The sequence below is a fragment of the Kribbella sp. NPDC050241 genome, from assembly GCF_044459685.1.
GTDB lineage: Bacteria > Actinomycetota > Actinomycetes > Propionibacteriales > Kribbellaceae > Kribbella.
On the sequence record NZ_JBITJE010000015.1, the window covers coordinates 1 to 56,930 of the forward strand.

50 protein-coding genes (1 of these 50 running past the window's edge) are annotated in these 56,930 nt (G+C 68.6%); 17 read left to right on the forward strand and 33 right to left on the reverse strand.

Annotated features, from left to right (window positions below; all coding sequences use genetic code 11):
* Positions 1–115: 115 nt before the first annotated feature.
* The 4 genes from ACIBG5_RS39180 to ACIBG5_RS39195 all read right to left on the reverse strand — a co-directional run bounded on the left by ACIBG5_RS39180 (position 116) and on the right by ACIBG5_RS39195 (position 3,023).
* Complete coding sequence (locus ACIBG5_RS39180; protein ID WP_396396973.1) at positions 116–673, reverse strand: TIGR02391 family protein; 558 nt, start codon at positions 671–673, stop codon at positions 116–118.
* Entirely contained in the window at positions 670–1,242 is a 573-nt protein-coding gene (locus ACIBG5_RS39185) for a hypothetical protein (RefSeq protein ID WP_396396975.1), read from the reverse strand. Before ACIBG5_RS39185 ends, ACIBG5_RS39180 begins: the two co-directional genes overlap by 4 nt.
* 435 nt (positions 1,243–1,677) lie before the next feature.
* Positions 1,678–2,430 (reverse strand): CPBP family intramembrane glutamic endopeptidase, encoded by a 753-nt coding sequence (locus tag ACIBG5_RS39190; protein WP_396396977.1) that lies wholly within the window; start codon positions 2,428–2,430, stop codon positions 1,678–1,680.
* A 2-nt stretch (positions 2,431–2,432) separates the two neighbouring features.
* Entirely contained in the window at positions 2,433–3,023 is a 591-nt protein-coding gene (locus tag ACIBG5_RS39195) for a TetR/AcrR family transcriptional regulator (protein ID WP_396396978.1), read from the reverse strand.
* Positions 3,024–3,205: 182 nt separating this feature from the next.
* On the opposite strand from ACIBG5_RS39195, the gene ACIBG5_RS39200 reads away from it, so the two are divergent.
* On the forward strand, positions 3,206–5,302 hold the full coding sequence (locus tag ACIBG5_RS39200) for a hypothetical protein (RefSeq protein WP_396396979.1): 2,097 nt from the start codon (positions 3,206–3,208) through the stop codon (positions 5,300–5,302).
* A 98-nt stretch (positions 5,303–5,400) separates the two neighbouring features.
* Positions 5,401–7,923 (forward strand): polysaccharide lyase family 8 super-sandwich domain-containing protein, encoded by a 2,523-nt coding sequence (locus tag ACIBG5_RS39205; protein ID WP_396396981.1) that lies wholly within the window; start codon positions 5,401–5,403, stop codon positions 7,921–7,923.
* Here the strand turns inward: ACIBG5_RS39205 and ACIBG5_RS39210 are convergent.
* From ACIBG5_RS39210 to ACIBG5_RS39245, 8 genes are all read right to left on the reverse strand, one after another.
* On the reverse strand, positions 7,901–8,377 hold the full coding sequence (locus tag ACIBG5_RS39210; RefSeq protein WP_360455319.1) for a MarR family transcriptional regulator: 477 nt from the start codon (positions 8,375–8,377) through the stop codon (positions 7,901–7,903). The genes ACIBG5_RS39205 and ACIBG5_RS39210 overlap by 23 nt on opposite strands.
* Positions 8,374–8,973 carry a DJ-1/PfpI family protein gene (locus tag ACIBG5_RS39215; RefSeq protein ID WP_396396984.1) on the reverse strand — a complete coding sequence of 200 codons (600 nt, stop codon included), beginning with the start codon at positions 8,971–8,973 and terminating at the stop codon, positions 8,374–8,376. Before ACIBG5_RS39215 ends, ACIBG5_RS39210 begins: the two co-directional genes overlap by 4 nt.
* 108 nt (positions 8,974–9,081) lie before the next feature.
* Complete coding sequence (locus tag ACIBG5_RS39220) at positions 9,082–9,609, reverse strand: AAA family ATPase (RefSeq protein ID WP_396396986.1); 528 nt, start codon at positions 9,607–9,609, stop codon at positions 9,082–9,084.
* Entirely contained in the window at positions 9,606–10,781 is a 1,176-nt protein-coding gene (locus ACIBG5_RS39225; protein ID WP_396396987.1) for an MFS transporter, read from the reverse strand. The genes ACIBG5_RS39220 and ACIBG5_RS39225 overlap by 4 nt, the downstream gene beginning before the upstream one ends.
* A complete protein-coding gene (locus ACIBG5_RS39230) occupies positions 10,778–11,836 on the reverse strand; it encodes a MerR family transcriptional regulator (RefSeq protein WP_396396988.1) in 1,059 nt (352 codons plus the stop codon). Before ACIBG5_RS39230 ends, ACIBG5_RS39225 begins: the two co-directional genes overlap by 4 nt.
* Positions 11,837–11,869: 33 nt before the next feature.
* The gene (locus tag ACIBG5_RS39235) at positions 11,870–12,388 is read right to left on the reverse strand and encodes an AAA family ATPase (protein ID WP_360455336.1); all 519 of its coding nucleotides are present in this window, start codon (positions 12,386–12,388) and stop codon (positions 11,870–11,872) included.
* A 15-nt stretch (positions 12,389–12,403) separates the two neighbouring features.
* Entirely contained in the window at positions 12,404–13,564 is a 1,161-nt protein-coding gene (locus ACIBG5_RS39240; RefSeq protein ID WP_396396989.1) for an anhydro-N-acetylmuramic acid kinase, read from the reverse strand.
* Position 13,565: 1 nt separating this feature from the next.
* A complete protein-coding gene (locus ACIBG5_RS39245) occupies positions 13,566–14,864 on the reverse strand; it encodes an MFS transporter (protein ID WP_396396990.1) in 1,299 nt (432 codons plus the stop codon).
* 295 nt (positions 14,865–15,159) lie between these two features.
* On the opposite strand from ACIBG5_RS39245, the gene ACIBG5_RS39250 reads away from it, so the two are divergent.
* A complete protein-coding gene (locus tag ACIBG5_RS39250) occupies positions 15,160–16,074 on the forward strand; it encodes an endo-beta-N-acetylglucosaminidase H (protein WP_396396992.1) in 915 nt (304 codons plus the stop codon).
* Position 16,075: 1 nt separating this feature from the next.
* Here ACIBG5_RS39250 and ACIBG5_RS39255 read toward each other — a convergent pair whose 3' ends face one another.
* Positions 16,076–16,597, reverse strand: coding sequence for a histidine phosphatase family protein (locus ACIBG5_RS39255; RefSeq protein WP_396396994.1), 522 nt, complete (start codon positions 16,595–16,597; stop codon positions 16,076–16,078).
* A 93-nt stretch (positions 16,598–16,690) separates the two neighbouring features.
* Between ACIBG5_RS39255 and ACIBG5_RS39260 the strand changes: the two genes are divergently transcribed.
* From ACIBG5_RS39260 to ACIBG5_RS39270, 3 genes are all read left to right on the forward strand, one after another.
* Positions 16,691–18,550, forward strand: coding sequence for an acyl-CoA dehydrogenase (locus tag ACIBG5_RS39260; protein ID WP_396396996.1), 1,860 nt, complete (start codon positions 16,691–16,693; stop codon positions 18,548–18,550).
* A 317-nt stretch (positions 18,551–18,867) separates the two neighbouring features.
* Positions 18,868–19,638 (forward strand): DUF4097 family beta strand repeat-containing protein, encoded by a 771-nt coding sequence (locus ACIBG5_RS39265; RefSeq protein ID WP_396396998.1) that lies wholly within the window; start codon positions 18,868–18,870, stop codon positions 19,636–19,638.
* Positions 19,639–19,760: 122 nt separating this feature from the next.
* Positions 19,761–20,009 (forward strand): DUF6458 family protein, encoded by a 249-nt coding sequence (locus ACIBG5_RS39270; protein ID WP_360455356.1) that lies wholly within the window; start codon positions 19,761–19,763, stop codon positions 20,007–20,009.
* A 3-nt stretch (positions 20,010–20,012) separates the two neighbouring features.
* On the opposite strand, the gene ACIBG5_RS39275 is transcribed toward ACIBG5_RS39270, so the two are convergent.
* The 9 genes from ACIBG5_RS39275 to paaN form a co-directional block, all read right to left on the reverse strand.
* On the reverse strand, positions 20,013–21,794 hold the full coding sequence (locus tag ACIBG5_RS39275; RefSeq protein ID WP_396397000.1) for an NHL domain-containing thioredoxin family protein: 1,782 nt from the start codon (positions 21,792–21,794) through the stop codon (positions 20,013–20,015).
* Positions 21,795–22,173: 379 nt separating this feature from the next.
* The gene (locus tag ACIBG5_RS39280; RefSeq protein WP_396397002.1) at positions 22,174–23,808 is read right to left on the reverse strand and encodes a hypothetical protein; all 1,635 of its coding nucleotides are present in this window, start codon (positions 23,806–23,808) and stop codon (positions 22,174–22,176) included.
* 142 nt (positions 23,809–23,950) lie between these two features.
* Entirely contained in the window at positions 23,951–24,784 is an 834-nt protein-coding gene (locus tag ACIBG5_RS39285; protein WP_396397175.1) for a carbohydrate ABC transporter permease, read from the reverse strand.
* A 65-nt stretch (positions 24,785–24,849) separates the two neighbouring features.
* A complete protein-coding gene (locus tag ACIBG5_RS39290; protein WP_396397004.1) occupies positions 24,850–25,749 on the reverse strand; it encodes a carbohydrate ABC transporter permease in 900 nt (299 codons plus the stop codon).
* A gap of 43 nt (positions 25,750–25,792) precedes the next feature.
* Positions 25,793–27,070 (reverse strand): ABC transporter substrate-binding protein, encoded by a 1,278-nt coding sequence (locus ACIBG5_RS39295; RefSeq protein ID WP_396397005.1) that lies wholly within the window; start codon positions 27,068–27,070, stop codon positions 25,793–25,795.
* A 205-nt stretch (positions 27,071–27,275) separates the two neighbouring features.
* Positions 27,276–28,307, reverse strand: a complete 1,032-nt coding sequence (locus tag ACIBG5_RS39300; protein ID WP_396397007.1) for a zinc-dependent alcohol dehydrogenase family protein — start codon at positions 28,305–28,307, stop codon at positions 27,276–27,278.
* A 5-nt stretch (positions 28,308–28,312) separates the two neighbouring features.
* Positions 28,313–28,840, reverse strand: a complete 528-nt coding sequence (locus ACIBG5_RS39305) for a flavin reductase family protein (protein WP_396397008.1) — start codon at positions 28,838–28,840, stop codon at positions 28,313–28,315.
* A 13-nt stretch (positions 28,841–28,853) separates the two neighbouring features.
* Positions 28,854–30,239: a serine hydrolase gene (locus ACIBG5_RS39310; RefSeq protein WP_396397009.1), complete on the reverse strand. Its 1,386-nt coding sequence runs from the start codon at positions 30,237–30,239 to the stop codon at positions 28,854–28,856.
* Complete coding sequence (paaN, locus tag ACIBG5_RS39315; protein WP_396397010.1) at positions 30,232–31,911, reverse strand: phenylacetic acid degradation protein PaaN; 1,680 nt, start codon at positions 31,909–31,911, stop codon at positions 30,232–30,234. The genes ACIBG5_RS39310 and paaN overlap by 8 nt, the downstream gene beginning before the upstream one ends.
* Positions 31,912–31,984: 73 nt before the next feature.
* Here paaN and paaI point away from each other — a divergent pair, with 73 nt between their 5' ends.
* The 3 genes from paaI to paaK are packed head-to-tail and all read left to right on the forward strand — an operon-like array spanning position 31,985 to position 34,929.
* Complete coding sequence (paaI, locus tag ACIBG5_RS39320) at positions 31,985–32,416, forward strand: hydroxyphenylacetyl-CoA thioesterase PaaI (protein ID WP_360455386.1); 432 nt, start codon at positions 31,985–31,987, stop codon at positions 32,414–32,416.
* The gene (gene pcaF / locus ACIBG5_RS39325; RefSeq protein ID WP_396397013.1) at positions 32,413–33,618 is read left to right on the forward strand and encodes a 3-oxoadipyl-CoA thiolase; all 1,206 of its coding nucleotides are present in this window, start codon (positions 32,413–32,415) and stop codon (positions 33,616–33,618) included. Before paaI ends, pcaF begins: the two co-directional genes overlap by 4 nt.
* Before the next feature lie 15 nt (positions 33,619–33,633).
* On the forward strand, positions 33,634–34,929 hold the full coding sequence (gene paaK / locus ACIBG5_RS39330) for a phenylacetate--CoA ligase PaaK (protein WP_396397015.1): 1,296 nt from the start codon (positions 33,634–33,636) through the stop codon (positions 34,927–34,929).
* 16 nt (positions 34,930–34,945) lie between these two features.
* On the opposite strand, the gene ACIBG5_RS39335 is transcribed toward paaK, so the two are convergent.
* Positions 34,946–35,635, reverse strand: coding sequence for a DUF433 domain-containing protein (locus tag ACIBG5_RS39335; RefSeq protein ID WP_396397016.1), 690 nt, complete (start codon positions 35,633–35,635; stop codon positions 34,946–34,948).
* A gap of 223 nt (positions 35,636–35,858) precedes the next feature.
* Between ACIBG5_RS39335 and ACIBG5_RS39340 the strand changes: the two genes are divergently transcribed.
* The 3 genes from ACIBG5_RS39340 to ACIBG5_RS39350 all read left to right on the forward strand — a co-directional run bounded on the left by ACIBG5_RS39340 (position 35,859) and on the right by ACIBG5_RS39350 (position 37,657).
* Complete coding sequence (locus ACIBG5_RS39340) at positions 35,859–36,398, forward strand: DinB family protein (RefSeq protein WP_396397018.1); 540 nt, start codon at positions 35,859–35,861, stop codon at positions 36,396–36,398.
* The gene (locus ACIBG5_RS39345; protein ID WP_396397019.1) at positions 36,395–36,907 is read left to right on the forward strand and encodes a DinB family protein; all 513 of its coding nucleotides are present in this window, start codon (positions 36,395–36,397) and stop codon (positions 36,905–36,907) included. The genes ACIBG5_RS39340 and ACIBG5_RS39345 overlap by 4 nt, the downstream gene beginning before the upstream one ends.
* Before the next feature lie 123 nt (positions 36,908–37,030).
* Positions 37,031–37,657 carry a TetR/AcrR family transcriptional regulator gene (locus ACIBG5_RS39350; RefSeq protein ID WP_396397020.1) on the forward strand — a complete coding sequence of 209 codons (627 nt, stop codon included), beginning with the start codon at positions 37,031–37,033 and terminating at the stop codon, positions 37,655–37,657.
* Here ACIBG5_RS39350 and ACIBG5_RS39355 read toward each other — a convergent pair.
* The gene (locus tag ACIBG5_RS39355) at positions 37,644–40,883 is read right to left on the reverse strand and encodes a BTAD domain-containing putative transcriptional regulator (protein WP_396397021.1); all 3,240 of its coding nucleotides are present in this window, start codon (positions 40,881–40,883) and stop codon (positions 37,644–37,646) included. The two genes, ACIBG5_RS39350 and ACIBG5_RS39355, sit on opposite strands and share 14 nt — an antisense overlap.
* An 86-nt stretch (positions 40,884–40,969) precedes the next feature.
* On the opposite strand from ACIBG5_RS39355, the gene ACIBG5_RS39360 reads away from it, so the two are divergent.
* Positions 40,970–42,322, forward strand: coding sequence for a serine hydrolase domain-containing protein (locus ACIBG5_RS39360; protein ID WP_396397022.1), 1,353 nt, complete (start codon positions 40,970–40,972; stop codon positions 42,320–42,322).
* Positions 42,323–42,429: 107 nt separating this feature from the next.
* On the opposite strand, the gene ACIBG5_RS39365 is transcribed toward ACIBG5_RS39360, so the two are convergent.
* The 4 genes from ACIBG5_RS39365 to ACIBG5_RS39380 form a co-directional block, all read right to left on the reverse strand.
* Positions 42,430–43,245, reverse strand: coding sequence for an ABC transporter permease (locus ACIBG5_RS39365; protein WP_396397023.1), 816 nt, complete (start codon positions 43,243–43,245; stop codon positions 42,430–42,432).
* Positions 43,242–44,231, reverse strand: a complete 990-nt coding sequence (locus ACIBG5_RS39370; protein WP_393385344.1) for an ATP-binding cassette domain-containing protein — start codon at positions 44,229–44,231, stop codon at positions 43,242–43,244. The genes ACIBG5_RS39365 and ACIBG5_RS39370 overlap by 4 nt, the downstream gene beginning before the upstream one ends.
* 139 nt (positions 44,232–44,370) lie before the next feature.
* Positions 44,371–45,687, reverse strand: coding sequence for a nitrate/nitrite transporter (locus tag ACIBG5_RS39375; RefSeq protein WP_396397024.1), 1,317 nt, complete (start codon positions 45,685–45,687; stop codon positions 44,371–44,373).
* On the reverse strand, positions 45,684–46,433 hold the full coding sequence (locus ACIBG5_RS39380) for a GntR family transcriptional regulator (protein ID WP_396397025.1): 750 nt from the start codon (positions 46,431–46,433) through the stop codon (positions 45,684–45,686). The genes ACIBG5_RS39375 and ACIBG5_RS39380 overlap by 4 nt, the downstream gene beginning before the upstream one ends.
* A gap of 284 nt (positions 46,434–46,717) precedes the next feature.
* Between ACIBG5_RS39380 and ACIBG5_RS39385 the strand changes: the two genes are divergently transcribed.
* On the forward strand, positions 46,718–48,154 hold the full coding sequence (locus ACIBG5_RS39385) for a S8 family peptidase (protein WP_396397027.1): 1,437 nt from the start codon (positions 46,718–46,720) through the stop codon (positions 48,152–48,154).
* Positions 48,155–48,208: 54 nt separating this feature from the next.
* On the opposite strand, the gene ACIBG5_RS39390 is transcribed toward ACIBG5_RS39385, so the two are convergent.
* A complete protein-coding gene (locus ACIBG5_RS39390; RefSeq protein WP_396397176.1) occupies positions 48,209–49,027 on the reverse strand; it encodes an EamA family transporter in 819 nt (272 codons plus the stop codon).
* Between the two features lie 89 nt (positions 49,028–49,116).
* On the opposite strand from ACIBG5_RS39390, the gene ACIBG5_RS39395 reads away from it, so the two are divergent.
* Positions 49,117–50,043, forward strand: coding sequence for an NADP-dependent oxidoreductase (locus ACIBG5_RS39395; RefSeq protein WP_396397028.1), 927 nt, complete (start codon positions 49,117–49,119; stop codon positions 50,041–50,043).
* Positions 50,044–50,203: 160 nt separating this feature from the next.
* Here the strand turns inward: ACIBG5_RS39395 and ACIBG5_RS39400 are convergent, their stop codons facing one another.
* The 4 genes from ACIBG5_RS39400 to ACIBG5_RS39415 all read right to left on the reverse strand — a co-directional run bounded on the left by ACIBG5_RS39400 (position 50,204) and on the right by ACIBG5_RS39415 (position 55,234).
* A complete protein-coding gene (locus tag ACIBG5_RS39400; protein ID WP_396397030.1) occupies positions 50,204–51,550 on the reverse strand; it encodes a dihydrolipoamide acetyltransferase family protein in 1,347 nt (448 codons plus the stop codon).
* The gene (locus tag ACIBG5_RS39405) at positions 51,550–52,527 is read right to left on the reverse strand and encodes an alpha-ketoacid dehydrogenase subunit beta (RefSeq protein WP_396397031.1); all 978 of its coding nucleotides are present in this window, start codon (positions 52,525–52,527) and stop codon (positions 51,550–51,552) included. Before ACIBG5_RS39405 ends, ACIBG5_RS39400 begins: the two co-directional genes overlap by 1 nt.
* Positions 52,527–53,693 carry a pyruvate dehydrogenase (acetyl-transferring) E1 component subunit alpha gene (gene pdhA, locus ACIBG5_RS39410; RefSeq protein WP_396397033.1) on the reverse strand — a complete coding sequence of 389 codons (1,167 nt, stop codon included), beginning with the start codon at positions 53,691–53,693 and terminating at the stop codon, positions 52,527–52,529. Before pdhA ends, ACIBG5_RS39405 begins: the two co-directional genes overlap by 1 nt.
* A gap of 341 nt (positions 53,694–54,034) precedes the next feature.
* Complete coding sequence (locus ACIBG5_RS39415) at positions 54,035–55,234, reverse strand: phytase (RefSeq protein ID WP_396397034.1); 1,200 nt, start codon at positions 55,232–55,234, stop codon at positions 54,035–54,037.
* Positions 55,235–55,398: 164 nt separating this feature from the next.
* Between ACIBG5_RS39415 and ACIBG5_RS39420 the strand changes: the two genes are divergently transcribed.
* Together ACIBG5_RS39420 and ACIBG5_RS39425 are read left to right on the forward strand one after the other, a co-directional pair.
* The gene (locus ACIBG5_RS39420) at positions 55,399–56,340 is read left to right on the forward strand and encodes an EamA family transporter (protein ID WP_396397035.1); all 942 of its coding nucleotides are present in this window, start codon (positions 55,399–55,401) and stop codon (positions 56,338–56,340) included.
* Between the two features lie 487 nt (positions 56,341–56,827).
* Positions 56,828–56,930, forward strand: partial view of a hypothetical protein gene (locus tag ACIBG5_RS39425; RefSeq protein ID WP_360455446.1) — the beginning only. It continues 491 nt past the right edge of the window; 103 of the gene's 594 nt are visible here — the first part of the coding sequence; it begins with the start codon at positions 56,828–56,830; its stop codon lies beyond the right edge, outside the window.

Genomic DNA, 56,930 nt, shown 5'->3' on the forward strand with positions numbered 1-56,930 from the left:
GCGTCGGCCTGATAGGAGGCCTAAATCGGCCAAGGGACGGGAAGACGTCAACAGCCGCCCGGGACCTGTTATCGAGTCATTAGGGGGACGGGGCAGCTGTGGGTGACGTGCGGCGTCAGGGGGTGCTGCGGCGTCTCCGACTGCGGGTAGCCGCCTTGGTCACACTCATCAGGTGCTGGACATGCTCGAGCATCATGATCGTGTTGAGCGGCGAATCTTCGAATTGACTGCTATGCGCTCGGGGATTGCGCCAAGCCGCCACAACGCCCTGGCACATCATCATGTGCCCGCGCTGTTCACTCTTATCACTGTCAGAGCGAAGGCGGTTCAGCCGCAGCAGTGGGTTGCCTACCGAGAAGGCTGTCGTCATGAGGCCGTCGCCATCGAGCGCGAGGCCGGTGCGACCTCGCACGCACTCATTCAGGGCTTTAACGCTCGCCTCGATTGCGTCGGCGTAGTGAGCCGAGATGAATCGTGAGCGCGTGGCCGCCCGAAGATCTGTGTCAATGACGCGCCTGTCGTACTCCGCTAGGAGCAGTTCAGCAGGATCTAGCGGAGTCTGCTCAATTGACTCGATCCTTCCGCCAGCAGTGGGCCGGCTGAACTCCGCAACATCGCCAGCAATCCGCTGAGCCAGTTGAATGCTCTGCTGAGGTTCGTTGCTGCGCATCATCGACCGTAGAGATGCTTGCCCATGCTGGCGAAGATCTGGTCGATCTGCTCTGGGGTTGCGTCGGCTGGGATGTGAATCTGGATGTCGAGGTGAACCTTCGGCAGATTCTGTCCGCCGTCACCGCCTCCATTGCCGCCGCGATCAAGATCAACCGACTCGCTCGGCTTCGGCGGCTGGGCCGCGGCCTTCCTCGGATTCCTGTTCCTGCGTGGTTCGGCCCGCGGGCGCTGGGCCGACGGTCCGCTCGCCTCAGTCGAATTGCCTTCCGGAAGCTGCTTCTTCGCGATCATCGCGAAGGTTGCCGCCATCTGGCGAGCGTTGGACGTCCCGAGCCCGCTGTGCTCAAACCATGTCTGGACTTGCGCGGCATCGATCGCGCCGGTGTTGTCAGTGAGGTTCATCAGGTCATCCGGGTACACCTCATCGAGGATCTCCTGGCAGGCGTCTCCGTAGGACTCTTTCACCCGCCATTTGCCACCTCGCGCAGTCAACGCACCGTCGTCATCGATGAGGCCAAGGCGGCGCATCCCGCTCACGACGTTGTCTCTGGCGCTGTCAGGGCTCGCCATGCCGAGGAGTGTGGCGACGTTCTGAGGTGTGAACTTCACTGACGGCGCGGAACTTGCTCGTTCCTGAAGGGAGCGCCAAGCCTTCGCGGAGACCCTTGGATAGATCGTGCCCGCCATCAATAACCCCCGCCTGCATCCTGACTTGGAAAGCCCCCAGGTTCAGGAACGTACACCTGGGGGCCGTCAGGCGGACCGGCAGACACGCTAAGACGTGCCATTGGCTGCCATTCAGGGTGGCCGGGGAGAGGTACTCCAGGCCGGAGGGGGCCGGTCAGGGTGGGTGGGGCTGAGCAGGGCCGGAGGAGTCAGGTGCGATTCCCAAGCTGACAGTGCGGGTTCGATTCCCGTCACCCGCTCCGCTTGTCAGAACAAAGTCCAGGTCCCATCGTGACCTGGACTTTTCCTTTGCCTCGCGCTCCCATTCAAACGGTTGACCTACGAGACCGTTGCTCCGGTCAACGGACTGTAGGCGTGCTTGCGGGTGGTGGATCGGTGGGTGAGGATCGCGGCGATCGTCCACACGACGGCCAGGACGGTCATCGGGAAGAGGTCGCCGTCCTCCTCGGTGAAGAAGAGAATCAGGCCGAGATTCACCGCGGCGTGGGCGGCGGTCGCGACGGCGAGGTTGGTACCGCGGGCGGATTGCAGGACTGCGCCCATCACCACCGAGAGCGAGGTCGCCATCACCACGAACAAGCCCATGTAGACGACGCCGTACGCGAACCCGCCGACATGCCAGAAGCCCCAGAGCACGCCGACGATGAGCGACGAACGCAGTACCGGGAAGCGGGTCTGTAGGTAGGGCTGGAGATAGGCGCGCCAACCGAGCTCCTCACCGACCGCGCCGACGATCATCGTGATCACCAGGACTCCCAAGGGAAACGGCAGACTTTCGGCTCGCCAGCTGTGGCCGGCGATCACGTGGACGAGCACCGACGCGAGCAGCGCCGCAATCACGATGCCGACGACCAACGCACTCCGGCCGGCCGCCACCGCGACCGGCGTGAAGCGGGCCCGCACGCGCGTCGTACGACGGAACAGCAGGAACATCACGCCGACCCCGAGCGCCGGCGCGAACTGCACCAGCTGGATCAGGTCCGGGTCGGGACCGGTCGCGGCCTGGATCGCGTTCAGCACTCCGCTGAAGACCATCGTGGCCAGATAGAACACCAGCACGCGGAAGAACATCGTCACTCCTGGGCGAGGTAGGGCGCGAGCATCAGGTCCAGCTGCTCGGAGAGGAACTCGCTGAGCGAGCCCCAGCCGTTCACCGCCCAGACCTGCAGCGCGCCGTTGAAACAGACAAGGGTGTGGCGAGCGAGAGCCGGTACGTCGGCATCCGGGCGCAGCTCACCGGCGTCCTGGGCCGCGCGGTACAACCGGGCGCAGCTGTCGACGATCGCGGCGGAGTGCGCCAGCGCGTGCTTCCGGAACTCCGGATCGGCGACGTCGAGCTGGACGAACCCGAGCCCGTTGCCGAGCTCCTCGCGGTGCTTGATGTGGGCAACGGCCGTCAGCGCGAAGGCCCGCAGGGTCGCCAGCGGCGAGGTGTTGCGCGCCTCGGCTTCCTCCGCCGCGCGCAGCACCATCACCGGCGACCGCGCGGCGGAGGCGAGCAGCAGACCACGCTTGGAGCCGAACCTCTGCACCAGCGTCGGCGCCGCCAGACCGACCCTGGCGCCAACCGCCGCGAGCGTCAGTTTCACCGGTCCGAGCTCGGCCAGGACCTGACGAGTGGCGTCCAGGATCACGTCGTCGCTGACCAGCCGCGGCCGGGCCATCCTGACCCCTCCCGAGTTTGTGAACCGTCATTCGTTAATGACGGGACAGTAACAGATCCTTGTTGGATCAGTTAGTCAATGGCAACGGGTGAACAGCGGGACCCGGAGAGGGCCCGCGTGGGTGCTCGTTGCCCGGTCCACCCGCCGCGGGCTGGGTTCGTCGTACCAACGGGAGCCTCTTCATGCGTTTCGCCCGCACCGCCTTGGGTCTGTTGCTGACCCTGACAGGCCTGGTCGTCACCTTCGCCGGAGCCGCGGCCGCCTTCTGGCTGGTCGGCCCGGACAACACGATCTCCACCGGCAGTCAGTCGTTGACCAGCAAGGGCCTGGCCGTCATCACCGCGCCCGACCTGCTGGACCGGCACGGCCCGACCCTGCACGTGACCGCGACCGGGACCAAGCCCGTGTTCGTCGGCGTCGGGCAGGACCTGGACGTCTCCAACTACCTGGCCGGCGCGGCCCACACCCGCGTGATCCGGTACGACGTTCCGTCCACCTTCAGCACCCAGCAGATGCACGGCGGCATCCCGCGGCTGACACCGCCGGGCGAGCTCGACTGGTGGGTCGCGAAGTCCGGCGGCAACGGCCCGCGGTCGATCGCCTGGCCGATCCAGGACGGCACGTTCGACGTCGTCGTGATGAACGCGAACGGCAGCCCGGCGGTCGGCGCCGACGTCCGCTTCGGCGTCGAGGTGCACCGCGGGTTCGGCATCTGCCTGCTGGTCCTCGGCGCGGGTGTCGTCCTCCTCGCCCTCGGCCTGGCCCTCGCATCCCGCCGCCGCCCGGCCGCGCCGGCCCCAGCTTTCACACCCGCGCGCATCGCCTCGGTCCCGGCCCCGGCTCGGTCCGTGCCGGCCTCGCCCACCGCCGCGCCGTCCAACTCCACGCCGGCCAACTACGCGCCGGTCGCGTCCGCGCCGGTCGCCTCGGCTCCGGTCGCCGAGCCGGTGTCGCCCTTCGCGCCCGAGCGGGTCAGCCCGTTCGCGCCGGTCGCGACCGACCCCCCGGCGTACCGGGCGCCCGCCGACGAACCGATCACCGAGGAGATCCCCGTCTGCCTCCCGGCGCTCACCTACCCGCGGCCCGTGCCGAAGCCGGCCAAGCAGCCCATCCCGGCCGCCCCGATGCTGATGTCCCCCGCCGCCGTCGCCCGCGCCACGTCACCCGCCCTCCTCACCCCGGTCGGTGCAGGCGGCCCGGCGTACGACGAATCGCCGTACCAGGAGCCGGTGGTCGAGCCGGAGACGGTGGCTCTGGTGGAGTCTCCGGAGTTCGAGAAGAGCGACGAAGCTGTCCGGAGGACCGCCGCACTCCTGGCCAGCGGCGCTTTGTTGCTCACGACAACGAGTTGCAGCCTGCTCCCGGCCAAGAACAGCATCGTCGCCTCCGACACCCGCCCGGCCGTCACGCTCGCCGACGCGCAGGCCGTCGTGGCGAAGTACAACCAGCTCAACAACCGCGCCAACGCGAACCGCGACGCGAAGCTGTCCGAGACGATCGAGGCGGATCCGACCCTGGCGCAGACCCGGGCCGGCTTCGTCATCGGCCGCAAGCTCGACGCGGCCGGCAAGGACTCCACCAAGCCGTTCACCTACACCGATCCGCAGATCGGCGCGCCGGACTTCGGGTCGTACCCGATGCGGTTCGTGGTCAGCTCCGGCGTTTCCGGTGAGCCGGACAGCTGCCAGCTCGGCGTCTGGCAGCGGCAGAGCGCGGGGACGCCGTGGCTGCTGACGAACTCGGTCTACCCGTCGGCCTCGATGAAGCTGCCGCCGATGGAGGGTCTGCGGACGCCGCACAAGACCGATCTGGACAAGCTCCACAGCCTGCCGACTTCCGCTGCCACCAACCTCGCGGCGTACCTGTCCGGCGGCGCGAAGTCCGCGCAGGCGAAGTACTTCGTCCCCTCACCGGGGTCGGCGAAGCTCCTCGAGCAGCGGGCCAAGGCCAAGGTCGCGGACACCAAGGAGTCGTACATCGCGAGCGTCTCGGACACGTTCACCCCGTCCGGTGACCCGCTGACCTTCATCACGTCGTCGGGTGAGGCGCTGGTTTTCCTGGCCCTGACCGAGCAATACCTGCAGCGCGTCGAGCCGGGTTCGAACGCGTACTGGACCAGCGGTGGGGCGACCGCGTTCAGCAGCATGGTCAAGTACACGCAGACCCTGCACCAGGACTATCTGCACCAGGTCGCGCTGGTCATCCCCACCAAGGCGAGCGGCGGCACGATCCGCATCCTCTCCATGGACGGGCAGCTCGTCGGCGCCGGAGGGTCCTGAGCCGCGTTCCGATTAGTTGGCGGCAAGCGGTTGCTGAAGGATAGTTCCGGCTGGTTGACTCCGGGCGTGAGGTTTTTCCCATCCGCCCGGGAGTACCAGTGGACATCACCCGCCGTCGCCTGCTGTCGTTCGTACCCGCCACCGCTCTGCTGACCGCGGTCAACCCCGCACCCGCGGCCCGCGCGGCCGAGACGATGACTGCGATGGATGCCGACCCCGCCCAGTTGCTCACCAACGCGATCGGCATCTACGCCGGTACGCCGGAGTCCAACGCGCGTCCCGAGGTCGCGGCCAAGCTCACCAGCCTCGACACCACCGCTCGGACCTGGCTGGCGGCACTGGACACCGCCGGCGCGGGCGAGCTGTTCGCCGGTCTGCCGCTCGGCACGAGCGACCCGAACCTCAGCGCGTCGTACCAGCACCTTTACGAGATCGCGCTCGCCTTCCGGCGTCCCGGCCCGGCGTCCGATCTGCAGGGCAACGAGCAGGTCCGCGCCCGCGTCGCCGAGAAGCTCGGCTGGCTGCACGACAACTACTACGGCGACCAGTCGAAGGGGTACTACGGCAACTGGTTCAGCTGGGAGATCGGCATCTCGACGTTCGTGTCGAAGACGCTGGCCCTGATCGACGCACCAGCCGAACTCATCACGCCGTACGTCGCCTCGATGGACGCCTATCTGCGCAACGGCAAGGACGGCGACGTCGACCTGGATTCGCGTTTCCACACCGGCGCCAACCTCGTCGACATCACCGCGAACCGGGTGCTGCAGGGCGCACTCACGGGTGACGACGCGCGGATCCGGAAGGCGCTGCAGGACCAGTTCACGGTCTTCGCCACGGTCGATCCGTACAACCTCCAGCACGGCGTCACCGATGGGTACTACGCCGACGGCTCGTTCATCCAGCACGCGTCGGTCGCCTACACCGGCTCGTACGGGAAGGGCCTGCTCAGCCGGGTCGTGCAGACGATCAAGGTGCTCGACGGGACGGAGTACGCGCAGGGCGGCGACCTGGTCGGCGTGGTCCAGGGCTGGGTCGAGGACGGGTTCGCGCCGCTGATCTTCGAGGGCTGGATGATGGAGATCGTCAAGGGCCGCGCGGTCTCGCGGACCACCACCACCGGGTACGCGGACGTGGCGGTCGTGGTGGAGGCGATCGTCGACCTGGCCGACTACGCCGCGGGGGACGACGCCGCCCGGCTGAAGTCGTTCGCGAAGTTCACGTCGCGGCCGACGATCAACCCGACCACCTTCGTCTCTCCGGTCAGCGTCGCCCGGTACGCCGACATCCAGGCGGACCCGGCGATCGTCCCGGCCGATCTCAACCCGGCGGCGAGCAGTACGGCGTTCAACGCGATGGACCGGACCGTGCACCGGCGGCCCGGCTTCGCGTTCGCACTGGCGCGGAACTCGGAGCGGATCAGCAAGTACGAGTACATGAGCGGCGAGAACCTGATGCCATGGTTCCAGGGCGACGGCGCGCACTACCTGTACCTGACCGGTCAGGACCAGACCCAGGCGTTCGGCGTCGACTACTTCACCGCCGTCTCGCCGTACGCGCTCGGCGGTGTGACCGCGCCGGTGGAGACCCGCAAGACGATCCCGGAGCTCTACGGAACGCCGTACTACGACAACCCCTCGCACCCGCTGAACTTCACCTCGTCGTCGGAGTCGCAGAACACCTACGTGTACTTCCCGGTCGGGACCAACGCGTACTCCGGCGGCGCGACGCTCGGCGCGTACGGCGCGACCGGGTGGGTGCAGTCGGACGACTTCGCCTACGCGTCGCGCGACATCCTGCCGGACGACTTCGTGGTCTATCGGAACGCATCGGCGACCAAGTCGTGGTTCATGCTGGACGACGAGATCGTCGTTCTGGCGGCCGGCGTGGGCGACAAGGATCGATCGGTGACGACGACTCTCGACACTCGCATCGCGGCGCAGGGCGCGCCGGTTGCGATCACCGGCGTACGACGGGACGGCCGGGAATGGACTGGGACGGGTACGACGGATCCACGGTGGCTGCGGTACACGGATGGTGGAGTTGCGCTCGGGTACTACTTCCTGCAGCCGAGTCAGGTGTCGGTCGGACTCGAGGAGGTCACGCGGAGCCGGCGGGTGGTGCGGACCTCGAACCCGGACACGGCCGTGACCAAGCAGGTGTTCGGGTTGACCGTCGCGCAGCCTGCTCGGGCGACGCGGGCACTCGCGTACGCATTGGTGCCTAACGCAACGGAATCCGCGTTGCGCGGCTACCAGCACGGGCGGATCGCCGTACTGTCGAACACCTCACGACTGCAGGCGATCCAGCATCTCGGGCTGCGGCTGACCGGTGCGAACACGTTCACATCCGGTCATCACAACCTGCCAGGGCTGACGATCGACGGGCCTGCGTCTGTGTTGTTGCAACGGCATGCCGATCGGACGACGACGGTCTCGGTGTCGGACCCGACCACGCAGCGCGACACGATCACGGTGAACCTGTGGGCGCAGTACCTCCGAGCCGAGTCCGCGGATCCCGGCGTACAGGTCGTGCAGACTGTGACCGGGACGCGGCTGACGTTCACGACGCGGCACACGTATGGGCGCAGTTTGACGGTCAAGCTTCTTCCAGCCTGGTGATGAGCGTCCGCATGGTGGCGAGCGTCGTTCGCAGGTCGTCGAGGGCGACGTCATTGCTGAGCTTGGCGGCGAACGGGTGCTGGGCGACGGCGATCTGCCGGATCGCCCAGTAGCCGGCCTCGGTACAGGCGAGCAGTTTGGCGCGGCGGTGCGCCGGATTCGGCTGGTACTCGGCGAGGCCGCGTTCGACCAGCAGGTCGGCGATGCGCTGGACCCCCTGGCGGCTGACGCCCATGATGCGGCCGACCTCGGCGACCGACCGCGGCTCATCCAGGACGCCGCCGAGGACCTGCCACCACGCGGCGGTGAGCCCGCCGTGCGCGGCCAGATCCTGGGCGGCCTCCATCAGCCGGGCGTTCAGCCGGAAGGTGGCGAGGATGACGTCGGTCAACAGCACACCACCTTCCGTCGCCGGTCCCGGCTGCGGCCAATCCTTGCGGGGTGGAACCGTCATCCGACCAGGATCGGGTACGCCGATGGGTCGGCGCGGTGGAACACGCCTTCGTACGCATCCAGCTTGCGGTCGTCCGCGAGGCCGAGCCGCTGCAGCGTCGCCCGCGCGAACTGCACCGGCGAGTCCGGTCCGGCCGTGATCAGATCACCGTCGACCACCGCTCGCTCGTCGACGTAGTTGTCACTGCCCTGGTAGCCGGTGGCCTGCAGGTACTCCTTCACCGCGCTGGTGTGCTTGCGCTCGTCCAGCAACCCAGCCCGCGCCAGCCCAGCCGTCGCGCCGCAGATCGCCGCCACCGGAATCCCGGCATCGAGGAACCGCTGCGCCAACTTCGCGAACTCATCCCCTCGCCCGTCGTCCCACTGCCCCGAGCCCGCCAGCACCAGGAGATCCCCTTCATCCGGCTCAACGTCGGCCAGCGCCACGTCCGGCACGATCCGCATCCCACCCATCGTCACCACCGGCTCAACCGTCTCCCCCACAGTCACCACCGTCCACGGCACCCCGGTGAACCGCCCAGTCCGCAACTCGACCAGCAGATGCCCGATCTCCCAGTCCGCCCAAGTCTCATACACCGCCACATAAACTGTCCTCATAGACAACATACTGTCATAACGACAACATGCTGTCAATAACTGGCAGGTCTGGATGACGGGTTGTTTGGCCGCTGACAGGTTTCACGGCGCCAGTGGTCAAATAACCCGCTATCCGGCTTCCACGGCTTCCTTGATTTGGGTGGCTGTGGAGGTGGCGGTGTGTTTGGTGGTGTCGATGACCAGGTCGGCGGTGGGGAGGAGCCAGGTTCGGGCGGCTTGGTATTCGTCGACGTGGTCGTGGCGCCAGGGGCGGATGTCTTTGCCTTCGGGGTCGGCGTCGATGCGGGCGTGGAGGGTTTCGGCGTCGGCGTCGAGGAGGACGTGGATGACGGTGTGACCGAGGGCATGGAGACCAGTGGTGATCTCGCGCCAGTAGTCCTCGACCAGGACTGTTTGTACGGCGATCAGGTGCTGGCCGGTGAAGCGAGCGACCTCGTCCATGACGACGGGGACGAGGGTGCGCCACGGCGGCAGTTGCTGGAAGTCGGTGAACTGCTGGTCCTTCAGGTTCGCCGACAACATGTAACCGACGTACTCGGGGTCGAACAGCCGGGTCCCCTCGGTGAGCTCGACCAGCTTCCCGGCGGTCGTCGTCTTCCCCGCCCCGAACGTCCCGTTCACCCAGATGATCGTCATGGTGCGGTACGACGCTCCGCCGCGGCGATCGGTTCGAGGCGGAGGAGTGCGATCCCGGCGACCGCAGTCGCAGCCGCGGACAGGACCAACGCACCGCGAATGTCGAGCGCCGCCAGCAGGTTGGTGGAGCCGAGCAGCGGGATCGTCTGCGCCAAGGACAGCAGCGATTGCAGCCGGGTGAGGTGCGACCGCGGCGTACTGCGGACGAACACCGGCGCGATATGCGACGTGAAGATGCCGACGCCAACACCCTGGACGAACGTGACACCGACCGCGACCGCAACGGACGCCGCCGCACCCAGACCCGCGATCCCGACCGCCGCAAGCAAGCACCCCAGTCCGCCGGCCAATCCCGGTCGTGCGAACGTGCCGAACCGCGCAACGAGCAGCGTCACGATCAACCCGCCGGCCACGCCCACACCGACAACCAGACCGGTCTCCGACGCGGTCCAACCGTGTGCACGGGCCAGCAACGGCACGCACAACGACCGCACCGGCAGCACGAACGCCGCGACCAACGCGACCACCAGCAGGACACTCCGCAGTACCGGGTCCCGCCATGCCACCCGGATCCCGTCGCCCGCCTCCCGCAGCACCGACCGCGGTGCATCCCCAGGTCTCACGTCGTACGGCGGTCTGATCGCGAGCAGCACCAGGAACTGGACGGCGAACGTCAGTCCATCCACCACCAACGCCCCCACCAGACCGACAAAGGCAACGATCACCCCGCTGATCGGACCGGCTCCGAGCGTGACGATCTGCGTGACCGACGTACGCAAAGCCATGGCCCTCGGCAGCTCTTCCTCTGTGACGAACAACCGAGGCAGAGCGCCCGCCGCGGGCAGTGCGAACGCGTCGACCGTCCCGACTACGGCTGCGGTCACCAGCAGCAGCGCAGCGGTGACGTTGGAGGCCACGGCGGCCAGGGCGAAACAGCAACTGCCGACGACGGCCGAGCAGACGAGCAGCATGCGGCGTGGGCCCCAGCGGTCGCCCAGGACGCCGCCGAGCAGGAGAAGTACGGCGCGCGGCAGAAAGAAGGCGGTCAGCACGAGCCCGGCGATGTGCGGCGCGATTCCGGTCGCCGCCCAGCCGAGGGCGAAGAAGAGCGCGCTGTCGCCGAACGCCGAGAGTGTGGAGCCTGCCAGCCAGCCGTAGTAGCTCCGGTTCACCCGTCCAGCCGGACGGGCATGACGAGCGTGGTGAACGTGCCCTGGTCGGCCGACCGTACGACGACCGGCCGGTCCTGAGCGCAGATCTCGAGCAGTACGTCGGGACCGACGCTCACGTCGAGCGCCGCCCCCAGCAACGACGCGGTGAACCCGATCCGCGCCGCGCCCGACCCGATCACCTCGAGCGGCTCGCCACCATCGATCCGCAACTCCCCCGAACCGATGTCAAAGGCAACTACCTCGCGCCCCTCCAGGGCCGCCCGTAGCGCGGCACGATCCACCACTACCCGGCACACCGGTGGCGCCAGCCCGTCGAGGATTCCTTGGTACGCCGGGTACTCCGCATCCACCACCGCGATCTCGCGCGATTCCCCGTCCCGCACGATCACCGCATCCTCGCCCCGGATCTCGAGCTCCACCATCTCACCCGCCGCCGCCCACCGGCTCAGCCCAGCCAGCTCGTCCGCCCGCACCAACACCCGTCCCGCCGCCCCACCAAACTCCACCGGCCGCACAGTCCGCACAGCCAACCGATACCGATCCGTCGCCACGAACACCACCTCATCCGCCCCCACCTCAACAAACACACAGTCCAGCGCAGCCAAGGCCGCCGCCGACGCCTCGGGACTCGGGGTGGTGGAGGCGGTGTGGCTGGCGGCGGCGGGAGCGACCTGGCGGATGGCGCTGGCGAATTCGGGGCCGCCTAGGACGACCCGGGTGTGGTCGGCGGTGAGGTGGGTCAGGAGGTGGTCGGCGGCGGCGCGAGCGGCGGCTGTCTTGGCCTCGACGGTGCGCAGGTGCGCCCGCACGAGATCCGCCAACTCCGCCGGATCGGCATCCAGGGCGAGGCGGACCTCGGCCAACGGCAGGTCGATCTCGCGCAGGTCGCGCAGGAGCCGGGCCCGGGGTTGCTGGGACGGGGCGTAGTAGCGGTAGCCGTTGGAGCCGTCCACCGACGCGGGCGGGAGCAGGCCGCAGTCGTCGTAGAACCGCAGGGCGCTCGGCGCCAACCCCACCAGCCGGGCGAACTCACTGATCGTCAACCTCGAAGTCATGCCGCGACCCTCAGCCCTGAACCAACTCGAAGGTCAACTCCGCAGCCGCCCCCACAGGCTCAGCGTCTTGCCGAACCGCTCGCCGCGGATCCAGTCGAGGATGCTCTTCGCGGACCGCTCCGGCGACACGTCGCCACGCACCGATCGCGGCACGTGCTTGCGAATCTCGGCCGCGTCCGCCAGCGCCTCCTCGATCTGCGCCTCGGACCAACCGCGCCCGGCCAGTCGCTTCCGCCGTACTGCCTCCGAACAGTCGAGATGCAGCCATCTGCCCTCCGGCAGCTCCGCCGGCAACAACGGCGACAGCAGCAGGACCGGGATCCCGGACCGCCTGATCAGCTCGGTGATGCGCAGCCACAGCGCGTTGTATGCAGGCCAGATCGGCGCCGCAGTCGGACTGGCGATGTTGATCCCGAGCAACCGGCCGTGATCGTCCAGTAACTCGTCCATGTCCATCACGACCATGTTTCCCGGGCTCAGCCGGACCAGCTCCGGCACGACCGTCGTCTTCCCGGCCCCGGGTGCACCTGTCACCACGAACAACCTCGTCACACACCTAGTGTGGGGTCACTCGATCAAGAGACGCACGGGAGGCCGTACGTCGGGCTCCAGGGTCGCCAGACCGGCTATGCCAGGAGTGATCGACCCCAGCACGCTCGAGTGCCGCGCCCCCGTGCAGCTCGGCACCGTTCCCCCGAGGCCGTGAGCCGTCAGGAATCCGAGTACGGCGAACGCGTACGCCTCCTTCGCCGCCGAAGGCAAGCCCAGCTCGTCGGTACTGCGCAACGGCACCGCCCCGAGCTCCCCCGCCAGCAGGTGCATCAGCACCGGATTGCGGATTCCACCACCGGACGCGATCACCTCGGTCCCGCTGTACCGTCGTACGGCGTCCGCGACGGTTCGAGCGGTCAGCGCGGTCACCGTCGCGACCAGGTCGTCGGCCGGGACATCCGGCAGCCCTTCCAAGACCCGGGCGAGATAGGAGAGGTTGAACAACTCCTTCCCGGTGCTCTTCGGCGCCGCCCGCTCGTAGTACGGCTCGGCCATCAACCGCCCGAACAGCTCCGGATGCACCCGCCCACGCCCAGCCATCGCCCCATCCGCATCGAACCCGAGCCGGCCGCCCGTCAGCTCGGCAACCACCGCGTCGATCAACGCGTTCGCCGGACCGGTGTCGAAGGCAACAGGTTCGCCATGGACGACGGTGATGTTCGCGATCCCGCCAAGATTCAGGGCAATCGGTACGCCGGACCGCCCGCGCAACCACAGCACGTCGATGATGCTGACCAGCGGCGCGCCCTGACCGCCCGCCGCAACGTCACGCGCCCGTAGATCCGAGACAACCGGAATGCCGGTCGCCTCCGCGATCCAGGCGGGCTGCCCCAACTGCAGCGTCCCGCGGACCGACCCGCCGTCGACCCAGTGGAACACCGTCTGCCCGTGCGACACGATCAGATCGGCGTACCCGCCGCACAGCTGCTCGACCGCCTGCCGAGCGACATCGGCGAACGCCTGCCCGATCCCCGTGTCCAGCCGGCAGACCTGCTCCATCGACGTACTTGCCGGCGGCAACGACCCGGCCACGGCAGCGCGCAGGTCGTCCGAGTACGGCTGGCTGAGCATCCCGAGGGGGGTCAGCACCAACTCGTCCCCGTCCAGCCGCAGGTCCGCAGCAGCAGCGTCGATGGCGTCGTACGACGTCCCGGACATCAGGCCGATGACTCGCATGTCAGTCTCGCAACTCCCGTCGGTAGTCGTCGCCGCGCAAGGTGAGCAGCGCGCCCACGCTCACCGCACACGTCACCATCACATACCAGGCCGGGATGTCGATGTCGTCCGTCCGCTTGATGAGCTCGGTGATGATCAGCCCGGCCGACCCGGAGAACACCGCGTTCGACAGCGAGTACGCCAACCCGAGGCCGGTGTAGCGAGCCCGGGTCGGGAACATCTCCGCGAGCATCGCCGGCCCGGGCCCGGCCATCAGCCCGACAACCAGCCCGGCCACGAACACCGCGATCCCCTTGGCCGCGTTCCCGGATTCCTTGTCCTGCAAGAGGTTCATCAACGGCAGCGCCAGTACGACGACCAGCGCCGCGCCGGTCGCCATCACCGGGCGCCGCCCGATCCGGTCACTCAACCACCCGGCCGGGAGGATCGACAGCGCGAACCCGAGGTTCGCCAGCGCGGTCGCGACCAGCGCCTGCTGGAACGTCGCATTCAGCGTGGCCTGCAGGTACGACGGCATCACCACGAGGAACGTGTAGCCGGCCGCCGACCAGCCCATCAACCGACCGATGCCCAGGGCAATCGCCTTCGCCACCTCGCCCAGCGCGGCCGGCTCCGGCTCGCGCTCCTGCACCCGCGCGAAGGTCGGCGTCTCCTCGAGCTTGAGCCGCAGCCACAGCGCCACCAGACCGAGCGGCAGCGCGACCAGGAACGGCACTCGCCAGCCCCAGTCGTTCAGCGCCTCCTCGCTCAACGTCGTCGCCAGGATCGCCGCCAGACCCGCTCCCGCGAGCAGTCCGAGGGCGACGGTGAACGACTGCCAAGCGCCGTACAGCCCACGCTTCGTCTTCGGCGCGAACTCGGTCATGATCGACACCGCGCCACCGAACTCGCCGCCGGCCGACAACCCCTGCAGCGCCCGCACCAGGGTCAGCAGCCACGGCGCAGCCGCGCCGATGGTCTCGTACGTCGGCAGTACGCCGATCAGCGTGGTCGACCCGGCCATCAGCAGCAGCACCAGGATCAGCGTCGGCCGCCGGCCGATCCGGTCGCCGACCCGGCCGAACACCGCCGCCCCGATCGGACGGAAGAAGAACGCCAACGCGAACGAGGCGTAGGTCTTGATCAGACTCTCCGCGTCGCTCGTCGACGTACTGCTGAAGAAGTTCGCCGCGATCACTGTGGCGAAGAAGCCGTAGGCGCCGAACTCGTACCACTCGACGAAGTTCCCGACCGTCCCGGCGACCAGTGACCGCCGCGTCCGCGCCGCGCCGACCTGGCCGGTTACTGCTGGAGTGCTCACCTCGGGTCCTCTCCTGCCTGGCCCCCGTAGGTTTCTCCCACCCCTGGATCCATCTTGGTCTATTAGTCACCAGTCCCGCGACCCCAGGATGCAACCTTCCCCACATTCCCCGTACGCGATCGTCGCGCCACGCCCTCCCGGCGGCCCGCCGACCCCTTGACACCGGGTGAGCGGCGATCGATGATCGGTGACGCTATACCGGTTTACCTCCGCTCGCCGCCTGCGCATTCCGCCAGGCGGCGAACTGGACTTAACCGTTATAGCGCACCGCCCACCTTTGACGAGGAGTCGATCGATGAGTCCACAGCTCATGCGGAGAAGGACCCTGTTGTCAGCCCTGGCCGCGGGCACCGCGGCGGCCACCACCGGGGTCGCACTGCCGGCCCAGGCCCAGCCGAAACGGTGCCAGGCCCGGAAGAACGGCCCGATCTCGGTGGTCTACGTCGAGGTCAACAACGAACCGATGACGAACGTCGCGAAGTACACGCTGGCCGGCGGCGGCGCGCAGGTCTTCGACGTCGCGGTGATCTTCGCGGCCAACATCAACTACGACGGCTCGAAGGCCTACCTGTCCTTCAACGAGAACGTTCAGAACGTGCTCGACAACGTGGCCACCCAGGTCCGGCCGCTGCAGCGGAAGGGCATCAAGGTCCTGCTGTCGATCCTCGGCAACCACCAGGGCGCCGGCTTCGCGAACTTCCCGTCCCAGCAGGCCGCCGACGCGTTCGCCCAGGAGCTCGCCGACGCGGTCAACCAGTACGGCCTGGACGGTATCGACTTCGACGACGAGTACGTCGAGTACGGCAACAACGGCACCGGCCAGCCGAACGACTTCTCCTTCGTCTACCTGGTCCAGGCCCTCCGCCAGAAGCTGCCGAACAAGCTGATCACGCTCTACGACATCGGCCCGGCCTCGGACCGGCTGACCTACAACGGCCAGAGCATCGCCAACACCTTCGACTACGCCTGGAACCCGTACTACGGCACCTGGGGCGTCCCGAGCGGCCCGACGTCGAAGGCCCGCCTCTCCCCGGCCGCCGTGTCGTACACCGCGACCAGTTCGTCCACCGCGGCGAGCCTCGCGCAACGCACGGTCGACGAGGGGTACGGCGTCTTCCTCACCTACAACTTGACGTCGGCGGACACCCACACCTACATCTCGGCGTTCACCCAGAAGCTCTACGGCAGCGCCGCCGTGTACACCCCGTGAACTAGAACTCGTACTCCCAGCCCGGCTTCCAGTCGAACGGGGCGGCGATCAGCTCCTCGATCGGCGCGCGACTGCCCAGAAGGTGCTCGAAGGACCACCGGTTCGCCGAGTGCGCGACCACGAGCACCTTCCGGCCGTCGTACCAGCGCTTGACGTCGGACAGGAACGACCGGGTCAGCTCGACGATCTCGGCGTAGCTCTGCCCGCCGGGGAACGGCGTGTCGACGCGCTCGACCCGCGGCTCGAGCGCGCCCGACCGCGCTCCGTTCAGCTCGCCATAGTTGCACTCGCGGAGCCGCCAGTCCTGGAAGTGCGGCGCACTCAGGCCGGCCAGCTCGACCGTGTGGACGGCCCTCCGCAGGTCGGAACTGAAGATGACATCGACGTCGCGCCGGCGCGGTCCGATCGCAATCGCCTCCCGGATCCCGGCCTGCGACAGCTGCCCCGGCAGCCATCCGGTCGCGATGCCGCGCTCGTTGTCGAGGGTGATCGAGTGGGTCTCATAGATCAGTGTCGTGGTCACACCTCACACCTAATCTCACTTTGCCTTCATTACCGGCCGGTATATACTCAAGTTACTCGTGAGTATTGCGCTGCGAAGAGGTAGGGGAAGCCTGTGAACCACTACAAGTCGAATCTGCGGGACATCGAGTTCAACCTGCTCGAGGTCCTGGGCCGTGACGCGGTGCTCGGGCAGGGCCCGTACGCCGACATGGACGTCGACACCGCGCGTGAGGTGCTGGCGGAGATCGATCGACTGGCCAAGCACGAGCTCGCCGAGTCCTTCATCGAGGCCGACCGGAACCCGCCGGTCTTCGACCCGGAGACCCACGAGGTCCGGATGCCCGAGGCGTTCAAGAAGAGCTACCACGCCTACATGGACGCCGAGTGGTTCAAGCTCGAGCTGCCGGCCGAGCTGGGCGGACAGCCGACCCCGCCGTCGCTGCGCTGGGCCGCCGCCGAGCTCGTGCTCGGTGCCAACCCGCCGGTGCACATGTACGCCGCCGGCCCGAACTTCGCGCACGTGCTCTGGCGCAACGGCACCGAGCGGGACCAGAAGATCGCGCACCACATCATCGAGCGCGGCTGGGGCGCCACCATGGTGCTGACCGAGCCGGACGCCGGTTCCGATGTGGGTGCCGGGCGCACCAAGGCCACCCTGCAGGAGGACGGCAGCTGGCACATCGAGGGCGTCAAGCGGTTCATCACCTCCGGCGAGCACGACCTGACCGAGAACATCATCCACCTGGTGCTGGCGCGGCCGCAGGGCATCGACGGCGTCGGTGGTCCGGGCACCAAGGGCCTGAGCCTGTTCGTGGTCCCGAAGTACGACTTCGACCTGGAGACCGGCGAGCTGACCGGTGAGCGCAACGGCGCCTTCGTCACGAACGTCGAGAAGAAGATGGGTATCAAGGTGTCCACCACCTGCGAGATCACCTTCGGCGACGGCGTGCCGGCCAAGGGCTGGCTGCTCGGCGAGGTGCACGACGGCATCGCGCAGATGTTCCAGGTGATCGAGTACGCGCGGATGATGGTCGGTACCAAGGCGATCGCCACCCTGTCCACCGGCTACCTGAACGCATTGGAGTACGCGAAGGAGCGGGTGCAGGGCGCCGACCTGACCCAGCCGGCCAAGGACGCGCCGCGGGTCACCATCACCCACCACCCGGACGTCCGCCGGTCCCTCATGACCCAGAAGGCGTACGCCGAGGCGCTGCGGGCGCTGGTCCTGTTCACGGCGACGTACCAGGACCGCGCCGAGCAGGCCCGGTACGCCGATGAGCATGACGTGGTCGCCGAGGGCGTGAACGATCTGCTGCTGCCGCTGGTGAAGGGCTACGGCTCGGAGAAGTCGTGGACCCTGCTCGGCACCGAGTCGCTGCAGACGTTCGGTGGCTCCGGCTTCCTGCAGGACTACCCGATCGAGCAGTACGTCCGGGACGCCAAGATCGACACCCTGTACGAGGGCACCACGGCGATCCAGGGCCAGGACCTGTTCTTCCGCAAGATCATCAAGGACCAGGGCAAGGCGCTTGGTCACCTGGCCGAGCAGATCCAGGGCTTCGTCGCCTCCGAGGCCGGCAACGGCCGGCTGAAGGAGGAGCGCGGGCTGCTGGCGAAGGGCCTGGAGGACACCCAGAAGATCCTGGGTGTGATGGGCCAGGCGCTGATGGCGAGCAACCCGCAGGCGGAGAACGGCGACCCGCGCAACATCTACAAGGTCGGCCTGAACACGTCGCGGCTGCTGTACGTCCTCGGTGACGTGGTCTGCTCCTGGCTGATGCTGCGGCAGGCCGAGGTCGCGCTGGACAAGCTGGGTGGCGAGCTCTCCGCCGCCGACCAGGACTTCTACACCGGCAAGGTGGCCGCCGCCCAGTGGTTCGTCCGCTCCACCATGCCGACGGTCCGGGCCGAGCGGATCAAGGCCGAGCTCACCGATCTCGACATCATGGATCTGCCCGAATCCGCCTTCTGACCCGAACCCCTCCGGCTCGACCACTTGCGCGGGTCGAGCCGGAGGCCCGGGCAGATGATCTGCCCCGGGTTGCCCCACGACCTGCCCTGGTGAGGAACCGCTGTTTGTAGGAGCGTTTCTGCCCGTGGCAACACAGCGGCCCTGGCTTGGCTTCCCCTGTCCGAGCCAGGGCCGTCGCCCGTCCCCCGCCGTACGCCGGGGGTGACCTCAGGAAGCCCTCAGGGACGCCTCGGGGGATCTGCCGGATCCTGCGGCACCGCCAGTCGGCCTACTGTCGAGCAGACAACGAGGCGGGGCAGCAGAAGAAGAGGCGGACGATGGCGGAGAGCAAGCAACTGGGGGCTGTGCTTCTGGTGGTCGCGGCGGGACTGGCGTTCTGGACCTTCGGGGACCGGGACTCCGACGACACCCACACGATCGACGATCGGATCACCACCGTCGAGCTGTCCGCCGAGAACGCCGACGTCACGATCAGGGTGTCCGGCGACGACCAGACCACCGTGCAGGAGAAGCGCAAGTACTGGCTCTGGAAGCACGGCGACGCGTACTCCGTCGACAATGGCACGCTGAAGCTCGATGGTGACTGCGGCTGGCAGTGCAGCGCCGACTTCGAGGTGACGGTCCCGCGCGGTACCAAGGTGATCGGCCACAACGGCAGCGGTGACGTGTCCATCGCCGGAGTCAGCGGCGTCGACACGCAGTCCACGTCCGGCAAGGTCGAACTCAGCGACATCAGTGGTGACGTGAAGCTCGACCTGACCTCCGGCGACGTCGAGGTGTCGGACCTGACCGGCAAGCTGGACGTGACGGCGAACTCCGGTGACATCGAGGCGCGCGGCCTGAAGGGCGGCCCGGTGAACGTCGAGACCACCTCCGGCGACATCCAGCTCGACCTGGCCGAGGCGAACGACGTACGGGCGAAGGGCACCAGCAGCGACATCGAGATCTCCGCGCCGTCGGGTGGTTACAAGGTCAGCACCGAGACCCGCAGCGGCGAGGTCGAGAACCAGCTCGGCAACGACGCCGACGGGTCTCACACCCTCGAGGCGACCACCACCTCCGGCGACATCGACCTTCAGTCGCGCTGACCGTCCGTGTTTACCCTCCGGGTACAGATCGGGTGGCGCGGGCGACAGCGGGCGTTGATGGATAACGCCGCCAACGCGGAGTAGCGTCAGAGTTGTACGGGCGACTTCACTAGGAGGCTCGGATGAGCATCGGTGTGGGGATCTTTCTGATGGTGGTGGGCGCCATTCTGGCGTTCGCGGTCCGGGACTCGTGGGAGGCCGTCGACCTGACCGTCGTGGGCTACATCCTGATGCTCGCCGGCCTGGCCGGCATCGTGCTCTCCTTCTACATCACCAACCGGCGCCGTCGCGTCGAGACCGACGCGATCGACCCCGCGGTCGAGGAGGAGTACCGCGTCGTCGAGGAACACCACCGCGACATCCAGGAGTAGCGCTCAGACGGTTCCGCCGGACAGCACCAGTTCGAGTCGGGGTGCGCCGTCCGGGGTGACGCGGATCGGGACGCCCCAGTCCTGGCGGTGCATGTGGCAGGCCGGGAACTCGACCTCGGCCGAGTCGTCGCACGACGCCGCCTGGACAGCGACGTGCAGTACGCCGTCCCCGACCCGCTCGTCGATGACGAGCCGGCGGCTCAGATCGATGGAGTCGCCGGCGCCTTCACGCAGCAGGTTCTCCGGCGTCGACGACACCAGCAGCCGGGTCGACGGTCCGTACCGATCGTCCAGCTTCTGCCCCGGCGGCGGCGTGAAGACGACCTCCAGCGTCACCTCCCCACCCGTGACATCCATCGGCGGCCGCTGGGTCCTGGTGCTGAACTCGTCCGCCTTCGCCGACGCACCCAGCGGGATCCGGGTCAGCCGATGGGCCGCCGACTCGACCACCAGCAGCTCGTTGCCCACGACAACAGCACCGCTGGGCTCGGCCAGTCCGGTGGCCATCGTGTCGACCACATCGGTGCGCGGGTCATACCGTCGTACGGCGCCGTTGTAGGTGTCGGCGATCACGATCGAGCCGTCCGGGAGAACGGTCACACCGAGCGGGTGCTGGAGCAGGGCTTCGCTCGCCTTGCCGTCGCGCAGGCCGAAGTCGAACAGGCCGGTGCCGACGGCGGTGTGCACCTCGGTGTCGATCCAGCGCAGCGCGGAGATCTCGGAGTCGGCCAGCCAGAGCCGGTCCCCGTCCACCGCCAGACCGCTGGTCTGCGCGAACCACGCCTCGGCCGGGGCGCCGTCCTTCAGCCCCTCGTTGGTGGTGCCGGCGGCAACTTCCGTGACCTTGGTGAACGGGTCGTACGTCCACAACTGATGGACTCCGGCCATCGCGATCCAGACCTTGTCCTGCCACCAGGCGACATCCCAGGGAGAGCTCAGTACGTCGGTCCCGTCGCCGTCCATCCACTGTCTGCCGGTGCCGACGAGGGTGGTGACCTCGCCGGACTGCAAGGCGATCCCCCGGAGCGCGTGGTTCACCGTGTCCGCGACGACGACGTCGTACCCGAGTCTCGCGGCCTGCTCGTCCGGCAGCAGGGTCAACCCGTTCGGTTCGGCGAACCGCGCCTCCGACGCGCCACCGTCGACGAAACCGCGCTCGCCGGTGCCGATCCGCCGTACGACGGTGGTCGCGTCCGCGGCCAGCTCGACGATGCTGTGGTTACCGGCGTCCGCGACCAGGAATCCGTTGTCCAGAGCAACGACCTTCGCGGGGAATCGCAGGTCGGTGGGCTCAGCCGGTGGAGCGACGTACGGGGACTTCCCTCGGGTCAACGTGCCCGCCTGCTCGTGCTCGGCGATCAGCTCGGCCAGCTGGGCGTCGAGGGCGTGCGCGTGTCCTTCACCGGAGTACTGCGCGACGATATACCCGTTCGGGTCGACCAGGACCAGCGTCGGCCAGGCTCGTGCGGTGTAGTTCTGCCACGTCACCAGCTCGGGGTCGTCGAGCACCGGGTGGCCGACCTCGTACCGCTCCACCGCGGAGCGGACGGCCGCTTCCTCGCCCTCGTGCGCGAACTTCGGCGAATGCACTCCCACGATCACGAGCGCGTCGCCGTACTTCTCCTCCAGCGGCCGCAACTCGTCCAGCACGTGCAGGCAGTTGATGCAGCAGAACGTCCAGAAATCCAGCAACAAGAACCGCCCCCGGAAGTCCGCGAGCGACAGCTCCCGCCCTCCCGTGTTCAACCACCCACGACCCTTGAGCTCCGGCGCACGCACATGCATCCCACCATTGTCCGCCGCGGCTCAAGGACAGCCGATCCCACCCCACCATCCGGACCGTCCCCGCCCGCCTCCCCGCCGGTGGTGTACGGATCGACGGGTAGTGCACCGGCGAGACACCGTACACAGAAACGCACCAGCGCTCAGCTGCACTACCTGCCGGCCCGACACTACCTGTCCATCTGCACGCTGCCACTCCAGCCGAGACCGACGACCCACATCAGACAGCAGAACCGGGTATCCCCTGAAATGCAGGGAGGTGCCGGGCGGGGGCGAGGGGTGTGCGGGCGGCGGGTGTCCGGGGCGGGCGGTTGCGGCGCGCGGCGGAGGCTGTGGGCGGTTGCAGGCGGGGTTGCCGAGGCGGGTGGTGCGGTGGGGTGGGTCAGCGGGGTAGGACCAGGGTGTCGGTGAGGAGTTTGGCGGTTTTGCGGAGGGTGGCGGGGGACGAGGAGAGGTCGGCGGCGAGGGCGTAGGGGGTGAGGGGTTCGCCGGGGCCGACGAGGCGGTGGCGGTGGGCCAGGAGCCAGACGATGGCGCGCGGCCAGGTGGACAGGCGGGCCTTGGCTAGCAGGTCGGGAGCCTCACGGACCAGACGCTCGGCGATGTCGAAGGCGTCGGGAGCGTACGCGTTGCCGAGCGTCTCGCCGGCCATCAGCCAGGCGTGTGGGGCGAGGACGGACAGGGTGGCGGCCTGGGACTTGTCCAGGCCGTGCAGATCCGGCTGTGGCGGTGACCCCAGACCCGACAAGGCCCGGTACGCGTCCTCCAGGTCATTGGTGGTGTCGTCGAGGAAGACCCGCTCGCCCGGTTTCGAACCGACTGGGTCGACCATCGCCGCGGCCTCCAGCGCAGGCGTCCACACGTCCACCGCGTCGACCGCCTCGTCGATGGCGTCCAGCGCCAACTGGGTCCGGTCCCCCGCGAACGCCAGCCAGGCCTTGACCACCACCGGCACGGCCTCGAAGTAGGTGCTGTCGGCAAGCACCTTGCGGGGCAGCCAGTGCGCCAGGAAGAGCTCGACCAGTACGGCGCTCACCCGCAGCGGACCGCCGACGGTGTGGTCCACCGCATGGTCGATCCACAGCCGCACGATGTCCGCCGCGTCCCCGGGCAGGCCGGCGCCGTACGGCGACTCGAGGAAGTCGTCGACCAACTGATCCCGCTGCCTCGGTGACAGCAGTGGGCGGACCGGCGGCCGGATCGGGCGCTCCGGCAACTGGGTCAGCCGGTTCACCAGCAGGGCCGAGAAGAACTCGAAGTCCTCGCTGACCGGCGGATCGTCGTAGTCGTTGGTCTCGCCCAGCGCCTGCAGGATGATCCCGGCCGCGGTCGGCGGGCGGACCGACCGGATCGTCACCCGGCCACCGCGCTGGTACGCCTCCAGCACCCGGTCCACGGGCGGCCCGACGAACACGTCCTTCACGATCGCGCCGATGTTGTTGTCGATGAACACCACCACGGTGTGCGGATGGTGGTCGTCGTCGTAGTCCAGTACGACGCTCAGCCCGTCGCCGCTGATGTCCTCGGACACGATCGCGCTGGTCAGCCGGAACCCGGCGATCCGGGTCACCCACTCCGGAACCTCGGCCTCGGTGCGCAGCCGGGACAGGTGTGCCCGCTGCAGCGGCAACCGGCCGGCCGGGCCGACGGTGCGGGCCAGACTCGTCAGCAGGACAAAGGATTCGAGGTCGCGGCGCTCACCGAGCACCCGCGCGGCATCGGCCCAGAAGAACCGCTCCACCTCGCCGATCTCGTCCGGCCTGCCGGCCGGCCAGAGCTGGTCGGCGAGCATCGCCGCGGACCGCGCGACGGAGGCCTCGGCGATCACCGGGTGCAGGGCCGGCGGCGCGGCGGCCAGGTCGAGGGAGAGCGTTTCCAGCAGGGTTTCCAGCACGGCGACACTCGGCGTGGTGTCGACGTCGACACCAGCCGTGGGTCCGTGGGTCGGGCCCGGCGCCGAATCGACCAGCCGCAGGTGGCTGCGCCGTCCGTCCCGGCCTCGCGGTGACTTGGTCACGTCCGCGACATTACCGTCCGGTCCCAGTCCGCCGCAGGCCACTGCGCGCGTCCTGTGGACAACACGCTCGACACGCCGTCACGGAAACGACTGCGGCTCGTGCTTGGAGTAGCACGGGCCGCGTCGTACGTCGTACCGCCGGTCAGCCCTTCAGGGCACCCGCCATCAGGCCGCCGATGAACCAGCGGCCCAGCAGGATGTAGACCAGCAGGGTCGGGAGCGAGGTGATCAGCGCGCCCGCCATGCTGGCGGCGTAGTCGACCTTCTGCCCGCCGGCCAGCGCCGCCAGGCCCAGAGTCACCGGTCCGTTGTTCTGCTGGGTCAGGAACAGGGCGAACAGGAAGTCGTTCCAGACCGAGGTGAACTGCCAGATCAGCGTCACCACGAACCCGGAGATCGAGATCGGCAGGATGATCCGGAGGTAGGTCTGGATCAGCCCGGCACCGTCCACCCGGGCCGACTCGATGATCTCGTTCGGCACGATCGTGGCGTAGTAGTTCCGGAAGATCAGCGTGCAGATCGGGATGCCGTAGATGCAGTGCGCGATGATCAGCGTCGGCACGCCCCGGGTGACGTCCAGTTCGGTGAACGTCGTCCGCAGCGGCAGCATGATCGCCTGGTAGGGGATGAACATCCCGAACAGGATGAACGCGAACACGATGTTCGCCCCCGGGAACCGCCAGCGCGCCAGCACGAACCCGTTCACGGACCCGATCATCGAGGAGATGATCGCGGCCGGGATCGCCAGTGACAGCGATCGGATCATGTACGGCTGCAGCACGTCCCAGGCCTTGCGCCACGGCTCCAGCGTCCAGGTCGTCGGCAACGACCACTGCGCAGCGGCGGTGGTGTCGGCGGACGTCTTGAAGCTGCCGATCACCACGACGTACACCGGGGTCAGCACGAACAGCAGGAAGAGCAGCAGCAGGAGGTACCGAACGGTCCGGCTGCGCCGGGTCGATCCGTCCGAGATCATCCCGTGTTTCTGCGGCTTCCGGCTGATCGCCGCGGCGGCCTGGCCGGTCGCGGCCTCTACGGCGGTCATTCCTCACTCTCCTGCCGGACGGTGTACGCGACGTACGGGATGACGAGTACGGCGACCACCGCGAGCATCACGATCGCGATCGCGGCCGCCTTGGCCTGGTCACTGCGCAACAAGGTGTTCCACATGTAGATCGAGGGCACCTCGGTGCGGAACTGGTTCGGCCCGGTGATCGCGTAGATCAGGTCGAACAGCTTCAGCGACATGTGGCCGAGGATGATCAGCGCCGACAGGGCGATCGGCGACAGCTGCGGGAACAGCACGTGCCGGTACAGCTTGAACTCCGACGCGCCGTCGACCCGGGCCGCCTCGCGCAGCTCCGGCGGGATCCCCCGGAAGCCGGCCAGGAACAGGGCCATGATGTACCCGGACAGCTGCCACACCGCGGGCAGGGCGATGGCCATCATCGTGGTCCACCGGCTACCCGCGGTCCACCACGGATTCTCCAGGAAGTTCAGATGGAGAATCGAGAACAGCCGGTTCAGCCCGCGTGCGTCGTCACCCTGGGACGGGTTCAGCAACCAGCCCCAGACGACGCCCGAGGCGATCATCGAGATCGCCATCGGGAACAGGTAGATGGACCGGAAGACCGACTCGCCGGGGACGCCCTTCTCCAGCAGGAGCGCCCAGAGCACGCCGAAGATCAGCGTGCCCACGATGAACGCCACCGTGAGCACGCCGAGGTTCTTCAGTGAGTTGAGGAACCGGTCCTCGCTGAACAGGTTCGTGTAGTTCTCGAACCCGACATAGTTGACCGGGCCCTTGCGGGCCGTGTGCCGGTCGGTCAGCGAGGTGTTGAATGTCCAGGCGATCAGCCCGTAGACGAAGTACCCGAGCAGCAGCACGGTCGGCAAGAGCACCAGGGCGCCAGGACCCCAGGTGCGGATTCTTCCGTGCATGCTCAGTCCTCCGGCCCGCGACCGGTCCGCAACTCGATCCGCATCAGTTCGTCTTCATCGCGGCGCCGATGGCGGACTGCAGCTTGGCGACGTCCGGACTGCCGCTGAACTGGCTGAGTGCGGACAGGATGTCGTTGTTCTGACCCAGCGTGCAGGCTGCACCGTGGGCGCAGGACGGGACGATCGTGTCCTTCTTCCAGTCCGCCATCGCCGTCTGCTGGTACTTCGGGTAGTCCGCCGGCGTTGCGTCCGAGCGGGCCGGGATCGAGCCCTTCTTGGTGTTGAACGCCTTCTGGCCCTCGGCCGAACCGACGGTCTTCAGCCAGCACTTCGCGCCGTCGGGGTCCGCACCGTTGGTCGGCAGCGTGAACGAGTCCGCCAGGAACTGGAAGGTGCCCGCGGTCCCCGGAGCCGGCCAGTAGGTGTACGCCGAGTCCGGAACCTTGTCGGCCAGCTGCTGCGCGGCGACCCAGTCACCCATCAGCGTGTAGCCGGCCTGGCCCTTGTTCACGTACCCCAGCGCGTCCGGCCAGTCGATCGCCTCGCGGTCCGCGTTGGTGTAGGTCAGCAGCTTCTTGTACTTGTCCAGTGCCGCGGTCACGTCCGCACCGGCCCAGTCGGTCTTGCCGTCCCACAGACCCTTGAACTTGTCCGCTCCGAGGTCCGCCAGCAGCACGGCCTCGACCAGCATCTCCTGCGCGAAGCCCTTGGAGATCGCCAGCGGCGCCTTGACACCCGCGGCCTTCAGCTTGTCCATGTCCGCGATCCACGCGTCCACGCTGGCCGGCGCGGTGGCACCATCGATGCTGGCCTTCTTCAGCACCGCCGGGTTGGCCCAGACCACGTTGGCGCGGTGGACGTTGGCCGGAATCGAGTAGATCTTGCCGTCGACGGTCAGGTTGTCGATCAGGTTCTGCGGGAAGGCCTTGTCCAGCCCGTAGTCCTTGTACAACTGGCTGACGTCGTCGACCTGCCCGGCGTTGATGTAGTCCTTCAACTCCGCACCGGCGTGCGCCTGGAACGTCGACGGCGGCTTGCCCGCCTGCAGGTCGTTGGCCAGCACCTGCTTGGCGTTCGACCCGGCGCCGCCGGCGACCGCCGAGTTGACGAACTTGAAGTCCTTGCAGTCGGTGTTGAACACCGAGACCATGCCGTCCAGGCCGGCCTTCTCTCCGCCATCTGCCCACCAGGTGAAGACGGTCACGTCCTTGCTGGCCGCCGAGTCTCCCCCGCCGCCACCGTCGTCGCTGTTCCCGCAGGCGCTGACCGCGAGAAGACCCGCCGCACTCAGCACCGCGAGGGTCTTGCTCAGACCACGCATGTTCACTCTCCGATCACTTGGGTGGAGCCGCCTGTGACAACGATGCCCCCTTGACGGCCCAACTCTGGGCACGCGGCCTGCCGAGTGTCAACGCTCCGCGCAGGCGCGTTGCGCAGCCGTGACCCCGCGCGCCGCACGAGTGTGAGAGCGCGCACATCCGGTGCCCGATCAGGCACCATGAACAGTCGCGTTGCGCGAAACTTTCCTACGGACGCAGCAGAACCTTGATCGCCCGCCGCTCGTGCATGGCTTTGTAGCCCTCGGCCACTTCCGCCAGCGGCAGCTCGAGGTCGAAGACCTTGCCCGGGTCGATCTCGCCCGCCAGTACGTCGGCCAGCAGATCCGGCAGGTACGCCCGCACCGGCGAGGCTCCGCCGGCCAGGCCGATGTTGCGCCGGAACATCAGGCCGATCGGCGCCTCCATACCGTGCGGCACCCCGACGAACCCGACCATCGCCCCGGCCCGCGCGACGTCGAACGCGGTCGTCATCGCCTGCCCGGTCCCGACACACTCCAGCACCGCGTCCGCACCCACCCCGTTGGTCAGTTCGAGTACGGCGTCCCGCGCCGCGTCCCCGCGTTCGGAAATGATGTCCGTGGCACCGAATTCCACGGCAAGCTTCTGACGCGGCTCGTGCCGTGACAAGGCCACCACACGCTCGGCCCCCATCCGCTTGGCCGCGAGTACGCCGCACAGTCCGACGGCGCCGTCACCGACCACGACGACCGTGTCGCCGGCCTTCACGCGCGCAGCGCGGGCGGCGTGCCAGCCCGTGCCCATCACGTCGGACAGCGCGAGCAGCGACGGGACCATTGAGTCGTCCGGCGGCTCGGGGGTTGCCACCAGCGTGCCGTCGGCGTACGGGAGCTTGACGTACTCACCCTGGCCGCCGTCGGCCTGGTCGGTGCCGTAGCCGACCCGGTTCTGGCAGGCGGTCTGGTACCCGGCCTGGCAGTTCGGGCAGGTGCCGTCGCTCACCACGAACGGCGTGATCACGAAGTCGCCGGGCTTGACCGTGCGCACCTCGGCGCCGACCTCCTCGACGATCCCGACGAACTCGTGCCCGATCCGCCGCGGCGCCGGCACCGGGCTCTCCCCGCGGTACGGCCAGAGGTCGGACCCACAGATGCACGAGGCAACAATTTTCACCAGAGCATCGCCCGGCCCGTCGATCTTCGGATCCGGGACCTCTTCCAGCCTGATGTCGAACGGGGCATGAAGCATCGTGGCACGCATACCGCTCAGCCTAAACCTGGTGTGCTGTACCGGCCGCGGCGGTGGACCAAGGGTGGGATCTCGTCGGCGGCCAGTTCCACGTGGGCGATCTCCAGCTGGACCTGGAGCGCCCAGCCGACCTCGGGCGGGTCGGGCGTGACCAGGGTGCAGCCGGCCCAGGTGGAGACACCGACCGGAGCCGGGCCCCAGGCGGTGTCCGTCCAGTCGATCATCCGGAACGGACCGCCGGGGGCCGGCGCGACATAGCCGAACGCGTCGGCGAGCTGCTGGTGCGGTGCGCCGAGAAGAGCGACCACTGCGGTCCTTGCCTGACGCAACGTTTCCCAGAGATCCGACTCGGCGTCGATCAACCCGATCACGTAGCCCGGATCACCGTCGGCGACCAGCATGGACGACACCGTGAGCCCCGCGCGTTTCCCGTCGTACGCGCTGGTCCACAGCCCGACCGGCGACGGCAGCCGCCCGCGCAGCCGGCGGACCGGACTGCGCTCGGACTCAGGCGGCAAGAACGGGTGATCGCCGTGGATCGTCATACCCGCACGGTACTTACGGCGCGGTCACGCGGGACGGCAGGGTGAAGCGGTCGATGGGCTGGATGAGCAGGCCGTGGGCGCCGCGGATCGTGTCGGGCCGTCCGTCCGCGTCGAAGGTGAATCTGTACCGCTGCCGGTAGGTGCCGGCGCCGGAGTCGTCGGTCACGAGCAGCGTGTCGCCGTCGGCCTCCAGCACGATCGGCCTGTCCGCCGGATTGCCCTGGGCCGGATCGAGGGCATAGAGCCGGCCGCCGAGCAGGACGATGTCGCTGACGCCCCACACGTTGGCGTACCGACCGGTGAAGCGGGCCAGATCGGCCGGGTCGGCCGGACGATCCTTCGACTCGGCCAGATCGAGCAGGCGGAAGAATCCCTCGGCCAATTGCCCGGCGGGACCGTCGATCGAGTTCGTCAGTACGGAGACCGCGATCCCGGCGGACCCGTCGACCATGGACCGGGTGATGTGCCCCGGGTAGCCGCCACCGTGCCCGAACAGCTGCCGGTCGCCGGTCTTCGCGATGTCCAGACCCAGCCCGTAGCGCGGCCAGTCGTCCCGCGTCGTCTGCCACAGCGGGTGCTGCATCTCGCGCTTCGACTTGTCCGTCAGCAGCCGGTCGTCACCGGGCAGGTGCGCGGAGAAGTAGGTCACCAGATCGCGGGCGTTGCCGAAGAAACCGGCCGCCGCGGCCAGCGCGCGGGTGTCGACGTGCTCGATCGGGACCCGCTCCGGCGCGTACGACAGTGCGCTGTAGCCCGCGGCGTACTCCGTCAACCGGGCCGGATCCAGCTCCGGACCGAGCGCGGACAGGCCGAGCTTGTCCACGATCGCGGTCCGGACATACGAGGTGTACGACGTACCCGCCGCGGCCTCGACGACCAGACCGAGCAGGCCGTAGCCGAGGTTGGTGTACATGAAGCGCTCGTTCTCCCGCAGCACGGCCGTGGACTCCTGCCGCAGGACCGCCAGCAGCTGGTCGCGGTCCGGAAAGGTCGTGTCCAGCTGCCACCAATCGGCTTCGTCGCTGTCTCGGGTGATCCCGCCGGCGTGCGCGAGCATCTCGCGGACGGTCCGCTCACCCAGCGGCGCGCCGACGAGCTCGGTGACGTACTGGGACACCTTGTCGTCCAGCCGCAGCCGCCCCTGCTCGACCAGCTGGAACACGGCCGTCGCGGTGAACGTCTTCGAGTGCGACGCGATCCGGAACAGGTGCTGTTCGGTCAGCGGTACGTCGTCCTCCACGTCCGCCATCCCGTACGCCGCCGAGAAGGCGATGCCGTTCCCGGCGTACACCGCGGCCTGGACCCCGGGCACCCGGAGGAAGCGTTGGTTGAACGCGAGCCAGGTGTCGTAGTAGGCGAGTACTTCGCGCAGGTTCTCGGAATCCGAAGCGTCAGACATGACGCCTAGATTGAATCACGCGGAAGCGACTCGCAACGTAGGCGCCGTCGGTGTAGGTCGCGTTGGCGGCCGGATTCGCGCCGGTGCCGTGGAAATCGCTGAAAGCAGCCGATTGATTGACGAACACCTGGCCGGTCAGGTTCTCCGACAGCGCGACCCCGGCGTCGAGCGCGGCGTCGCGGGCCTGCTCGAGGACGCCGGCGTCGGTCGAGTAGATCCCGGCGGTCATCGCGCCGCCCTCGGTGACGGTCGACCGGAACAGGTCGATCGACTCCTCGGTGTCCGCGGTCCGCACCAGGAACGACACCGGCCCGAAGCACTCGTGCCCGTACACCTCGTCGTCCTTGGCGTCGATCGCGACCAGCAGCGGCGTACGCACCACCGCGTCCGGGAAGGACGGGTGCTGGATCGCACGGGACTCCAGCACGACCTCGCCGTACTCCGGGGCGAGCTCGAGCCGGCTGATCACGGCCTGGTTCACGATCCCGCCGAGGATCTCCACCGCGCGGGCGTCGTCACCGAGCAGCTTGCCCATCGCGCCGGCGATGCCCGCACCGACCTCGTCGAAGGACTTGTGCCCCTCGTCGGTCTCGATCCCACCGGCCGGGACGAAGATGTTCTGGGTGGTGGTGCACATCTGGCCCGAGTACAGCGACAGCGTGAAAGCGAGGTTCCCGCAGAGCGCCTTGAACGCGTCGGTGGAGTCGATGACGACCGCGTTGACGCCGGCCTTCTCGGTGAAGACGGTCGCCTGGGTCGCGTTCTGCTCCAGCCACTCACCGAACTCCGTGCCGCCGGTGAAGTCGATCAGCTTGACCTCGGGCCGCTGGGCCAGCGGCTTGGCCAGGCCGTCACCGGCGCGCTCCACGGCCAGGGTGACCAGGTTCGGGTCGAAGCCGGCCTCGGCGAGCACCTCGCGGCAGACCTCGACGGTGATCGCGAGCGGCAGGACCGCGAGCGGGTGCGGCTTCACCACGACGGCGTTGCCGGTGACCAGCGACGCGAACAAGCCGGGCCACGAGTTCCAGGTCGGGAACGTGTTGCAGCCGATCACCAGCGCGACACCGCGGCCGGTGACGGTGAACGTCTTCTCCATCCGGATCGGATTGCCCTTGGCCGGCTTCTCCCAGGTGGCCTCGGCCGGGTACCGATTCATCTCCTCGTAGGCGTACGCGACCGCCTCCAGCGCCCGGTCCAGCGCATGCGCGCCGCCGGCCTGGAACGCCATCACGAACGCCTGCCCGCTGGAGTGCTGGACCGCGTTGGCCAGCTCGAACACCCGCTGGTGCAGCCGGGTGAGGATCTCCAGCGTGACCCCGGTCCGGGCGTCGATCCCGGCCTTGCGCCAGTCGGAGATGCCCTGCTGAGCCGCCGCCATCAGCTCGTCCAGCCCATCCTCGACCGTCCGCGGGTAGGCGACGTCCATGGTGATCCCGAACGGCGACTGCTCGGTGATGACCGTGCCCCGCGACCCTGGGGTGTCCAGGGCGTACGTCGTACTCAGATGGGCCTCGAAGGCGGCCTTGCCGTCGGCAGCCGCCGTCTCGCCGTACACCCGGGGACTGGGAGACTCCGGGAACGCGGAGTGATAGCCGCGGCCGCGGATGGCCGCGATGGCGGCGTCCAAGCGTTCGCGGTGGGTGGCGAGCCGATCGGTACCGATGGTGGTCATGGCTGCGATGTTACAGTCAACGGCACAATCAGAGATAGGTTGTCACAACAGTAGTTCTCGATGGGGCGAATCCATGGGTGACGAGCTGGCGGCCCGAGTGGCCGCGGCGATGTGGGCGGAGGACACCGCCAGCGCCGGCCTCGGCATGCGGCTGGTCGACGTCGGCGAGGGCACGGCCCGGCTCGAGATGCCGGTGCGGGAGGACATGGTCAACGGGCACGGGATCGCGCATGGTGGATTCGTGTTCAGCCTGGCCGACTCCGCGTTCGCGTTCGCCTGCAACTCGCGCAACCAGGTGACCGTGGCGCAGGCCTGCGACATCGTCTTCGTCGCCCCGGCCCGGCGCGGGGACCTGCTGGTCGCCGAGGCCCACGAGCGAACCGCCTTCGGCCGGAACGCGATCTACGACGTGACGGTCCGGCGCGGCGACGAGGTGATCGCCGAGTTCCGCGGCCGCAGCCGGCAGTTGTCCGGCACGATCCTGGCCCCGGAGGAGGAGTCATGACCCGTGCGGCGTTCCTGGTCGACGGCGTGCGTACGCCGATCGGACGGTACGGCGGTGCGCTCGCGACTGTCCGGCCGGACGATCTGGCCGCGCGTGCGGTGTCCGCGTTGCTGGCCCGGCACAGCTCGCTCGATCCATCGCTGATCGACGACGTGATCCTCGGCTGCGCGAACCAGGCCGGCGAGGACAACCGCAACGTGGCCCGGATGGCGGTGCTGCTGTCCGGTCTGCCGGTCGAGGTTCCGGGGTCGACGATCAACCGGCTGTGCGGCTCCGGTCTGGACGCGGTCGCCTCGGCCGCGCGGTCGATCGTTGCTGGCGACAACGAGATCGTGATCGCCGGCGGGGTCGAGTCGATGTCGCGGGCGCCGTTCGTGATGCCGAAGGCCACGACCGCGTTCTCCCGGCAGGCGGAGATCTTCGACACCACGATCGGCTGGCGGTTCGTGAACCCGGTACTGCAGGCGCAGTACGGGATCGACGCGATGCCCGAGACCGCGGAGAACGTGGCCGCGGAGTTCGACGTCTCTCGCGAGGACCAGGATCTGTTCGCGCTGCGCAGCCAGCAACGGGCCGCGAAGGCCCAGGCGAACGGGCGGCTGGCCGAGGAGATCGTCCCGGTCGAGGTTCACGGCAAGCGGGGTGCGGTGACGGTCGTCGATACCGACGAGCACCCGCGAGAGACCTCCCTGGAGGCGCTGGCCGGGTTGAAGACTCCGTTCCGCTCGCCGGGGACGGTCACCGCCGGCAACGCGTCCGGAGTGAACGACGGCGCGGCCGCGTTGCTGATGATGAGCGGCGAGGCGGTGTCGCGGCTCGGCGTGACACCTCTGGCCCGGATCGCCGGTACGGCGGCCGCCGGGGTGCCGCCGCGGATCATGGGCATCGGCCCGGCGCCCGCCACCCGCAAACTGCTCGCCCGCACCGGCGTCGCGCTGTCCGACATCGGCGCGATCGAACTGAACGAGGCGTTCGCCTCCCAGTCGTTGGCCGTACTGCGTGAGCTCGGCCTCCCCGACGACGCGGAACATGTCAACCCGAACGGCGGCGCTATCGCCCTCGGTCACCCGCTGGGGATGTCCGGCGCCCGCCTCGCTCTCACCGCCGCCTTGGAGCTTCGCCACCGCGAGGCCGGGTACGCGCTCGCAACCATGTGCATCGGAGTGGGTCAGGGCATCGCGACCCTGCTCGCCCGTCCCTGATCGGTAGGTGGTGTGATGCTCGGCGATCCCTGTCCCGATGACCTGCGTGACGACGGCGAACGGCTGTCCGTCGACGAACTCCGGTCCCGTCAGCTGTCGTTGCTGCAGACAACGATCAGGACGACGTACGAGAACGTCCCGCATTATCGGGCCGCGCTGGACTCGGTCGGCTTCGCGCCGGGCGATCTGAAATCGCTCGAGGACCTGAGCCGGTTGCCGTTCACGGCCAAGGCGGATCTGCGCGACAACTATCCGTTCGGGATGTTCGCCGTACCGCGGTCCGACGTGGTGCGGGTGCATGCCTCGTCGGGTACGACGGGACGGCCGACCGTGGTCGGGTACACGCGGCGGGATGTGGATACGTGGGCGGACCTGATGGCGCGGTCGATCCGGGCGGCCGGTGGGCGTGCGGGCGATGTGTGCCATGTTGCCTACGGCTACGGTCTGTTCACCGGCGGTCTCGGGGCCCACTACGGTGCCGAGCGGTTGGGGTGCACCGTCGTACCGGTGTCCGGCGGAATGACCGAACGGCAGGTCGACCTGATCCGTGACTTCGGTGCCCGGATCATCATGGTCACCCCGTCGTACTTCCTCGCCATCGTGGACGAACTCGAGGCGCGTGGCCTGGATCCGCGCGACACCTCGCTGCGGATCGGCATCTTCGGCGCCGAACCGTGGACCGAACAGATGCGCACCGAGGTCGAGCAGCGGACCGGGATGCACGCGGTCGACATCTACGGCCTGTCCGAGGTGATGGGTCCGGGTGTCGCGCAGGAATGTGTCGAGACCAAGGACGGCCTGCACATCTGGGAGGACCACTTCTACCCGGAGATCATCGACCCGGTGACCGGCGAGGTACTGCCGGACGGCGAGATCGGCGAACTGGTCTTCACCACGCTGACCAAGGAAGCCTTTCCGGTACTGCGTTATCGCACGCGGGACCTGACCCGGCTGCTCCCGGGGACGGCACGGCCGGGGATGCGGCGGATGGAGAAGATCACCGGCCGTACCGACGACATGATGATCGTCCGCGGCGTCAACGTGTTCCCCACCCAGATCGAGGAACAGATCCTGCTGGTCGAGGGCCTGACCCCGCACTACCTCTGCGTCCTCACCCGCCCCGGCCGCCTCGACGAACTCACCGTCCAGGTCGAAGCAGCCCCCGGCCTCACCGACCCCACCACCGCCGGCGCTCAGCTCGCCCGCCGCATCAAAGACCGGGTAGGCGTCACCGCCACCGTCGAGGTCCTCGCCCCTCACGCCCTGGAACGCTCCCTCGGCAAAGCCAAGCGGATCAAGGACAACCGCTAGGAGTACCTGAGGACCGTCAGAGGAGTACGTCGGCCTGGGATCGTGGGTGGCCGGCCTTGCGGAAGGCGGGTGGGCGGATGTGGGGGCGGACGAGGGCCTCGACCTCGAGCTCCTCGAGGTTGAACTTGGCGGCGATCTCGCGGTACGTCGCCCCGGTGCGGACCCGATCGATGACGTCCTCGACGCGGACCCCGGAGCCCTCGACGAGGGGCTGGCCGCCGGCTCGTTCAGGATCCACGACGACATCCACATCGTGATAGATGACGAGGCGCAGCGTTCCGGCGTATCCGTCGTCGGCCCAGCCGATCGCGGCCGATCCCCGGCGTAGGACGCCGGGCAGACCGCCCTGGCTGTCGCGGATGCGTTCCCAGCCCTGTTCGCGGCCCTCGGCGGCGATCTCGACGAGCAGATCGCGGCCGTCGTGCGCCAGCCCGGACCACGCCAGCGGGTAGTGCCGCCCAGCGCGGGACCGCAGCGCGATCGCCGCTTCACCGATCGCCTGCAGCGACAACCCGGCGCACCTGAGCTGTCGCAGCATGTGTGTCTCGACCAGCCCTGCGAAGGTGATCGTCGGCTCCCCGCGTCCACCGCTGCCCGCCTCCAGCGCCCCCGACCGCAGCCAGTCCCCGAGCGTCGTCGCGGGCAACCCGAGTTGGAGCGCCACCTCGGCACGTGTGTACAGCGGCAGGTCGAACCGTGGATCCACGTCTCACCTCTTCGCGCGGTGCGGGCGCCGTCAAGCACCAGAGTGCCAGAAACCGGGTTTCCGGCCGGGATCCCGGCTGTGTATCGTGCTGCCTGCCGGAGGGATCGGCATCCCCCGGCGGCGGAGAGGAGGTGAGCGCGATGTCGAGTTCGACCGTCGTGCTGCCCGTCCGCCGTACCCGCGGCTGAGACCGGGCGGCTCCATTTCAGTACAGGAGCTTTCAATGACCGAAGTACAGCGTCCGCCGCTGACCGCCGACGAGCGCGTCCAGCTGACCGGATGGCTCGACCTGCAACGTTCCTTCGTCCGGATGAAGTGCCAGGGACTCAGCGAAGAAGATGCCCACCGCAAGCTTCTGCCGAGGTCGCCGCTCATGACGATGGCCGGCCTGGTCGCACATCTGCGCTGGAACGAGTACTCGTGGTTCCAGCTCGCCCTGGCCGGCGTCGCCGACACCGGCCAGACCCCATGGACGGAAGGCGGTCACCCCGACGCCGAGATGTTCGTCGACGACGTACCCATCGCCCAACAGCTGGACGAGTACGACGCCGAGTGCGCGCGATCCAACGAGACCATCGCCGCCCACTCGCTCGATGCGCTCGAGCAAGGCCCGTACGCCGCGAAGGGGGACGCGGCGTCCTTGCGCTACATCCTCTGCCACATGATCGAGGAGACCGCGCGCCATGTCGGCCACCTCGACATCATCCGGGAGCTCCTCGACGGCACCACCGGCTACACCCGTCCGAACGAGGACCCGGCATGAGGCCGCCACTGACAGCGGACGAACGGACCCAGCTGACCGGCTGGCTCGATCATCTGCGCTCGCTGGTGCGAGTGAAGTGCGAGGGTCTGAGCGAGGCCGACGCACATCGCAGCCTGCTGCCCACCTCGCCGCTCACGACCGTCGCCGGGCTGGTCTCGCACCTGCGCTGGGTCGAGTACTCCTGGTTCACCGAGAACCTCCTCGGTACGCCGGACGAGGGGCAGACCCCCTTCACCGAGGGCGGACATCCCGACGCCGAGATGTTCGTCGACGACGTACCACTCGCCCAACTGCTCGACGAGTACGACGCCGAATGCGCCCGATCGAACGAGATCGTCGCCGGCTTCGACCTGGGTGACGTCGAACGAGCCGTGGTCCGCGACACCGGGCACGCATCGGTGCGGTACATCCTCTGCCACATGATCGAGGAGACCGCCCGTCACCTCGGGCACCTGGACATCATCCGCGAACTGCTGGACGGCACCACCGGGTACGAGAAGCTGAACTGATCCGAAGACCCGGGGTGGGTGGTCTTCACGCGATGACCACCCACCTCGGTAACCCGGTTACAGCGGCGCCGAGTGGTGGATAGGATGTCCGGCATCTGGCACGGGGTAGCGACAAGAGGTGTGATGAGGGAACCCTCCGTACGCCGTTATTCCGGGCGGTCCGTCGAGGAGTGGAAGGCTGCGCGCCGGGAGCGACTGCTCGCCGCCGCGCTGGAGCTGTTCGGGACCGAAGGCTATCCCGCGACATCGGTGGAACGCCTGTGTACACAGGCGAAAGTCTCCACCCGCCACTTCTACCACGAGTTCCAGAACAAGGAAGCCGTGTTGCTCGCCGTGCACGCGCAGGTGATCGAAACGGCGGTGCGGACCACTGGCGACGCGTTGCGCCGGACCGCCGACCGGCCGGTCGGCGAGCGGATCACCGCGGCCGTCGACAGTTACCTGCACACGATCATGGCCGACCTGCGTCAGGCGCGGATCTCGTTCGTCGAAGTGGTCGGTACCAGTCCGGCCGTCGAGGAGCAGCGGATCGCCTTCCGGGAGCTGCTGATCGGCAGCGTGAACGACCTCGGCGAGACCGCCGTCGGACGCGGCGAGATCAAACCCAAGGACTTCCGGTTCCTCGGGCTGGCCTTCTTCGGCGCGGTCAACACCGTGGTCTACGACTGGATGCTGACCGACCCGCGACCGCCCGAACAGACGGTGCAGCAGTCCCTGCGTGACCTGGCCGTTCAGCTCATGACGAGCTGACCCGCTTCCGCAGTTCGAGCACCACCTGGTCCCGGGGCAGCGACGCGCCGGCGTCGTACGCGGCGTCGAACGCATCGTTGCCCAGGGCCTCTTGCAACCGGTCGAAGGCGGCCTGGACGTCGGCGTCGGCGACCGTCCGCAGACCGCGCATCGCCGCCGCCATGCCCAGCGTCCGCGCCGCGAGCTCGGGCTCGCCGGCCAGCTCCTCCACGTCTGCGAGGACCTCGACGATGATCGACGCCACCGGCATGTCGTCGGCGGACAGACCGAGCTCGATCGCCTGCTTGCCGTAGCGGCGCGCCTCGTCGAGCTCGTTGCGAGCGAGGTGCACCCGGCTGAGGTTCGCCAGCATCATCGCCTGGCCCTGCGGCGCCATCCGCTCCACCTCGAGGTCGAGCATCGAGTACGCGCGTTCGCCCAGCTCCTTGGCCTCGTCCAGCCGACCAGTCCGATAGGCGATACGCGACAACCCCAGGTACGCCATCCCCTGACCGCCGCGTGATCCGGTCTCCTCGGCCAGCTGCATCGCTCGGGTCAGGTCCGCACGAGCGCCATCGATGTCGCCGAGCTCGAGCCGCTCCAGCGCACTCTGACCGAGCAGCTGGGACACCCCCTCGGTCGTGCCCAGCTCCCCGATCAGCGTGAGGGCCTCCTCCACCAACTCGAGCGCGCCATCGTGGTCGCCACGGCTGCCCTGGAAGCTCGCCAGTCCGCGCAGGGCCATCGACGTACCCCAGCGATCACCGAGCTGACGGAAGCCGTCGAGCGCCACGGTCAGGTCGGCCGCCATCTGGTCGACCTCGCCGTCGTTCTCGCGGAACATCGCCGTCATCATCACGCCCAGGTTCCGGGTCCAGGGGTCGTCGTGCTCGCGGGCCGCCTCGAGCTCACGGAACGACGCGGCCTTGTCCCGGCGGATCATCGCCCACACGGCGTTCGTGAACAGGCCGACGCCGGAGTGTGCGACGTACGCGTGACGCCGGCTCAGCCACCGCACCTCGGCCAGCCCGCGGATCGCCTGGTGGAAGTTCGCGCCCGGATCCTCGCTGATGGACAGCGTGCCGATCGAGTACAGCATCAGGGCCATCGCCCGGTCGTGCGGCGAGGTCGGTCCCGGTACAGCGAGCGCCGCCTGCATCCAGCCGACCGCTTCGGACGGACGGCCGCTCATGTTCCAGTACTCGCCCAGCACCGAGACGAGCTGGACCGCGACGCGCGCGGAGCCGGTGTCGATCGCGGTGCGGAGCGCGTCGAGCAGGTTCTCGTTCTCCGCGGTCAGGCGGGCGATCCACTGGATCTGCTCGCCGGTCCGCAGCTTCGGCTTGGCTTGCCGCAGCAACCGGCTGAAGTACATCGTGTGTGCGTGCCGGAAGCGCTCGCGCTCACCGGCCAGCTCGAGCTGCTCGGCGCCGTACGCCCGGACCGTCTCGAGCATCCGGTACCGCACCGAGCGCTCGCCGGCCGCCGCTTCCACGAGCGATTTGTCGACAAGAGACGCCAGTACGCCGAGGATCGCGTGGGGCGGCAGATTGCGGTCGCTGCACACCTGCTCGGCGGCCTCCAGGGTCGCTCCGCCGGAGAACAGCGACAGCCGTCGGGCCACCGCCTGCTCGTCGGGATCGAGCAGCTCCCAGCTCCACTCCACGACCGCGCGCAACGTCTGGTGCCTGGGCAGCGCGGTCCGCGATCCGCTGGTCAGCAGGCGGAAGCGGTCGGCGAGCCGCTCCACGATCAGCTCCGGCGTGAGCGCCCGCAGCCGTGCCGCCGCGAGCTCGATCGCCAGTGGCATGCCGTCCAGCCGGCGGCAGATCTCTGCGACCGCTCCCCGGTTCGCGTCGATCAGGGCGAAGTCCGGTCGTACGGCGCGGGCCCGGTCGACGAACAGCTGGATCGCCGGGTACTCGTCGTCGACCGCGTCCTCGGGCGGCAGCCCCAGCGGGCCGACCGGATGCAGGAGCTCGCCGGGGATGCTCAGCGGCTCACGGCTGGTCGTCAGCACCCGGAGTCGCGGGCAGGCCGCGAGCAACGAGTCGACCAGGGCGGCGACCTCCTGCACGAGGTGCTCGCAGTTGTCCAGCACGAGCAGGACCCGGCGGTCCGCGATGACGTCCACCAGCCGCTCGGTCGCTGCCCTCGACGCCGGGAGCCGCCTCGGTGTCCCCAGAGCGCTCTGCGGAGTGTCGATGTACTCGGTCGCGCCGAGCGCGGACAGGACTGCGGGCGCGACCTCCGCACTGTCACCGAGTGGCGCGAGCTCGACGAACCAGATGCCGTCGCCGCTCTGCGCAACCAGGGACCGTCCGGTCTCTGTCGCCAGTCTGGTCTTCCCAGCGCCACCAGGACCGACCATGGTCACCAGACGCGTCCCGTTGTTCAGCAGTCGCTCCAGCTCGGCCACGTCCTCGCGGCGGCCGACGAAGCTGGTCATCGGTGCACGCAGGTTGCTGTGTGGCGCCGCAGCGGTCGTCGCCGGCACGACACCGTCGGTCGCCACCGGGTCCACCGAGTCCCCACGCAGGACGGCGACGTGTAGCTCGCGCAGACGGGTCCCGGGGTCCGCACCGAGCTCGTCCGCGAGGGTTGCCCGGACCCGCTCGTACGCCGCCAACGCCTCGGCTTGCCGGCCATCGGCGTACAGGGCTCTGATCAGCAGTTCGTGGACGCGCTCGCGGAGTGGGTGGGCGACGGCGAGGCGTTCGAGCTCGGTGATGCGGTCGCGGGCGTGGCCGCAGCGGACGGCGGCCTCGGCGAGATCCTCGGCCGCGGCGAGCCGGAGCTCACTCAGGCGGTCGGCCTCGACCGATGCGAACGGCAGGTCGCGGAGGTCGGCGAGCGCGTCCCCGCGCCACAGCTTCTCCGCCTGGGTGAGCAGCGCGTGGGCCTTCTCGGGATCGGAGCCGATCAGCCCGCGGCCCCGGCGTACCAGGTCCTCGAACTGGAGGGCGTCGACGCAGTCGGCTCCCATCGTCAGCGTGTAGCCGGCCGGGCCGGACTGGACCGAGACGCTCGACTCGGTGGCCGGCAGGCCGGCGCGCAGGCGGGAGACGAGCGACTGCAGGGCGTTCGCGCTGGGAGCCTCACTGCCCCACAGGCCGTCGACCAGCGTCTCGACGCTCACCGGGCGGCCGGCGCTGAGCGCGAGCCGGGCGAGCAATCCGCGCAGCCGGACCCCGCGGACGTCCAGCGGAGTCCCGTCGGCCGCCCACATCGCGAGAGGCCCAAGCACCGCTATGCGCACACCTCCAGCCTCGCACATGAGGCCGTCCAAATCCCCCTGCCTTTTGTCATCTCCTTCGCATAGTCTCGGCAGTCGTGACTGACATCGCCGCGGGTACACAGACCGCTCTCACTCGAATCGTTTCCGAACGGCAGACGAAGGGGCGGGTGCCCGGCGTCGTCGGGGCCGTGGCCCGGGCCGGATCAATGGCCTGGTCGCAGGGGACCGGATCGGCCGATCTGGGTTCGCCCGGGGTGCCGCCGACGGCGGACTCGCAGTTCCTGATCGCGTCGCAGAGCAAGACGCTGACCGCGGTCGCGATCATGGCGCTGCGCGACGAAGGCAAGCTCAGCCTGGACGACACGGTCGAGAAGCTGATCCCGGAGAGCAAGCACGAGGGCATCACCGTGCGGCAGATGCTCAGCCACGCCAGCGGCATGCAGCGCGAGCCGGTCGGCGACGTCTGGGACCTGATGAAGTTCCCGGACCGCGAGGAGCTGGTGTCGGGCTGGAACGAGGCCGAGCGGGTCGGCAAGCCGCACCACCGGGTTCACTACTCGAACCTGGTCTTCTCGATGCTCGGCGAGATCGTCGCCCGGATCGACGGCCGGCCCTGGTACGACGCGATCAAGGCCCGGATCCTGGACCCGCTGGAGATGCGCCGTACGACGGTCGGCATGGACGGCGGACCGGCAGCCACCGGGTACTACGTACCGCCGTACACCGACGTACCGGTGCAGGAGAAGCTCCTCGATCTCGGTGCGCTGAACGCCTGCGGCGGTCTGGCGAGTACGGCGGAGGACCTGGCGAAGTGGGCCATGTTCGTGGCCGATCCTGTCGACGAGGTGCTTTCCAAGGACACCGTGGACGAGATGTGCCAGGTGCAGCTCATGGCGGACATGGAGCGGTGGCAGCTCGCGTTCGGGCTCGGCTTCATGCTGCTGCGTCTCGGCGACCGCGTGTTCGTCGGGCACGACGGCGGCATGCCCGGTCACATCACGTCGACGTTCGTCCACCGCCCGTCCGGCACGGCCGGGATCGCGCTGTTCAACTCGACGTCGTCGCCGGCCCCGAGCGCGCTGGCCACCGATCTGGCGATCAAGGTCCTCGAGGACGACCCGCTGCCCGCCGGCCCGTGGATGCCGGGCGACGCCGTACCGGCCGAGCTCGAAGGTGTCCTCGGCACGTGGTTCTCCGAGGGCCGCCCGTTCATCTTCTCGGTCAAGTCCGGCACCCTCGAGGCGGCCGGCCTCGGCGCCCCCGAACACATCAAGCCGGCCGTCTTCGCCCGCATCGCCGAAGACACCTACCGCACCATCTCCGGCCGCGAAACCGGCGAACTCCTCCGCGTCACCCGAGACGCCACCGGCACCCCCACAAAGTTGCACTGGGCAACCTACCTCTGCACCCGCCAACCCCTCGCCTTCGGCCAGCACCTCCCCGACTGAGCCTGCGGGATGTTTGCCAAGGCATCGATGGCGGGTTGTTGGACGGCTGACCTGTTACTGGGCGCCAGCCGTCACATAACCCGCCATCGAGTTCGACCCGGGTCGGCCTAGGTGCGGCGGCGGTAGGCGCGGATGGCTAGGGGGGCGAAGACTGCTACCAGGCCGATCATCCAGGCGAAGGTGATGAGGAGGGGCTTCTGGAGGTCGCCGCCCAGCATCAGGGCTCGCATGGTGTCGACCAGGTACTTGACCGGGTTGACGTTCACGAAGGCCTGCAGGAATCCCGGCAGGGTGTCGGTCTGGACGAACACGTTGCTGCCGAAGGTGAGCGGGAACATCACCAGGAAGGCGACGCCCTGGACACCCTGCGCGGTCTTCAGGGTCAGCCCGAGCCAGACCCAGATCCAGCACATCGACAGTGCGAACAGCAGCACGATCACCAGCGCCAGCAGGCCGTTGGCGACGCCGTTCCCGAACCGGAACCCGAGCGCGAACCCGGTCCCCATCAGGATCACGATCGACAGCGAGTACCGCACCGCGTCACCGAGGACGGCACCCACCAACGGCGCTATCCGTGCGATCGGCAGGCTCCGGAACCGGTCGAAGACTCCCTTGGCGAAGTCGTCGTTCAGCGCCACCCCGGTGCCCATCGTGGAGAACACCACGGTCTGCACCAGCAGACCGGGCAGCAGGTACGGCAGGTAGTCGTGCCACGTCCCGCCCTGGGCGATCGCGCCGCCGAAGACGAACAGGAACAGCACCAGGAAGATGATCGGCTGGAACGTCACGTCGGCCAGGGCCTCCGGGTTCTGCCGGATCCGGACGACGTTGCGCCAGGCCAGGGTCAGGCTCTGCTGCACCCAGGCGAACGGATTGGTACGGCGGCCCGCGTGGGCCGGGGCATCGACAACGGCGGTGCTCATCGGCCCGCTCCTTCCAGGACAGCGTCGTACTTCTTCTCTTCGGCGGTGTGACCGGTCAGGGCGAGGAAGACCTCGTCCAGGCTCGGCAGCCGCAGCGCCAGTTCGGTGACCGCGATGCCTTCCTCGTCGAGGCGGCGTACCACGACCGGCATCGACGAACCGTCGGTGACGGGCGCGCTGACCCGGGCGTTCACCACGTCCACGGTCGGGCGTACGCCGACCGACTCGGCGACGATCGCCGCGACCCGCTCGAGGTGGGCCGGCTCGGCCGGACTGACGTCCAGCGACTGCTTGCCGGCCTGGGCCTTCAACTCGGCCGGCCGCCCGGAGGCGACCACCCGGCCCTTGTCGAACACCATGATCGAGTCGGCCAGTGCGTCGGCCTCCTCCAGGTACTGCGTGGTGAGGAGCACCGTGGTCCCGTCGAGCACCAGGTTGCGGATCGTCTCCCAGACGCCGTTGCGGGCGTGCGGGTCGAGACCGGTGGTGGGCTCGTCCAGGTAGAGGATGCTCGGGTCGCCGACCAGGCTGGCGGCCAGGTCGAGGCGCCGGCGCATACCGCCGGAGTACGTCTTCGCGATCCGGTCACCGGCGTCGGTCAGCTCGAACCGCTCCAGCAGCTGGTCGGCCTTGGCGCGGGACCGCTCCCGCGAGTGGCCGAGCAGCCGCCCGATCATGATCAGGTTCCGGCGGCCGGACATGTCCTCGTCGACCGAGGCATACTGTCCGGTCAGCCCGATGATCTCCCGGACCCGGCCGGCCTCGCGGACGACGTCGTACCCGCCGACGGTGGCGTGGCCGGAGTCGGGGCGGAGCAGAGTGCCGAGGATGCGGACCGCCGTGGTCTTGCCGGCCCCGTTCGGCCCGAGGACCCCGAGCACGGTGCCGGTCGGCACACTCAGGTCGACGCCGGCCAGGGCGGTGGTGCTGCCATATTTCTTGACCAAGCCAACAGCTTCGATGGCGACCTGGTTCGTTGTGGTCATCGGTTCCTCCCAGTGGAATCACTTCACTGGGACTACCGTGCCGGACCGCTCTGGCACCGCCCTGGCACTCGGCTGTCAGGCCATATCAGGGCATGCCAGTCGCTGGCACAGGTCGTGTCTGCGGGACAGCAGACACGACCTAGCCCTTCAGCGGTACGACCTGGTTGGCCCGCAGCGCCTCGTAGATCTCCGGGTTGTACCGGGCCAGCGTGGCCCGGGCCTTCCGCCGGTACCTGAGGATCTGCCGGGTGCCGATCGCCCACAGCACGTACTGGAAGGCCAGCGCCCACTTGAAGTCGGTGATGGTCTGCGGCGCCCCGCCCGACGAGGCGTCGAGCAGGATGCCGACCATGCCGATGCACAGCAGCGTGGCAATGAACCCTCCAGTGTTGACCATCCCGTTCGCCGCCCCGAACCGCGTGGATGGGTTGAACGTACGGGCGTAGTCCAGTCCGAGCATCGACCCAGGCCCGCCGGCCGCCTGGACGACGATCAGCAGCAGGAGCACCGGCATCGGTGCCTGCCCGGGCCAGAGCAGTACGACGGTCCACATCGTCACCGACCCCGCGATCACGGCCAGCACGATCCAGGAGCGGTAGAACGGGAACCGAGCGGCGTACCGACCGACCAGTGGGCCGTAGCAGAGGCCCGCCAGCACCGGCAGGACCAGCATCGCCGCCGCAGTCGTCGGCGCCAGCCCCTCACCGCTGACCAGGAACGGGAAGCCCCACAGTAGTCCGAAGGTGCTGCCGGAGAAGCTGGTGGTGAAGTGCGTCCACAGCCCCAACCGGGTGCCCGGCTCCTTCCACGCCCGCCGCAGGTTGTGCCGCACTTCGGTGACCGACTGCTTGGTCCGGTGGAGCGGCTCGTCGTACGGCGTGTCCTTGATCAGGAAGAGAACGAGTACGCCGGTCACCAGACTGAGCACACTGGCAGCGGCGAAGGTGGTGGTCCAACCGAAGGCGTGGAAGGCCGCGGACATCGGCACGGTCGAGACGATCGCGCCGAGACCACCGAGCATTCCGGTCGCCTGTGACATCACCGGCTGCCGCAACGCGGGGAACCACGACATGACGACCCGCAGCACGCTGATGAACACCAGTGCGTCGCCCACACCCAGTACGGCGCGGGCCGCGAGCGCAGCCGGATAGGAGTCGACCAGACTGAACGCGGTCTGCGCCACGAACAGTAGTCCGGACGCGGTGATCAGCAGCCGCTTGGAGCCGTACCGGTCGAGCAGTACGCCGACCGGCACCTGCATGGCGGCGTACACGGTCAGCTGTACGACGGTGAAGCTGGCCAGCGCGGATGCGGAGATGTGGAAGCGCTCGGCGGCCTGCAGGCCGGCCACGCTCATCGAGCCACGGTGCAGCACGGTCACGAGGTAGGTGAGGACAGCAGTGGTCCACACCGCCCAGGCGCGACGTCCGCCCAGGGGGACGAGGAGTTCGGTCAACGCGAACTCCGCAGGTCCGCCGAGGCGGTGTCGATGTGGGCGACGACGAGCTCGCGGAACCGCTTCACACTGTTCCCGCCGAGGGCGTCGATCATCTCCTGGTGCGCGGCGATCGACTTGTCCATCCGGGCCGGCTGCATCTGGATGCCGGGCACGCCCATCCGGACCTGGCGGTCGCGCAGGCTGTTGTAGAGCTTGGCCAGGATTTGGTTGCCGGCGGCACCGACGATGGCCTCGTGGAAGGCGCGATCGGCCTCCAGGAAGCTCTTCGCGTCGCCGCTGCGGCGGTGCTCGCGCATCTCGTCGACGCGCTGGGTCAGGGTCTCGACGAGCTGCTTGCGCCGCGGCCAGACCTTCGCGGCGGCGTGCGTCTCGATCAGCTCGCGGGCCTCCAGGACATCGTCGATCTCCTGCGGCAGCACCGGCTGAACGAGTGCGCCCTTCTTCGGGTACAGCTTCACCAGGCCGGACTCTTCCAACCGGAGCAACGCTTCGCGCACGGGTGTCCGCGACACCCCGACCGCGGCGGCCAGCTCACCTTCGGTGAGCAGCTCACCGCCCGGGTAGACCCGGTCCAGGATCGCCGCCTTCACGTAGGCGTAGACCCGCTCGGCAGCCGGGATCTTCTCGACCCCCGGCGCCGCCTCGACCACCACCCGGGCGATCTCCGCGGTCTCCTCGCCCAACTCCAGCGCTGACCGCGACGCCGACACAGCCGGCTCGTTCTCCGGCACCCCGCTTGTCACTGAACTCCCACCCATACGACCGGTATCTCTGTTGTATCTATCTTACACAGACCTCTAATCCACTGCCGCGGCCAGGTATTCCCCAGCTTGTCCACGAGTTATCCACAGGCCGATCCACAGCATGTGGGCAACTGAGCGTGAACACATGGACTGTAGGTAGTGACAAGTGGAGGGTTTCCCCTGCGTTGTGGATGAAGAACTCCACGTGTTCGCGATCCGCTCTAGAGTCTCGGGATACCGAGCCTGGCCCGACCTCACCCAGGCCCCCGCCCCGAGGAGGCAGCGTGTCCCGAAGCTCCCGTCCGCGCCGGTGGACAGCCGGCCTGGCTGCCACTGCGCTCACTCTGACGACACTCGGTGCCGCCACCGCCCATGCCGTTCCGTCCGACCAGGCGTCGGCGGCGGCGCCTGGGCCGCTGATGAACTACGTGGTCAACACCAAGGCCTCCCCCGGTCACGTCCGCAAGGCCGAGCTCGCCGTGAAGGCGGCCGGCGGGGCCGTCGTGACGTCGTACGACCAGCTCGGGGTGGTGATCGCACAGTCGACCAACCCGGACTTCCGCACCGATGTGCGCGCGGGCCACAACGGGCGAGAGGTCCAGTCGGTCGGCGCGACCCGCACCGCCGCGGTCAGCGAGGGCCCGGTCGGTACGGCGAAGTCCGCCGCCGGAGTGAAGTCGGTCGAGGACGCCGAAGCGGCGCCGGTGCCGGATCCGCGCGAGGTCGACCAGTGGGACATGGTCCAGATCAAGGCGGACCAGGCCCACGCGGTCACCGACGGCTCCCGCAGTGTGCTGGTCGGCATCAACGACAGCGGTGTCGACGACACCCACCCGGACCTGGCGCCGAACTTCGACGCCAAGGACTCGGTGAACTGTGTGAACAACGGCGTACCGGACACCACTGCTGGTGCCTGGCGGCCGACCACCAGCTCGCACGGCACGCATGTGGCCGGGACGGTCGCCGCGGCCCGCAACGGCGTCGGCATCGTCGGTGTCGCTCCCGGCGTGCGGATCGCGTCGGTCAAGGTGGTCAACGACGACGGCTTCATCTACCCGGAGTACTCGATCTGCGGCATCGTGTGGGCCGCCGAGCACCACATGGACGTCACCAACCACAGCTACTTCATCGACCCGTTCGAGTTCTGGTGCAACGACAACGGTGACCAGGGCGCGGTCCAGGAAGCGGTGCGGCGCGCGTACGCCTGGGCGACGGGTCGTGGAGTGCTGTCCGTCGCGGCCGCCGGCAACGCGAACTACGACCTGGCCAACAAGACCACCGACAACGGCAGCCCGAACGACTCGACCCCGGTCCCCCGCCAGATCAACAACAGCTGCCTGGACATGCCGACCGAGCTGCCCGGCGTGATCACCGTGGCGAGCACGACCCAGGCCAGGGCGCGCAGCAGCTTCTCGAACTTCGGCCTGAACAAGATCGACGTCGCGGCCCCGGGCAGCTCGATCCTGTCCACCCTGCCGGGTGGCGGCTACGGAAACATGAGCGGTACCTCGATGGCGTCGCCCCACGTCACCGGTGTCGCCGCGCTGATGAAGTCGGTGCACCCGTGGTGGAGCCCTAGCGACCTGGAGCGGGCGCTGCGCAACGAGGCGGACGACACCGCCTGCCCGACCACCCCGGACGGCCGCTGCACGGGGACGACCGCGAACAACGCCTTCTTCGGTGAAGGCATCGCCGACGCCCTCGACGCAGTACATCGCTAACCAGTCGGAGTGGGGGTCCTCCGTCCAGGACCCCCACTCATCACCGCGCGCTCGTCAGCCGGTGCTGATGAGGACGATTCCAGCGACGACTACTACGGCGGCCAGGGCTCGGCGCGGGCCGAAGCGCTCGCCGAAGAAGACTGCGCCGATGATCGCGCCGAAGATGATGCTGGTTTCGCGCAGGGCAGCGATCGACGCCAGTGTTCCCCGCGTCTGTGCCCAGAGCACCAGCCCGTACGCGATCATCGACACCACGCCACCGGCGAGGCCCGACAGGACCGCCGCCCGGGGCAACTGCAGAACCCGCGGGCCGCGCCACGCGAACACCACCAGCGGCATCGCGAATCCCTGGAGCATGAACACCCAGCCCATGTACGTGAGCACGGGCATCTTGTGCACCGCCAGACCGTCGACCACGGTGTACGACGCGATCATCAGCCCGGTCCCGACGGCCGCCATCAAGGCGGGCAACTGCCGCCGCCCGGGCCGCCCGATGAACACCAGCGCGATCAACCCCGCCGAGATGAGCAGCACGCCCGCCAGTTCGACCGCGGCCAGCGCCTGATGCAGTACGACGATCGACACCACGGCGACCACCCACGGCGACGTACCCCTGGCCAACGGGTACATCTGGCTGAACTGCCCCAGCTGGTACGACGCGAGCAGCCCACCGAGATACGCTAGGTGCAGCAACGCGGACGCGATGATGTACCCCCGGGTGCCGCCCGGCGGCAGCCCCATCACGAGCACCGCGACGAGACCGATCACTCCCGCCGCGATCTCGAACAACGCGAGCCCCGCCACCCGGTCCGGCGCCCCATGAGCCATCGCGTTCCAGGCCGCATGAAGAACCGCCGCCCCCAGCACCACCATCAACACCACCGCTACACCCTCTCACCGGCGGAAACCCGATCGCGATCGGTTTCTCGGCTCGTGCGCCTGGTACTTGAGACGCTGTAGGCATGCGATCTGTGAGGCAGTGGAAGTTCGGAGGGCCAGAAGTTCTCGAGCTGACCGAGGTCGAGAAGCCGGTGCCGGGGCCTACTGAGGTGCTGGTAGAGGTGCACGCTGCGGGCGTCAACCCGGTGGACTGGGTGACTCGGGCGGAGGAGGTCTACCTGGGGAAGCCGCCGTTCACGGTGGGGTGGGATGTGTCCGGGGTGGTGGTGGAGGCCGGCCTGGGCGCGAGCGGGGTTGCCGTGGGGGACGAGGTGTTGGGGATGCCTTGGTTTCCGCGGGAGGCTGCGGCGTACGCCGATTATGTGACGGCGCCGTCTCGGCAGTTCGTGCGGAAGCCGGTGGGGATGTCGCACGTGGAGGCGGCTGGGTTGCCGCTGGCGGGGCTCACCGCGTGGCAGTGCCTGGTCGAGGTGGCCGACGTACAGGCTGGGCAGCGGGTGCTGGTTGATGCTGCCGCGGGTGGGGTCGGGCATCTGGCGGTGCAGATCGCCAAGGCTCGTGGGGCTGAGGTGGTCGGGACTGCGAGTGCGGGGAAGCACGAGTTCTTGCGGTCGATCGGGGTGGATCAGCCCCTCGACTACCACGATCCGGCAGCTGACCCCGGCGAGCTCGACTTGCTGGTCGGGCTGGCGGGGACCGAATCGGACCGGCGGTGGTTGGAGTTCCTGCGACCGGGCGGGCTGCTGGTCGCCGTACTCGGCGGGGTGCCGGAGGAGCTTGGGCGGGATGCCGACGCACGCGGCGTACGTACTGCGGAGATGCTGGTCGAGCCGGATCGGATCGGGCTGCTCGGGTTGACCGACCTAGTCGAGCGCGGGCTGCTCCGGGTGCATGTCGAGCGGACGTTCCCGCTCGGGCAGGCTGCCGAGGCCCATCGCATCGGCGAGACCTCGCGGGCGACCGGCAAGCTCGTCCTCACGCTCCGCTGACTTGCGGACCGCCCCCACTCACCAACCCCGGTCCCGACGAGACTCGCAAGCGCGCGTGAGCGTGCGGCACTCGCGCCCAGGCGGGTTGGTGAGTGGCGGAGGTCCGCCACATGGCACGGCCCGGGCAGTCTGGTGACTGCCCGGGCCGTTCCAGGGTTGTTCAGAACATCAGGGCGCGGGCGGGGTCCTCGAGGATGCCGGCGACGTCGGCGAGGAAGGTGGAGCCCTTCTCGCCGTCGATCAGACGGTGGTCGAAGGACAGTGCCAGCGTGGTGATCCAGCGCGGGACGATCTCGTCGTCCACCACCCACGGCTGCTTGCGGATCGCGCCGAAGGCGAGGATCGCGGCCTCGCCCGGGTTGATGATCGGCGTCCCCGCGTCGACGCCGAAGACGCCGACGTTGGTGATCGTGAACGAGCCGCCGGCCTGGTCCGCCGGTTGGGTCTTGCCCTCGCGGGCGGTGGCGACCAGGTCGTTCAGCGCCGCGCAGAGCTCGGGCAACGTGAGGACGTCGGCGTTCTTGATGTTCGGCACGATCAGGCCGCGCGGGGTGGCCGCGGCGATGCCGAGGTTGACCGCGCCCTTGTAGACGATCTCCTGCGCCGGTTCGTCCCAGGCCGCGTTGATGACCGGGGTACGACGGGCTGCCAGGGTGACCGCCTTCGCGACGATCAGCAACGGCGACACCTTGAGATCGCGGAACGCCTTGTCACCCTTGAGCCGGTCGACAAGCTCCATGGTGGCACTGACGTCCACGGTGATCCACTCGGTCACATGCGGCGCGGTGAAGGCACTGGCAACCATCGCCTGCGCCATCACCTTCTGCACACCCTTCACCGGCACGCGAGTGTCCCCACGCCCACTGACCACCGGCGCAACCTCAACGACCGGAGCCGGCGCCTCTACATGCCCTTCGACATCAGCCCGGGTGATGATCCCACCCGGCCCAGTAGCCGTCACCGTGCTCAGGTCGACGCCCAGATCCTTGGCCAGCTTCCGCACCGGAGGCTTGGCCAACACATGTACAGAGCCCGCCGGTTCATTGCTCTTAGCAACAACTGGCTCGGGTACGGGTGCGGGTGCCGGCACCTCGACCGCCGGAGCTGATGCAAGGCCGGCACTCTTGCGAGGGCGGCGTTTGGCTTCGGTGGTTCGGGGGCCGTAGCCGACGAGGACCGCGGTGCGGCCGCCGTTGTCGGGCTCGGGGATCGCGGGAACGAGGTCTTCGGTGCCGGCGTCGGCCGGGGGGGTCTCGTCGCCCGCGGAGTCGGTTTGGACGGCGATGATCGGCGTACCGACCGGGACGGTTTCGCCTTCGGGGACGAGGAGTTCGGCAATGGTGCCGGCGAAGGGGACCGGGAGCTCGACCAGCGACTTGGCGGTCTCGATCTCGACCACGGTGTCGTTGAGCTTGACCGTGTCGCCCGGCTTGACCTTCCAGCTGACGATCTCGGCTTCGACCAGACCCTCACCCACGTCGGGGAGGCGGAAGTGCTGGATGCCCATCAGTACCCCATCACCCGGTCGACACCGTCGAGCACCCGGTCCAGGTCGGGCAGGTAGTCCTCTTCCGTCCGCGACGGCGGGTACGGGGTGTCGAACCCGGTAACGCGCAGTACCGGCGCCTCCAGGTGGTAGAAGCACTCCTCGGTCAACCGCGCCGCGATCTCCGAACCCGGGCCGAGCGTGTACGGCGCCTCGTGTACGACGATCGCCCGCCGCGTCTTCTTCACCGACGCGAAGATCGTCGGCAGGTCGAACGGCGAGATCGTGCGCAGGTCGACGACCTCGAGCTGCCGGCCGTCCTCGACCGCGGCCTCGGCGGCCTGCAGGCAGGTCTTCACCATCGGGCCGTAGCAGAGCAGCGTCGCGTCGGTGCCCTCACGGACCACCTTCGCCTGGTGCAGCGGCAGCGCCGGCGGCACGGACTCGTCCAGGTCGGCCTTCTCGTGGTACCGGCGCTTCGGCTCGAAGAACACCACCGGGTCGTCGGTGGCGATCGCCTGCTGGATCATCCAGTACGCGTCGACCGGGTCGCCGCAGGACACGACCTTGAGACCGGGCACGTGCGCGAACAGCGTCTCCGGCGACTCCGAGTGGTGCTCGACCGCGCCGATGCCGCCGCCGTACGGGATCCGGATCACGACGGGCATCCGGATCCGGCCGTGCGACCGGAAGTGCATCTTCGCGACCTGGTTGATGATCTGGTCGTACGCCGGGAACACGAACCCGTCGAACTGGATCTCGCAGACCGGCCGGTACCCGCGCAGCGCCAGGCCGACCGCGGTCCCGATGATGCCGGACTCGGCCAGCGGGGTGTCGATCACCCGGTCCTCGCCGAAGTCCTTCTGCAGTCCTTCGGTCACCCGGAAGACCCCGCCGAGCTTGCCGATGTCCTCGCCCATCACGACGACCTTGGGGTCGGCCTCCATCGCGGCCCGCAGGCCGGCGTTGATGCCCTTGCCGAGAGTGATCTTCGTCATCACCGAACCTCGCCTTCGAACGAAGCGGCGTACGCGGCGAACTGTGCCTTCTGCTCGATCAGTTGCGGCGTCTGCTCGACGTACACGGTGTCGAAGAAGTCGGTGAGCTCCGGATCCGGCATCGACAGGCAGCCGGCCCGCAGCGTGGCGGCGACCTCGTCGGCCTCGGCGTCGATCTGGTCGAAGTAGTCGTGGTCGACCCCGGCCGTCCGGGTCAGGTACGCGCGGACCCGCTCGATCGGGTCCTTCAGCTTCCAGTGCTCGAGGTCCTCGCTGAGCCGGTACTTCGTCGGGTCGTCGGAGGTGGTGTGGGCGCCCATCCGGTAGGTGTAGGCCTCGATCAGGGTCGGGCCGCTGCCCTCCCGGGCCCGCTTCAGCGCCTGCTGGGAGACGGCGTACGTCGCGAGTACGTCGTTGCCGTCGACGCGGACGCCGGGAAAGCCGAAGCCGGCCGCGCGCTGATACAGCGGGATCCGGGTCTGCCGGTCGATCGGCTCGGAGATGGCCCACTGGTTGTTCTGGCAGAAGAACACGACCGGCGCGTTGAAGACCGAGGCCCAGATGAACGCCTCGTTCACGTCGCCCTGGCTGCTGGCGCCGTCGCCGAAGTACGCGATCGTCGCCTCGCCGTTCTCGGCGTCGCCGATGGCGTGGTCACGCTGCTGGCCCATCGCGTACCCGGTCGCGTGCAGCGTCTGCGCGCCGATCACGATCGTGTACAGGTGGAAGTTGTTCTCGCGTGGGTCCCAAGCACCCTGGTCGACGCCGCGGAACAGGCCGAGCAGCCGCAGCGGGTCGACGCCCTGGCAAAAGGCGACGCCGTGCTCGCGGTAGGTCGGGAAGACCATGTCCTTGGAGTTCAGGGCGCGGCCGGAGCCGATCTGTGCGGCCTCCTGGCCGAGCAGCGACGCCCAGAGACCGAGCTCACCCTGCCGCTGCAGGGCGGTGGCCTCGGTGTCGATCCGGCGGACCAGGGTCATGTCGCGGTAGAAGCCCTTGATCGCCTCGTCGTCGAGGTCGAACGAGTAGTCCGGGTGCTCGACGCGCTCACCTTCGGGCGTCAGCAGCTGGACGAACTCGACCTCCTCGGAGGCCTGGGGCGGACTGACCGGCGCCTCGACGGGCGCGAACACTTCCGGGGTCATCCCCGGCACCGACTCACTCACATGCACTCCTCGGGTTCGAGCGCGGGATCGCCGCGACCGCAACGTTGCGCGGGCCGGCCCCTTCAGCCGGGTGAGGCTTCGCAGGCAGGACCGCGTGGATCCAGGGTTGATGCACTGGCACTACTACCAGTAGACCTCCTCACCGGCCTGACTGGCTGTATTACTTGCGGGACACCGTACCCAGCGGGTTGCCTGATCCGCTAACTGTCTGGACGCTCGCGGGTACGCCGGTACCGAAACCGGTGCTGGCACGAGACACCAGTCCACCCACTGGTCATATCTCCACGCTCATATTACAGAAATCTGCAGCCCTGACAGCATCTGTCACAACTGAGTTGCGATCAGGGCAGCTTCTCGAGCCGGACGAGCTTGAAGTTGGTGCCCTCACGGTCCCCGTCACCAGGCGTGTTCTCGCCGTCGTGCACAGCGAACAGACCGTGCGGGAACCGCGGCCCGAGCGGCTCGGTGGTCACCGCCGCACCGTCGCTGTGCTGTACGCCGTCCGCCGCCGACCCGTCGACGACCTGGAAGCCGGCGCGATAGACCAACCGCCGCCCGTCCATCCGGTACGACGCGAACGTCGAGTCACCCTGGCTGGACGCGTACATGATCCGCTTGCCGTGCTCGTAGGCGATCGTCAGACCTTCGGCGTCCGCACTGAGGTACTTCCCGGCGTCCGGGCTGACCGGCCCGGTCGGCGCGCACTCCTCGGTCTCCTCGTCGTACGCCGCCGGCTGGCCGTACTCGCGGACCTTCTCCACCAGCTCGGGCTTGCCGTACTGCGGGATGCGCCAGACGCCGACGTCCTCCTGGGCGGCGTACAGGTCGTTGGTGGTGCGGTCGAAGACCATGCCCTCGAGCTGCGGGCGGTCACCGGGCTCCTCGCACGGCGACCAGGTGCTGCCGTCGCTCAGCCGGAAGCTGCTCGGCAGGTCGACGTTGCCGATCGGGCGATAGGTGATTTTGCCGTGACCCTCGGGGACGAGCCGGAAGAAGCCGACCCGGGTCTCGCTGCGCCGGGTCACTGCGACGACCGGCTGTCCGTGGATCTCGGTGGCGGCCAGGCCGTACGCCGTGTGCTGGTCCTGGACCTCGTCGGTGTCCTTGCTGAACACCAGCGGCGCCTTGGCACTGGTCACGTCGGTGAGTCGCCCGGCCTTGACGGCGTACGTCCTGAGCTGGTCGCGGCCGCGGTCGGTGACGACCGCGAGGTTGCCGACCAGGTCGACGTTGTTGAAGCGTCCGGGCTCCTGACCCGGCGCCGGCGGAGGTGGTGTCGCGATGTGCTGGACCTCCTTGCCGGCCAGGTCGAACACGGTCAGCCCGCCGTTCTTCAGCGTCCCGAGGACGACGCTGCGCTCGGGGTGCTTGGCGTCGATCCAGATGGCCGGGTCGTCGGCGTTGGCGTTGCCGCCCGCCTCGTCGTCCCAGTTCGGCGCGGTCTCGGCGACCGCGGTCACCTCCGTGAGCCCACTGGCGTACGCCGGCTGGACACCCAGCGTGACGACCATCGCAGCAAGCGTGACACCGGCGATCCGCATCCAACTCTCCTCACCATCGGCAGTACGGCGCAGATTGCCCGGCGCTGATGGACTGGCGGGAAACAGCGGATTGCTGACTGGAAACCGGCTTGCGCAGCGACGCCTGCCCGCTTAGCGTAAGCATCGTCTTTGCATGACACCCCTGACGGCCGAGGAGGCTTCAGATGGCCGCTTCTGCCCCGGCCGCGCTGCCCGACGCCGGCGCCCGGCCCGCCTCGAGCGCGATGATCTGGACCGCGCTCGCGGTCGTGTACGTCGTCTGGGGTTCGACCTACCTGGGCATCAGGGTGGTTGTGGACGCGGAGATCCCGCCGATGCTCGGGATGGCGACCCGGTTCCTCACCGCGGCCCTGCTGCTGGCCGCGGCGCTCAGCCTGAAGTCGGGCTGGCGGCGACTGAAGATCACCCGCCGGGAGGCGCTCGGCGCGGCCACGGTCGGCATCCTATTGCTTGCCTTCGGCAACGGTGCGGTCGCGATCGCGGAGCAGACCGTGCCGTCGGGCCTGGCGGCACTGCTGGTGGCCGCGATCCCGCTCTGGCTGATGCTGTTGCGCGTCGGTGGCGGCGAGCGTCCACGCGGCTTGACGTGGCTCGGCGTACTGATCGGATTCGGCGGGGCGGCGTTGCTCGCTTTGTCAGGTGGCAACACGAGCGCGAAGCCGCTGTCGGTCGCGATCCTGGTGGTGGGCACGATCTGCTGGGCCATCGGCTCGCGGTTCGCACCGCGCCTCGGCCTGCCGCGCGATCCGCTGGTGACCGCTCTGTACGAGATGGTCTTCGGCGGTACGGCGATGGTCCTGATCGGCGTGGTCCGCGGCGAGCCCGGCCGGTTGCATCTCGACCGGATCGACGGATCCGGCTGGCTGGCGCTCGGCTACCTGATCGTGTTCGGCTCGCTGCTCGCGTACTCCGCCTACTCGTACCTGCTCGCGAACGCGCCGATCTCGTTGATCGGCACCTACGCGTACGTGAACCCGGCGGTCGCCGTACTGCTCGGATGGCTGATCCTCGACGAGCACATCACCTGGCAGATCCTGCTCGGCGGCGCGGTGATCATCCTCGGCGTCGCGCTCGTGGTCACCGCCGAGCGGCGACTGCGGACCTGACGGCGTCTACAGACGGAAGAACCCGGGCCCCTGAGGACCCGGGTCTCCCACCGCTGCCGATGCGCGCGGCAGCGGGCCATGGTTTGCCGGCCGGCACCCTGCCCCGAAAAAACACGGCGCGAAACTCCGGCAATGGTTCAACGATTTCCGATTCATCATGGTATTGCTCGTTCGGCGGCCACCGAGCCCACCGAAAACAATCTTCCGATTCACCGGGTTTCATCCGTCACCCGCGCAGACTCAACGACGTACTCCGGGTTCGGTTACGGCCGATTTCCCATCAACTGCGGATCGGTTCGGCGACAGCCCCGGCCGGCAGCAAATTGCCTGGTCAGAGTGGATTTGCTGCGCCGTCAGGGAACTCATCACGTGCCGCCTATGGGGGCGCGCACGGACGCAATAGCTGACAAAAAAGTTTGTAACCGGCCCCGCCAGGTGTCGTTACCACTAAGACGAATCCGTCAAACCCGAAAGGAAACCTGGCATAATGCAGGTAACTCGCAAGATCGCCGCCGCCGCGGCAGTGGCGACCGTCGCCACGCTGGGCCTGGCTACCGTTGTGAGCGCGAACGTTCTCGACGACACGCAGC

What these genes read in the sequence shown, in the direction of transcription:
- ACIBG5_RS39185 (WP_396396975.1), bottom strand. Translation starts at nt 1,242, where the DNA reads ATGGCGAGCCCTGACAGCGCCAGAGACAACGTCGTGAGCGGGATGCGC.
- ACIBG5_RS39240 (WP_396396989.1), bottom strand. Translation starts at nt 13,564, where the DNA reads ATGCGAGTCATCGGCCTGATGTCCGGGACGTCGTACGACGCCATCGAC.
- ACIBG5_RS39210 (WP_360455319.1), bottom strand. Translation starts at nt 8,377, where the DNA reads ATGACGGTTCCACCCCGCAAGGATTGGCCGCAGCCGGGACCGGCGACG.
- ACIBG5_RS39300 (WP_396397007.1), bottom strand. Translation starts at nt 28,307, where the DNA reads ATGCGTGCCACGATGCTTCATGCCCCGTTCGACATCAGGCTGGAAGAG.
- ACIBG5_RS39220 (WP_396396986.1), bottom strand. Translation starts at nt 9,609, where the DNA reads ATGACGATCATCTGGGTGAACGGGACGTTCGGGGCGGGGAAGACGACG.
- ACIBG5_RS39190 (WP_396396977.1), bottom strand. Translation starts at nt 2,430, where the DNA reads ATGTTCTTCCGCGTGCTGGTGTTCTATCTGGCCACGATGGTCTTCAGC.
- ACIBG5_RS39400 (WP_396397030.1), bottom strand. Translation starts at nt 51,550, where the DNA reads ATGGGCATCCAGCACTTCCGCCTCCCCGACGTGGGTGAGGGTCTGGTC.
- ACIBG5_RS39275 (WP_396397000.1), bottom strand. Translation starts at nt 21,794, where the DNA reads ATGCATGTGCGTGCGCCGGAGCTCAAGGGTCGTGGGTGGTTGAACACG.
- ACIBG5_RS39285 (WP_396397175.1), bottom strand. Translation starts at nt 24,784, where the DNA reads ATGATCTCGGACGGATCGACCCGGCGCAGCCGGACCGTTCGGTACCTC.
- ACIBG5_RS39395 (WP_396397028.1), top strand. Translation starts at nt 49,117, where the DNA reads ATGCGATCTGTGAGGCAGTGGAAGTTCGGAGGGCCAGAAGTTCTCGAG.
- ACIBG5_RS39250 (WP_396396992.1), top strand. Translation starts at nt 15,160, where the DNA reads ATGAGTCCACAGCTCATGCGGAGAAGGACCCTGTTGTCAGCCCTGGCC.
- ACIBG5_RS39370 (WP_393385344.1), bottom strand. Translation starts at nt 44,231, where the DNA reads ATGACCACAACGAACCAGGTCGCCATCGAAGCTGTTGGCTTGGTCAAG.
- ACIBG5_RS39200 (WP_396396979.1), top strand. Translation starts at nt 3,206, where the DNA reads ATGCGTTTCGCCCGCACCGCCTTGGGTCTGTTGCTGACCCTGACAGGC.
- paaI (WP_360455386.1), top strand. Translation starts at nt 31,985, where the DNA reads ATGGGTGACGAGCTGGCGGCCCGAGTGGCCGCGGCGATGTGGGCGGAG.
- paaN (WP_396397010.1), bottom strand. Translation starts at nt 31,911, where the DNA reads ATGACCACCATCGGTACCGATCGGCTCGCCACCCACCGCGAACGCTTG.
- ACIBG5_RS39305 (WP_396397008.1), bottom strand. Translation starts at nt 28,840, where the DNA reads ATGACGATCCACGGCGATCACCCGTTCTTGCCGCCTGAGTCCGAGCGC.
- ACIBG5_RS39290 (WP_396397004.1), bottom strand. Translation starts at nt 25,749, where the DNA reads ATGCACGGAAGAATCCGCACCTGGGGTCCTGGCGCCCTGGTGCTCTTG.
- ACIBG5_RS39340 (WP_396397018.1), top strand. Translation starts at nt 35,859, where the DNA reads ATGACCGAAGTACAGCGTCCGCCGCTGACCGCCGACGAGCGCGTCCAG.
- paaK (WP_396397015.1), top strand. Translation starts at nt 33,634, where the DNA reads ATGCTCGGCGATCCCTGTCCCGATGACCTGCGTGACGACGGCGAACGG.
- ACIBG5_RS39415 (WP_396397034.1), bottom strand. Translation starts at nt 55,234, where the DNA reads ATGCGGATCGCCGGTGTCACGCTTGCTGCGATGGTCGTCACGCTGGGT.
- ACIBG5_RS39310 (WP_396397009.1), bottom strand. Translation starts at nt 30,239, where the DNA reads ATGTCTGACGCTTCGGATTCCGAGAACCTGCGCGAAGTACTCGCCTAC.
- ACIBG5_RS39365 (WP_396397023.1), bottom strand. Translation starts at nt 43,245, where the DNA reads ATGAGCACCGCCGTTGTCGATGCCCCGGCCCACGCGGGCCGCCGTACC.
- pcaF (WP_396397013.1), top strand. Translation starts at nt 32,413, where the DNA reads ATGACCCGTGCGGCGTTCCTGGTCGACGGCGTGCGTACGCCGATCGGA.
- ACIBG5_RS39195 (WP_396396978.1), bottom strand. Translation starts at nt 3,023, where the DNA reads ATGGCCCGGCCGCGGCTGGTCAGCGACGACGTGATCCTGGACGCCACT.
- ACIBG5_RS39230 (WP_396396988.1), bottom strand. Translation starts at nt 11,836, where the DNA reads ATGACTTCGAGGTTGACGATCAGTGAGTTCGCCCGGCTGGTGGGGTTG.
- ACIBG5_RS39295 (WP_396397005.1), bottom strand. Translation starts at nt 27,070, where the DNA reads ATGCGTGGTCTGAGCAAGACCCTCGCGGTGCTGAGTGCGGCGGGTCTT.
- ACIBG5_RS39405 (WP_396397031.1), bottom strand. Translation starts at nt 52,527, where the DNA reads ATGACGAAGATCACTCTCGGCAAGGGCATCAACGCCGGCCTGCGGGCC.
- ACIBG5_RS39420 (WP_396397035.1), top strand. Translation starts at nt 55,399, where the DNA reads ATGGCCGCTTCTGCCCCGGCCGCGCTGCCCGACGCCGGCGCCCGGCCC.
- ACIBG5_RS39350 (WP_396397020.1), top strand. Translation starts at nt 37,031, where the DNA reads ATGAGGGAACCCTCCGTACGCCGTTATTCCGGGCGGTCCGTCGAGGAG.
- ACIBG5_RS39390 (WP_396397176.1), bottom strand. Translation starts at nt 49,027, where the DNA reads ATGGTGGTGCTGGGGGCGGCGGTTCTTCATGCGGCCTGGAACGCGATG.
- ACIBG5_RS39180 (WP_396396973.1), bottom strand. Translation starts at nt 673, where the DNA reads ATGATGCGCAGCAACGAACCTCAGCAGAGCATTCAACTGGCTCAGCGG.
- ACIBG5_RS39265 (WP_396396998.1), top strand. Translation starts at nt 18,868, where the DNA reads ATGGCGGAGAGCAAGCAACTGGGGGCTGTGCTTCTGGTGGTCGCGGCG.
- ACIBG5_RS39345 (WP_396397019.1), top strand. Translation starts at nt 36,395, where the DNA reads ATGAGGCCGCCACTGACAGCGGACGAACGGACCCAGCTGACCGGCTGG.
- ACIBG5_RS39270 (WP_360455356.1), top strand. Translation starts at nt 19,761, where the DNA reads ATGAGCATCGGTGTGGGGATCTTTCTGATGGTGGTGGGCGCCATTCTG.
- ACIBG5_RS39215 (WP_396396984.1), bottom strand. Translation starts at nt 8,973, where the DNA reads ATGAGGACAGTTTATGTGGCGGTGTATGAGACTTGGGCGGACTGGGAG.